Origin of the sequence: Caldibacillus debilis DSM 16016, assembly GCF_000383875.1 — a bacterium.
Lineage (GTDB): Bacteria > Bacillota > Bacilli > Bacillales > Caldibacillaceae > Caldibacillus > Caldibacillus debilis.
The window spans coordinates 57,672-115,088 of record NZ_KB912913.1; the positions used below are offsets into that span (position 1 = coordinate 57,672).

A 57,417-nucleotide genomic window follows, 5' to 3' on the forward strand; every position below is an offset into this window, starting at 1 on the left:
CTGCGGCTTTCGCAAATGGGGGAGGCGGAATCCGCAAAAGAAGGCCCCGTGCCGATGACCTGCCGGACGGGGGGAACATGCGGCCGGGAAATTCCTCGTTTTTTTCCGCATAAAAATATATAATTAAAGTAATATTTTTGTAACATTTGTTAAATAAAAACAGTCTTATAAAGGGAGAAAAGATTTGGGGAAACCGAGGACAGGTGGCAGGCATGCGATCAAAGCGAAAAAGGAAAAACATGGGGCGGGGCCGCGCGATTTTTCTCTTTTTAGCTATTATTCTATTAAGTTTTATTCTTTGGATCAGCATCTCCCCTTCTTTTACCCGTTCCGGCGAAAAGACGGTCCGTTCCGTCCCTTCGATGCAAGAAACGGCGGTCAGGCCCGACCGGCAGCCGGCCGGCGGAAGCGGCGATCCGGCGAAGGGGGGCGCAAGCGGACGGAGCGGCAACGGGCAGAAGGATCAGAAGACGGGGAAAAGGGGAAGCCGGGTCGGAAATGAGGAACAGCCCGGCAAAAAAACGCAAGGGCTAGAGACAAAAACGGCGGAAGGAACGGGCAATCCTCCGGCTGAAAAAGGCGGGAAGGAAAATTCCCCGAAAGAACAGGCGGAAAACGCCGGTCCGAAGGAAAATGGAAAAGGAGATGCGGCGCCAGAAAATCCGCCGCAAAAAACCGTTTTTTTGACGTTTGATGACGGCCCCAACGCCTCCACGAAAGAGATTCTCCGGCTCTTGGAAAAATATGATATGAAAGCGACGTTTTTTATGGTCGAACCGAACATGAAAAAATATCCGGAGATCGTAAAAGAAGTCATCCGGCAGGGACACCGGATCGGCTTGCACAGCGTGACCCACAGCAAAACCCAATTTTACGCATCGAAGAAAAGCGTCGTAGCGGAAATGAAAAAGACGCAGACAACATTGGAAAAAGTTTCCGGAAAGCGTTCCCGGATCATCCGCACCCCCTACGGATCCAAACCCTATATGAAGCCCGAATACATGGAAGCGGTGAAACGGGAGGGCTTTATTCTCTGGGATTGGAACGTCGACAGCCGGGACTGGAAATTGACCGACGGCTCCTTTGTGGAAAATACGATCCATCAGATCGAACAGTTTCATCGCCCGGAACCGATCGTGATCCTGCTCCATGACCGGAAGACGACGGCCGAACATTTGGAAAAACTGTTCATCTATTTGAAAGAACGGCATTTTCAGACGGACACGATCAACGAACAGCTGGAACCCGTTCAATTGTAGGAAAACGAGGGGTGGCTCTCCGCTCGCGGCTTCGGTACCGCAGGCGGAGATTTTTATTGGGTTTCCGCGGGGAAAATCGGACGGAAAGATTAATTTACAAGAAAATAATTATGTAAACTTAATACCCTAAAAAAACGGCCCTTTTGGTGAAATCGCTTTCTTTCTTCGCAAAAAGGGAAAAGCGCCAAAGTCAAACGGCGAATTCCCAATCATCCGGATGATGGCACAATTCCGCAAAGGTATCCAACGGGATGGGGATAAATCTGACTTCATCACCGGGTTGGCCGAAGGAAACGATTTTTTGGAAGATGTTTTGCGGCGTCCTGCCGATAATTTGCCATTCCCCAGTCGTTTTGACGGGATAGATCCCCGTTTTCGATTCGCTGATCCCGACAGATCCGACGGGAAGATGGATATTTTGCGTCAATTTCTTTTCCACGGCGATCCGATGGTTGTTTCCCCCGATAAACGGGATGTGCAGGCTGAACCCGATGAAGGAGATGAAATATTGTTCGTTCGTGTGGATTTGGATGATCTCGTCCACGGACAGCCGGTTTTGTTTGGCGACTTTCATCAGATCGGGGGCGATTTCCGGGTCGTAGCAGATCGGCAGTTGGATCCGCCGCGCTTCATCTTTTACGGCGGCATCCGTTTCCTCCATGATGTTTTGGATCCAATTCTGCACGGTTTCTTCCGGATTTTTGCCTCCGACCTTCTCCGGATCATAATAGACGGTGAGCGTCGTAAAGGAAGGGACGATCTCCGATATGCCCGGCAGCATCCGTTCGTTCATTTTTCTCGCGGCGTGATACATCTTTCGGACCGTTTCCCTTGAAAAATCCCCTTCGAACATAACGATGACCGAATCGTCGAAAATGGAGTAAATGGTGTATCCGGTATTCATGTTTCACCTCGAGCTCATTTCGGTTTGCCAAGGCCGTCCGGATCCGCGGGAGCATCCAAATCCGTTGTCTCTTTTTTTCGGAAGAAAAAATAAAATATGTTGAAACATTTTTTATTTTACTTCTCATTTCCATCAAATTCAAGAGGCCTTCAGCCAAGATCCGCCGCGCTTCGCCTCAAGGCCTTAAGGCTGAAGCCGATCGATGCCGGATAGAAAAGCCGGAAGGATTTTCGGGAGCCGGCGCAGGGGATGAAGGGTGGTATTTGAACGGGTGCGAAGATCCCGGGGTTAGGCCCGTTCCGTTCCGAAGCCGTTTCTCGCCGTTCCCCTTTTGCGGATCTTCCGGCCGGATCGGACCGTTCCCTGCCTGTCCCGGCGGCGGTCATAAAAGGCGGGAGGGCATGCCCTGCGGGGGCGCGTCCCGCCCCCGGTTCAAGGCCGTGGTCACCGCGGTCTCTCCCGACGGCTTTTTGAAACCGGTCCCCTCCGTTTTCTTTCCCGTCTTCGGGCAGGAATCCCCGTCCGCCGTTTGAGGCGGCCGTTTTCGCGCGGGGAGGAAAGGGGGATTGCCGGGGAGGAGTTTCCCTTTTCGAAGGAATGAACGTCCCGTTTCCGGCAGAATACCGTCTCCGTTTCCGGTCTGACGCCGGCTGCGTCGGCAAGGAAGCCCTCCGCAGGAAAAATATTCCCGCTGTCAACGGTTTATTGGGAAAACTTTTTGTCTAAATTTTGACATTTCTATTGATTTTTATTAGATAAGTAGTAAGATTATATTGGAAAATGAAATAATTTCCTATATAAATGCTCTGTCTTTTGGCCGACGGGGATTCATCATTTTTTCATTTTTTAAAGGTCAGCCGTTTCCGGCTTTTTCGGCGGAAAAACTTGGCAGGGAAAATTGGAAACGGTTAAAACTTTGTTAATATAATTTTTCACCGTTTGCACATTGAAAAGGATGATTTGTCCTACAAAAAACATGGAGGGTATTGTCATGACCAGTCTTAACGGCAGCCCCCAAAACCCTTGGGGTGAATTTCACGGTCCAAACATCGGCTACATTATGGAAATGTACGATCTGTACTTGGAAGATCCCGGTTCGGTGGATCCGGCGCTGAAGGAGCTGTTTGACAAGTGGGGGCCTCCGTTCGTTGACGGAACAGCGGAAGAGAGAAAAATTGAGGCTGCAGAGGGGAATTGGGAAAAAATATTGCTCGCGTCCAAATACGCCGATTATATCCGCTCCTTCGGCCACTTGGCGGGAAACATCAATCCGCTCGAGACGGAGAAAAAACAGGCGGATCTGTTGGATGAAGGGAAATTTCAGCTGACGGAAGCGGATTTGCGCGCCATGCCCGCTTCGGTCATCTCCGCGAATCTTCCCGGCCGTTTTTCCAATGCGCTGGAGGCCGTCCGTTATTTGAAACGAATCTACAGCGGAAAAATCACTTATGAATTTGACCATATCCAGCGGGCGGAAGAAAAAGATTGGCTGTACGGAATGGTGGAATCCGGCCGGTTTCATCCGGAACTGACGCCGGAAAAAAAGAAGGCCGTCTATCAGCGCTTGACGGAGGTGGAAGCCTTCGAACAATTCCTTCACCGGACCTTCGTCGGGCAAAAACGGTTTTCCATCGAGGGCGTCGACACCCTGATCCCTTTGTTGGATGAAATTATATCCGAATCGGTGAAGGGCGGCACAAAAAACATCAATATCGGCATGGCCCACCGCGGCCGCTTGAACGTGCTCGCCCACGTATTGGGCAAACCTTATGAGATGATTTTCGCCGAATTTTCCCATGCCCCGAACAAGGAACTGGTGCCTTCGGAAGGCTCCATCGGCATCACCTTCGGCTGGACCGGGGACGTGAAATACCATTTGGGATTGGACCGCCGGCTGATGGAAAATCAGACGGTGCGGGCGCGGATCACTTTGGCGAACAACCCGAGCCACTTGGAATATGTCAATCCCGTCGTCTGCGGCTATACCCGCGCCGCCCAGGAAGACCGGACGATGCCGGGATACCCGAAACAGGATGTCCAGAGATCTTTTTCCATCCTGATCCACGGCGACGCCGCCTTCCCCGGCCAGGGGGTCGTGGCGGAGACGCTGAACTTGAGCCGGCTGAGGGGCTATCAGACCGGGGGGACGATCCATATCATCGCCAACAATATGATCGGCTTTACGACGGAAAGCGAAGATTCCCGGTCGACCCTGTACGCAAGCGACCTGGCGAAGGGATTTGACATCCCCGTCGTCCACGTGAACGCCGACGATCCGGAAGCGGTGATCGCCGCAGCCCGATTGGCGGTTTTGTACCGGCAAACCTTTAAAAAAGATTTTCTCATCGACCTGATCGGATACCGCCGGTACGGGCACAATGAGATGGATGAACCGATGGCCACCAATCCGTTGATGTACCGGACGATCCACAACCATCCGACCGTCCGCGAACTTTACGGCAAAAAGCTGATGGAAGAGGGAATCCTGAATCCCGAGACGGCCGACCGGTATTACAAAGAAGTCGAGAAAAAATTGAAAACCGCCTACGACCGGGTGCCGAAACCAAGGGAAGAAAAAATCGACCTGGACCCTCCGAAATGCGTAGAAAACGGAATCCCCGAAGTGGATACGACGGTCCCCAAGGAAGAGCTGGTGAAACTGAACGAGGAACTTCTGGAATGGCCGCAAGGCTTCCAGGTGTTCCAAAAGCTAGAACGGATTTTAAAACGGCGTTCCGGGGCGCTGAAGGAAAACAAAATCGACTGGGCCCACGCCGAGGCCCTCGCCTTCGCCACGATTTTGAAGGAAGGGATTCCGATCCGGCTGACCGGACAGGATTCGGAAAGGGGAACCTTTGCCCAACGGCATCTCGTCCTGCATGATGTCAATTCCGGGAAGACGTTCTCTCCCCTCCATTACATTGCGGGCGGCAAGGCGTCCTTCGCCATTCACAACAGCCCGCTGTCGGAAGTGAGCGTCCTCGGGTTCGAATACGGCTACAATGTCTATGCGCCGGAGACCCTCGTGTTATGGGAGGCCCAGTTCGGCGATTTTGCCAACTCCGCCCAGGTCATCATCGACCAGTTCATCTCATCGGGAAGGGCGAAATGGGGGCAAAAATCGGGGCTCGTCATGCTTCTGCCCCACGGCTATGAAGGGCAGGGTCCGGAACATTCCAGCGCCCGCCTGGAAAGATATTTGTCGCTCGCGGCGGAAAACAACTGGACGGTAGCCAATATGACGAAATCCTCCCAGTACTTCCATATTTTGCGCCGGCAAGCGAAGATTCTTCTTAAGGAGGAAGTCCGTCCGCTGGTTATCATGGCGCCGAAAAGCCTGCTCAGGCATCCCCTTGCCATGTCGGGCCTCGAGGATCTTTCGGAAGGGAAATTCCATCCGGTCCTCCCGCAGCCCGGATTGGGAACGGAACCGGAAAAGGTCCGCCGCCTGATCCTTTGCTCCGGGAAGATTGCCATCGATTTGGCGGAAAAGCTGGAAGAAATCGAGGACAAAAGCTGGTTCCACATCCTGCGGGTGGAAGAACTGTACCCGTTCCCGATGAAGGAGATCGCCCGGTTCCTGGAACAATACCCGAACGTCAAAGAAATGGTTTGGGTGCAGGAAGAACCGAAAAATATGGGCGCCTGGAATTTCGTCGAACCCAGGCTGAACGTATTGGCGAAAGACGGCGTCGACGTGGTCTACGTGGGAAGAAGAAGAAGGTCGAGCACTGCGGAAGGGGATCCGCTCGCCCATAAGATGGAACAGACGAGGATCCTTCAGGAAGCTTTCACAAAATAATTTTTCGTAAATTGAAAGGAGATTTAACCAGTGGCAGAAATTAAAGTACCTCCGTTGGCGGAATCGATCACAGAGGGCACCATATCCAAGTGGCTGAAAAAACCGGGAGATTTCGTTCAAAAAGGCGAGGCCGTCGCGGAGCTGGAGACGGATAAAGTCAACGTGGATTTGATCTCGGAAGAGACGGGCGTCATACGGGAGCTTCTGTTTCGGGAAGGGGATACGGTGAAGGTCGGCGATCCGATCGCCGTTGTCGCCGAAGGAAGCGGGGCGCCGGCTGAGCCGGCTGAGAAAGCGGCGGAAGCGGAAAAGGCGCCTGCGCCTGCCAAGGAACCTGAAAAAGCGCAAGTCCCTGCGGCGGAGCCTGAGAAAGCGCAAGCCGTGGAAAAGAAAGAGGAAGTCCCGCCGGCCCAGCGGCCGATCGCCACGCCGGCGGCCCGGAAATTGGCCAGGGAGAAGGGCATCGACTTGACGCAAATCGCTCCCGCCGATCCTCTGGGCCGGGTGAGAAAACATGATTTGCTCGACGTTTCCGCCCGGCAGGAAGCGCCCCGGGAAAAGGCCGCGGAAAGCGCCGGTCCTGCGCAAATTTCTCCGCAAGGCAAACCGGTGGAAATCATGAAGATGTCCCGGCGCCGGCAGACGATCGCCAAACGCCTCGTGGAAGTGCAGCACACCGCGGCCATGCTGACCACCTTCAACGAGGTGGATATGTCCCGCGTCATCGAAATCCGCAAGCGCAGGAAAGAAAAGATTTACGAAGAATACGAGGTCCGTTTGGGCTTCATGTCCTTCTTCACGAAGGCCGTTGTCGCCGCCTTGAAAAAATATCCGCTCCTGAACGCGGAAATCGTCGGCGATGAAATTATCGTGAAAAAATTTTACGACATCGGCATCGCCGTCTCCACCGACCAGGGGCTCGTCGTCCCGGTCGTCCGGGATGCGGACAAGAAAAACTTCGCCGAAATTGAAAGGGATATTGCCCATCTGGCCGCAAAGGCCCGGGAAAATAAATTGTCCCTCGAAGATTTGCAGGGCGGAACGTTTACGATTACGAACGGGGGCGTGTTCGGTTCGCTGATGTCCACCCCGATATTAAACGGCCCCCAAGTCGGGATTTTGGGCATGCATAAGATCCAAAAACGGCCGGTCGCCATCGACGACGAACGGATCGAAATCCGGCCGATGATGTATATCGCCCTGTCCTACGACCATCGCATCGTCGACGGCAAGGAAGCGGTCGGATTCCTGGTCAAAGTGAAGGAACTGATCGAAGATCCGGAACAATTGCTGCTGGAAGGCTGATTGCTTCACATCCGGGTGCCGCCTGAAAAGCTTTGCCTTTTCGGGCGGCTTTTTGCGTACCCCGACGCAGATGCGTCATCCGGGAAGCGGGGCAGTCCCGAAAGGGACTGTTTCCGGCCGGGGACTCCCGCCTTTTCGATTTATTTGTGCCCAATACAGCATTCGCGATCCTTGGATGCAGCACGGACAGAAGGTGAACACATGCAAGAAAAGCCATCTTAACTCGAACGAAAATGGGCTGAATATTGAAAGAAATTAGATCGGTTGTTTTCTGAAAAATTCATATTATTTAGAATGACGTGCGGAATGAGATGAAAACCTTGGTTGTCCTTATCCTTTCCTTGAGTTTTTTGTCAGCCTGCAAAGATGATTATGAAAAATCGAAAGCGATCCAAAAAGAAATATGATTCTGCCATCAATCAAGTCATTGAATTGGAAAATGAGCGGCTAAAAAGTGAGAATAAACCCGAAATAAAAAGAAATGGGGCAGCGCAGTTTATAACAAAGGCGAATTCATTTGGCTTCCATATTACGTGGATTCGAAGGAAGTAAACGCTGCCTAGCAAAAAGTAAACGACAAGTACGTTTTGCTCCCCGCCGAGGAAGCTTCAGATAAGCTTGATGGAGCGAATGAAGAGTCTATAGAAAACCTTGGAAAAAAATAATAAAGACGCACTGTTCTTCGGCGGTTCGGTGTTTGATTCAGCGGTCGCCCCTGTCATTTTGCATGATAAATTTTGTCACAGTTGCGGCAAGCGGCGTCATCCCCCCTTATAAAACGGGAATCGGTTTTCGGTGAATTTTTCAGCGGGAAGCCGGCCTTGACGGATCTGGACAGAAGGAAAAATAAAAGGGCTGTTCAACCCATCGAAACGATTCGGAATCTGCCCATGGTTTTCCGTTTTTCCGCTTCAAACTTGTCACAAACAAATCTCCGGCTTTCATTGAACGGCGGGCTGCGGTTTTTTATAATGGAATTGGTAAAGGAGGGAAAAGCATGATCCATACGCGCTGGGCGGAACTTCCCCCGGTCAAAAAAGTCAAATGCGTCCATACGAACGCAAAAAAATATACCGTCGACCGGGTTTTGACGCCGGGGAAAGTGTATGAAGTGAAAAATGAAACCGAGGAATTTTATTTTATTGTCGACAATCTCGGAAAGGTCGGGGGCTATTACAAGGATTATTTTACGGAAGCGTAATCCGCGAATTTCCAAAAAGGGATGAAGATCCATGCATATTTACCGCGAGGAAGAAATCCATGCGGCCGATGCCAATGCGGCTAAGAACGGACTTTCGGTCAACGCGTTGATGGAAACAGCCGGAAGAAGCCTGTTTTATGCCATGCGGCAATATGTCCGGCAGACCGACCGGATCCTGGTCTTATGCGGCAGGGGAAACAACGGCGGGGACGGGATCGTCCTCGCCCGGTATTTCCGCCAATTCGGCTACGATGCCGAACTCGTGTTTCCTTTCGGTTTGCCGAAGGCGGAAGCGGCGGCGGAACATTTCCGCTATTACCGGAACCTTCATTTCCCTTACGGGACGACGTGGGAAAAAGACGGGCGGTACGACGTCATCGTGGACGCGATGCTGGGCGTCGGGACGAAACTCCCGTTGAAGAAGGATGTGGCGGAAGTCCTTTCCTGGTGCAACGCCCAAAACGCCCTGCGCCTTGCCGTCGATCTGCCCACCGGGGTCACGGCGGATTCCGGAGAAGCGGAGGAGGCCTTTCGGGCGGACATCACCTTCACGTTGCACGGCTATAAACCCTCCGCCTTTTTGTATCCTTCCGGCAAATATTACGGAAAAATCAGCGTTCTCGATATCGGGCTGCCCCATTCTTCCAAATGGCGGGTATGGGGAAGGGAAGATGTCCGGCGGACATTAAAAAGAAGGGATCCCTTTTCCCATAAGGGCAGCTTCGGCACCGGCCTTTTGGTGGCCGGATCGGACGAAATGCCCGGATGCGCCATCCTGGCGGGATCCGCGGCGATGCGGGTCGGGATCGGAAAATTAATGATCGGCACGACGAAATATGCCGCTTCCATCGTTTCTCCCCGATTGCCGGAAGCCACCTATTGGCAGATCAACCATCAAAGCGGGGAAGCCCTGCGGCTTCCCGAAGGAGTGGACGCGGTGGCGGTCGGACCGGGGATTGCCGATGCGGACTTCATCGAACGGTTTTTGACGGAAATCTGGCCGAAGGAGATCCCCCTCGTCCTGGATGCCGGCGCGCTGCAGCCGCGGAACTGGACGAAGCGGAAGGCGCCGACGGTCATCACCCCCCATCCCGGGGAAATGGCCCGGTTGACGGGATTGAAGGTGGAAGAGATCCAACGGAACCGGATCAAGGTGGCAAGCGATTTCGCCGTCCGAAACGGAATGATCGTCGTATTGAAAGGGAAGGATACGGTGATCGCCTTGCCCGACGGCACGGGATTCGTCAACTTGACGGGAAACCCCGGGCTGGCCAAGGGAGGTTCCGGAGACGCCTTGACGGGCATGATCCTCGGACTGGTGGCCAGCGAGCCGGATCCGGTGGCCGCCGTAGCCAATGCGGTTTATCTTCACGGGTTGTGCGCCGACGAATTGCTGAAGGAAGAGAGCGAACGGGCGATCATGGCGGGGGAAATCTCCGCAACGATCGGCCGGGTCCTCCGTTCGCTGGCGGAAACGGAAGAAAACGGATCATATTGAGGGCTATCTGGGGCGGCGAGCCCTCTTTTTTTTTGCGTCCCGATTCCTCTGGGTCCCCTGCTGAAGGAAAACAGCGGCCGCCCGTTTTCTTTTTCATCGAAAGGCGGCCGCCGGCCGAACGGACAGGATCCTCCAAAGAACCAAGAACGCCGCCGGCTCCGCATCCCGCGGACGAGAACCCTTGCCGACGGTTTTCACCAATTCCCGGCCAAAAGTTTTTCGCATACGGACTCCGGCCCGCGGGTCATCCCGATTCCTTTTCTTCAGCCTTGCGCTCCCGTTTCCTCCAAAACCTTCGCCTGGATGAGCCGTTTCCGGACTTCTATCCCCAGCCAGGCGGCGATGGCCGCTTTCAGGATCCCCGGCAGGAGAAAGGGAACGAAACCGGAAAGCAGGGCTTCATCCCATTCCAAATCCGCCGCCCACTTCAGCCAGACCGTACCGGTCGCTAACGGGATGAACATCCCCGCCGTATTGGCCAGCAGCGCCTGCGGCAGCCGGAAGGATGTTTTTTCAAGGATGATCCCCGTTATGTAAGCGGTAGGAATGAAACCGAAGATGTATCCGCCCGTCGGCCCGAAAAGAACCGAGGGCCCGGCATGCAGATTGGCAAAGACGGGGGCGCCGGCCAATCCCAACAGGCAATAGAGAACGACCGCCAGGGTGGACAACTTGGAGCCGAGGATCGTTGCGCAGAGCCCGATGGCCAGCGTCTGCCCGGTGATCGGGACGAGCGGGAGAGGGATGGTGACCTGCGCCAGCACTCCGATCATGGCGGCAAACAAGGCAGCGAGAATCCAATGTTTCAATTTCATACCCAGAAACCCCCATTTCCTAATTGTTAACCTTTAATTAAAAATGGTTAACATTTCTTGTTCCATTATAACGGCCGGGGAGGATCCGGTCAATGCAAAAAAAAAGAAGGGATGTCCTCCCTTGTTTGAAATGGCCCTTGACAGGGCCGTTCTTCGTCTTTTCGGTTTCCATTCCCCTTTACGAACTGACCTTTTCGAGATATTCCAAAACTTCCCGGGTGTCAAACCGTTCCCCCATCGGGAATTTTTTCAAATAACGGTTGCGCTCGTCCAGCACATAGAAAAAGGTCGAATGGATATAAAAGCCGTTTCCGGGGTCCCGGTACTGGAATTGGAACGTGTCGGCAATTTTCTGGATTTCTTTGCGGTCCCCGGTTAAGAAAAACCAGTTTTCATCATCCGCCACGCCGAAGGCCTCCGCATATTTTTTCATCACGTCCGGCGTATCCCGGTAAGGATCGATGGTGATCGTGATAAACTGGATCCTTTTCCCGTACAAATTCCGTTCTTCCAGCTGCTTTTTCAAATGCACCATTCTTTGCGTCGTGATCGGACAGACATCCGGGCAGTTCGTATAGATGAATTCCAATAACTTGATCTTCTTTTCGGATTTTCCGAAATCGTAAACCTCTCCATCGCTCGTTTCCAAGCGGATATCCTTCGGGATCCGGGCGGAATGGTCCCGATAGATGAAATAGCCGATGCCCGCCGCCATGATGAGCAACATGGCCAGCGCGCTGATCCAGTATATTTTTTTCATATCATCTCCCCCTACATCAAGCATACAAAAAAAGCCGAAAAATTTCTTCCACATTTTTAACAATCAGGTGAATTGCCCGCATTCCTCCCGATGCCGGCAGGAAACGGCAGGATAGGGAGATGGAACTGAAGGGATAATACAAATAATCTGCGGAAAAGGAGTGGATGGGAATGAAAAAAGAAAAACGGAAAGAACCCGGCGCGGGCGAATATGTTGAAGAGATTTCGGAAGGATTGGCGGAGACGCAAAAGCTATTCAACGACCAATTTTCCGAAGGCACCGCCGATCGTTTGGCGGAAAAGAAAAAGAAGGGCGGAAAATAGGAAAAGGGCGCCACATCCGCCCTTTTTCCCGATCGGCAGCACCGTCCGGTTCACGGATTCCCCGTTAATCCGAGAAAGGCGGCCCCGATCCCTGCCGTTCATGGCCGCGATGGGTGATGCCGGTGCCTGTTTCGCCGAATGGACGGGAAATCACCGCCTCCTTTCCGCTTTTGGCCGTATTGGCCCTTTTCTTCCTTCGGTCAAGAAGGAATGTTCATCCCCTGAAACGCCATTCCCCTGTCCGGATTTCGGCGTTCCGAAAAGAAACGACCGTTTTATCATCCCCGTCTAATGGAAAAGGGGGAGTGTCTTTTGAAAAATAACCCGTTCTTTTATTTTCTTTGTATTTTTTTAATGATTTGGATTGTCGGCTGTTCGAATGGAGTGGTTACGAAAGGAAGAAAAAATGAACATGAAATATTTACTCCGTCCGTCAAAGCCTTTATTGAAGCAAACGGAACCAAATATGAAATGAAAAGAGGGAGATATCAATGGGAAAAGCCCGTCAGTCCAAAAATAATAGAAGCTGTATTGGTCGAGTACGCAACGCCGTATGAAATGGCCGGGAAGATGAGCGCCATCCCATTAAAACCTGGTGAAGAAATTATCATCATCATTGAAAGAAACCCTCAAATCGCGGTCTGCTTATGGAACGAAGGAGGAATGGAGCGGGAGGTTGAGGTGCGGGATGGAAATCGGCTGACCCTTCCGTCAAAGCCGGGCAAATATATTTATGAAGTTGCTGCCACATGGCCGAACGGCGAGGCTTCTTATACATTTGTTGCAGAATTGGAATAATTTTTAAAAGAACAGGGGATTTCTTCCCGCCCGGCAAACGGGAATGGTCAGCCGCCGCGATCACAAACCTTCCGCCTGGCTCAGGGATGGTTTCGCCTAATCGACGACGATATAGGCGACCATCGGCCCCTGACGTTCATGGTCATGATGGGTGATGCAGATCAAGGGATAGATCCCCTTTTTGTCGAATCGGGCGGTGATCACCGTCTCCTTTCCCTTTTTTACCGTTCCTTGCACGTCCGTTCCTTCGATCATGAAGGAATGCTCCTCCCCTTTGATGCCGAAAAAGCGCAGACGGACCTTTTCCCCTTTCCGGACATAGATCGTTCCCGGATCCCAACGGTAAACCTCCAATTTTTTTCCGTCTTCCGTTTCGGCGGCAATTTCATTGGTAACGATGGTGATTTCCCGGATCTGTTCTTCCTCCGCCTGAAAAACGGGGATGGTTTTTGCCTGAAAGGAATACCAGACCGCCGCCGCGATCACGAACAATCCCGCCAACAAAACTTTTCGGAAAACTTTCCCGTTGATTGAAAAAAATCCCATGCTTTTTCCCTCCCGAAAAAACCTGTCCATCCTATTCTATGCACGGGCCGGGGCATATTTATCCTTGCGGAAGAATAAAATTTTTCCTATCAAAAATCTGTTAAAATAATGAACCAAGATGACGGTTTGAAAACGGGTGGGGAACATGGAACTGAAAGCCAAACTAAAGCGGCATTGCCTTTTTGTTGACTTGCCTGAGGAAATATTGGCGGATTTGGAAACAAACGCTCAAATAAAAACCTTTCGGAAGGGCGATCATATTTTTTTCCACGGGGAAGAACAGCTGGCGGTGTACTTCATCATCGGGGGGATCGTGAAGATCTACCGGACCGATGCGAAAGGCCGGGAACAAATCCTTTCCGTATTGAACGAAGGGGAGCTGTTCCCCCATACCGGGTTTTTCCAAAAAATTTCCTATCCCGGAAACGCCGTGGCCGTTCAGGAAGCGGAATTGGCCTATTTCCTGCTGGAAGATTTTGAAACCCTTATCTTGAAACATGGCGAACTTTGCATCAGACTGTTCCGGACGTTGGAAAAGAAAATCATGGAACTGCAAAACCGCCTTGAAGATCAATTGTCAAACAATGCCTATGAGCAAGTGGCGAAATTGCTTTTGCGGCTGACGGAACAATACGGGGAAAACCTCGGCGGAGAGAAAGTGCGGCTAAGGATTCCCCTGTCCCATAAAGAAATGGCCCAAATCATCGGCACGACGAGGGAGACGGTGAGCCGGACCTTTTCCGGTTTAAAACGGAAGAACATCGTTTTCCACGACGATACCGGCGCCTTTTACATCGTCAACCGGGAAAAGTTGGCGAAGGAATTGGACCCGGGACGGGAAGGAGAGACTGAATCGTGAAGGGATCCCGAGCAGGCGGCCGAAAATTTCGTCCTTTTCGGGTCAGGTCTGTCCTTTTGCCGGGGAGGATCCCGGCGGGGGAACTGCCGCCGATAGCTCCCCCCAGGACAACTCGGTTTTTTGACAAATCGGTTTTTTACAAGATGCGGGTTTTGCGGCGGCGAAGGCCCTTTCGCTTTTTTCGGAATCGGGCCTTGGCAATGTTCCCTTTTGACGGAGGAATCCTTCCGGTTTTGGCCCGTTCGGCGGTGCGATTATCGGGCGGAAGGGTGTCGGGGCATCTTGAAGACGATTTCTGGTTGATGTTGATGGTCAAAATGTCTTTGAAGAAGCGCGGCGCCGATCCGGAGATGGCCTCTTTTTTTTGGTGAAAAGCGGAAAATGCGGGAACGCATGGCTGCAAACAAGCGGGGGATGATGGCGGAAAAACCTTCGTCCGGTCCGGGAAAATCTTCCGAAAATATGGTAAAATCATGACAAACCGTATATTCGGAGGATGGCATATGAAGATACCCTTTGAACAAATCGTATCCTTGGACCAGATCGGGAAGGGCGGCGGAAAAAGGACCAATGAGCTGTTTTTCCTGGCGCAAAAAGCCGATGTCAAACCGGCTGTTCAGGACGAAAAAAAGGTCCTCCTTCTTCTCATCGATATGCAAAACGATTTCATGGAAAACGGTGAACTGGCGGTCCCCAACTCCCACGGGGACGTTGTCAATACGCTGCGGTTTATCTACCGGAATTTCGAAAAAATTACCGATATCGCCGTGTCTTTGGACACCCACCACGTCCATCAAATCTTCCATCCGTCCTGGTGGACGGACCGGAATGGCAATCATCCGGAGCCTTTCACCGTTATAACGGCGCGGGATGTGGAAGAAGGAAAATGGCTGCCGGCATTCGAAAAAGAAATCAGCGTGGAATATGTGAAAAATCTGGAACGGTCCGGGAAAAAACAGCTCGTGATCTGGCCTTACCATTGCCTCGAAGGCACTTTCGGCTGCGCCCTCGAAGGGCAGCTGGCCAATATGGTGTATTTCCATTCCCTCTGCCGGGGATCGGATGTGAAACGGATCGTCAAGGGGCAAAAACCGACGACGGAGATGTACGGCATCTTCAGAGCGGAATATGATCCGACGGGGGCAAGGAACGACGCCTTGCTGGAGGAACTGAGAAAATACGATCAAATCGTCGTCGCCGGGGAAGCGAAATCCCACTGCGTCCTGGAATCCCTTTGGCAGCTGGTCGAATACTTCGCCGAAAAGGAAGAGCCGGCTTCGAAGATTTATTGCCTGGAGGACTGCATGAGCCCGATTCTCGGCTTTGAAGAAGCGACGGAAGAGGCTTATCGGAGGCTTTCCCGCGATTACGGCGTCCACCTCGTCAATTCGGCGGAATGGTCCCTTTAACGATCCGTGAACGCGCACCGAAATGGCCTGGGAGGCAGCCGCCGGGGAAATTGGGATCCGTGGCCGATTCCTCCGGAAACCGGCCGCTTTTTTTTGGGCGAAAGGGACCGGTAAATCCGCTTGAAGGGCCGGATTTTTCATCGCGCCGGGCACGTTCATCATTTTAGCGGCACGGAAGCGGCGAAAACCGCCCCGGTTTTCCAAAAAAATGAACGGTAACCGAATAAATCCTTTTTATGCCGTTCACAATGGTAGTAAAAACCGGAGGTGGTTCCGATGAAACATTTCGCTGCCCTGTTCGTCAAGTTTCTTTTCTATTCGGTGATCTTGCTCTTTGTCCTCGGGTTTATGTACGAAATTTCGGCGGGAGACGTCGTGCTGATCAGCCTGATCCTGTCCGCCGGCCTTTACATCACGGGGGATCTCTATGTGTTGCCCCGCTTCGGCAATCGGGCGGCGGCGCTCACCGATTTTCCCCTGGCTTTTTTAGGCATATGGACGCTCGGCAATTACGCCGGGGATTTCCCTCGCGGAATGGGTTCCGCAGGATTGATTTCAGCGGTCATTCTCAGCATTTTTGAATTTTATTACCACTATTACCTGTTAAGAAATGTGATTCAGGAAAGGGACCGCAAGGGAGGAAAACCGAAATTCCGCCTGCTTAAAAAACCGGTTTACCATGCGGAAATCGCCGAAGAACCGCTGCAGCGGAACAGGGAGGAGCACAACCGGCGGCCGACCTGAACTGAGGTGCCGCCGGATCATGCGGTTGCCGGATCAGCGGTGCCGTTCGTAGGGTGTCTTTGGAAAATCAGAAAAGGGAAGGGGCTTTGGGCCCCTTCCCTTTTCCTGTCGGCGGCTAAGCGGCAGGCATTTTTTTCATTTGCTTCGGAATTTTATTCACCAGATTTTTGAAAAAGGTCATGTTTCCCTTCCTCGTCATGCCGTATATGGCCAGTCCGCCCATGCCGATGCCGAGGATCGACCACCACATTCTTCCTCTTTTTCGTTTCCCCGGCATGTTCCGGTTGACGAGCTTCATCAGCGATTTTCGGTTCATTTTCCGGTTCATCCGCAAAGGATCCCTCCTTAAGCAAAAGATTTTGCAGCTGCCGCACTTTTATTTTTTGTTTCGGATCGGAAAAATATCAGATGTATCATCCGAAAAGAACTGCCAATGGTTTGGAAATCGGTGAACGCGAAGGAATTTGTCAAAAAAAGTACGCTTTTTTAGCGAAAATGATCATATTTTGCGCTTGCCGGGGAAATAAAAGATCGGGAAATTCCTTTTCTTTCCGTCTCCCTCCAATTGTTTACTGTCATAAACGGGAAACGATGCGCCAAAACTAAAAAAAATTTTGCAAAGGAGCCGTCCCGGATGTTAACCGATGATCAGCTGAAGCAGTTTAAACGGATATTGACGGAAGAAAAGGAAAGGATGGTAAGGCAGCTGAAGCAGAACCGGCATTTTCAGCTGGAGGAAGGTTTTTACCACGAAGCGAGCGGCGAGCTTTCCAGCTACGACAACCATCCGGCCGATGCGGGGACGGAGTTGTTTGAAAGGGAAAAGGATATGTCCCTGAACGAACATGCGGAACAGGAATTGAAAAAAATCGGGGAGGCGCTGAAGGCCATCGACCGGGGAGATTACGGCCGCTGCAAGGTTTGCCGCCGGCCCATTCCCCTTGAACGGCTGCAGGCGCTGCCGGCCACATTGTTTTGCAAAGAACACAGCCCCGAGCAACGGATTTCCAATCAACGCCCCCCGGAAGAACCCTATGTCGGGTTGTCCTTGAAAATCTCCAGGGACGGCGGGGAAGCCTTGCGGGAAGTGGCCAAATGGGGGACATCGGACACACCTTCGGATTGGGCCGAAGGGCGGGAGGACGGCGGCTTTAAAAACCTTGACGAGGACCAGGAATATGTGGAAGCCTATGAAAACTTTATCGGGAATGACAGCAAAGGGAAAAAGCGGGCCGTGTACCCGAACCGGCGACACGAACAATACGAAATGGCCTTGGATGAGAACGGGATCATGACGGTTTTCGGGGATTTGCCCCCCGGGGAAAAGTCGCCCTATGACGAGGATGAAAAGGAAGGAAAAAAATAGCGTTTCACTCGGGGCGGCGCTGAAGGCAATAGGATAAAAAGGAAGGAAAAAATAGCGTTCACGGGAACCCTTGCCGGCTGGGGTTCTTTTTTTGGCTGTAAAAAGCTTTCCTCCCCTTCCCCAAATCCATTATGATAAGGATATGGGAAATCGGCTGCGGCTTTATGTGCGATCGCCGGCCTTTTCTCCGGCAATCCCGTTTGTCCGTTCCGGAGATTTTGTGTCCGAAGGGTGGGGATGAACATGAAATGGGAACAAATTCAGGAGAAGATGGCGAACCGGAAGCCGGATATGGCCGGCAAACGGGAATGGCGGGTGTACGGGATTCTGGTTCCTCTTTTGGAAAGGGACGGGGAGATCCATCTGCTTTTCGAAGTCCGCTCCGGAAAATTGAGAACCCAGCCGGGGGACATCTGTTTTCCCGGCGGCAGGATGGAAAAAGGGGATCCCGATCCGAAAGGGGCCGCGGTCCGGGAAGCTTGTGAAGAGCTGGGGATTTCCGAAACAGCGATCGGGGACGTGTACCCCCTCGATTACATCGTGCAGCCGCTGGAAGGAAGGATCATCTACCCTTTTGCCGGAAATCTCCGCGGTACTCCGGCCTTCCGGCCGAATGAGGAAGAGGTGGAAGAAATTTTTACCGTTCCCCTTTCCTGTTTGCGGAAGGCGGAACCGGAAGTGCATACGGTTTCCTTTCGGCCTATCCCGGAAGAAGATTTTCCCTTCGACCGCATTCCCGGCGGAAAAAATTATCCCTTCCGGGAAAGGAAGGTCAAAGAATTTTTTTATTATTACAAGGATTATTGCATATGGGGATTAACCGCCTACATCCTTCATCAGTTCCTGCAGGCCTTGGGAGAGGATCCGGTGGAAGGAACCGGCGGGTGATTAGGGGGGGAACGGTTTGGGCGAAAAATATTACGTGGTTTGGCACGGTAAAAAGAAAGGCGTATTTTCCAATTGGAAGGAATGCGAAGCGCAGGTGAAAGGCGTGCCGGGGGCCAAATACAAGTCCTTCCCGAGCAAAGAAGAGGCGGAAGCGGCCTTCCGCCGCGGCTGGGAGGCTTATCTCGGGGAAGGCGCCGGAAAAAGGGAAACGGAAGGGAAAAACCTGCCCTCCCATGCGGACAGGATCGAAGAGAGCATCACCGTCGACGCATCCTGTACGGGAAATCCCGGACCGATGGAATACCGGGGCGTCTATACGAAGACCGGTCAAATCCTGTTCCATTATGGCCCGGTTTTCGGGACGAACAATATCGGCGAATTTTTGGCCATCGTCCACGCCTTAAGCTACCTGAAGAAAAACAACCTGGCCTATCCGGTCTATTCCGATTCGGAAAACGCCATTTTATGGGTGAAAAGGAAAAAGGCGAACCCGTCTTTGCCGAAAACGAAGGAAACGGAAAAGATTTGGGATTTGATTCACCGGGCGGAAAAATGGCTGAGGGAAAACGACTGGGAAAACGAAATCCTCAAGTGGCGGACGGAGGAATGGGGGGAAAACATCGCCGATTTCGGCAGAAAATGAATGCGGAGCGGCGTTTCCTCTTTCCGGCGGCGCTCGACCGGCAGATGCCGCAGGGCTTGTCATCCTTCGGACCGGAATCCGGCCGCAGGCGGGATCGGGGTCCTTTCGGGGCGGATCATCCGGCCGGAAGCCCCGGATGGCGCTTGAAAAGCGAAGGGACGGAGAAGCCATGCGGACAAGGGGGCAACGCAGCCGTTTCAGCGGCCTTTTTTGGCGCTTGCCGGCGTTGCCTTCTCCTGCCCTGAATCCGGCCGCCGCTTTTTCCCCGAAGGGGTTGTTCGGGGAGGAAGGGAGAAAAACTTTTTTTCAAAGGAGGACGGGGCGCCGAAAGAGGGAAAAAAGAATTTGTGGGACGGCCCCGGTGCCAAACCTGCGGGATGCCCGTTTTTCGGCGGCGGAAGAAAGGGCCGCCTTTTTTGTTTTTAATCGGGCGAAATCAGCACTTCCACCCGGCGGTTTTTCTGCCTTCCTTCTTCCGTGGCGTTGGAAGCGATCGGCTGGTATTCCCCGTAACCTTTGGCGCTGAACATCTTTGGGTCCAATTTTTTGTTTTCCAGGATGATTTTCATGAAGTTTACCGCCCGCATGACGCTCAGTTCCCAATTGGAGGCGAATTGGGAATTATGGATGGGGACGTTGTCCGTATGGCCGCTGATCACGACCTGCCGGGGAGGGTCGCTGACGAGAAGTTCACTGATTTCCTTGGCGATGGGGATATCTTCCTTTCTCACCGTGGCGCTTCCGGAATCAAAAAGGACGCTGTCGTTGATCCGGATCAACAGGCCTTCATCCGACAAGGAAGTTTGCAATTGGTTTTCCAGATGCCTCCGCTGGATGAACGCCTCCGTTTTTTCCTGGATCTCCTGCAATTTCTTCAGCTTTTCCGGATCCATCCCCAGTTCTTCCAAATTGATCGGCGTCTGCTTATTGCCGACTTGCGTGTTCCTTTCGGGAGCGGAGAAATCCAAAATGCCCGTGCCCCCATGGAAAATGTCTCCGAAAATTTTCGAAACGGCGTTGAATCTTTGCGCGTCGATCGCGGTCATGGAAAACAAGACGATAAACAGGGCCAACAGAAGAGTCAAAATATCCGAATAAGGGATGAGCCATGATTCGTTGATTTTTTCCATATCTTCCTGGTGTTTTTCGCGTTTAGCCATTTCGCCATTCCCTGCTTTCCCTTAAATATTCTTTCCGTTCATTGGCCGGAAGGAAAGAGGAAAGTTTTTGCTCGATGACCGACGGAACCTCCCCTTCGATGATGGAAAGGATCCCTTCGATCATAATATACTTGGTTCTGACTTCCAGTTTTGACTTTTGTTTCAATTTATTGGCAAAGGGGTGCCACAAAACATAACCGGTAAAGATCCCCAACAGGGTGGCGACGAACGCGGCGCTGATCGCATGGCCCAAAGCGGTCGTATCTTCGATGTTGGACAAGGCCGCAATCAGTCCGACGACGGCTCCCAAAACCCCCAAGGTGGGCGCGTAGGTGCCCGCCTGGGCGAAGATCTGGGCGCCCGCCTGATGCCGTTCTTGCATCGCTTCGATTTCTTCCATCAACACATCGCGGATATATTCCGGGCTCTTGCCGTCGACGGCCAGCATCAGCCCGTTCTTGAGAAAGGGATCTTCAATTTCCTCGATCTTCGATTCCAACACCAAAATTCCTTCTTTTCTTGCGATTTGCGACCACTCGGTAAACATGCGGATCAGGTCGGTGGTTTTCATGAGCTGCTGCTCTTTAAAAATGATCCCGAACAGTTTCGGAATTCGTTTGATTTCACTGGAAGGAAAGGCGACGGTGACGGAAGCGATCGTCCCGAAAATGATGATCAGGATGGCGGCGGGATTCAACAAGATTTCCGGTTCGACCCCTTTTAAGAACATGCCGTATCCGACGGCGATGATCCCGATGATGATTCCGATGATCGTCGTTCTGTCCATACTGTTCACCTAGCTTATTCATTTTATTTTTTGATGCAATGGTGTTAAGATATCTAATCCTTATTTCGACAAAATTTTTCATTTCTTTAGCGGTAAAATTTTTGCATCGGCACGACCCCTTTCGGGAGCGCCCTTTTGCTGTGGAATCGGCCCCCGTCCCTTCCCGGGCTACACGTATTTTTCCAATACCCGTTTGACCGAAGGGACGTAGGAAGAGCCGAACAGGTTGACGTGGACGAGCAAATAAAAAAGCTGGTACAGCCCTTTCCGGTCTTGGTATCCGTCCGACAGGGGAAGGATTTCCTGATAGGAGGAATAAAAAGATGGGGGAAAGCCGCCGAACAATTCGGTAAAGGCGATTTCGAATTCGGAATGGCCGTAAAAAACGGCGGGGTCGATCAAATAAGGTTCCCCGTTCTTCCCGCCGATCCAGTTCCCTCCCCAGAGATCCCCGTGCAGCAGGGAAGGCGTGCATCGGCCGGGAAGGTAGCGGTCGAGGTTCTCCAGCAAAACATCGAGCTTTTTCCGCAAGTCCCCCGGCAGCAATCCCTTTTTTTCGGCCATCCGGATTTGCGGAAGCAGCCGGCATTCCCGGTAATATTCGATCCAGGAGGCGAAGCGGCCGTTCTTTTGCGGCAGGATCCCGATGTAATTGTCCTCGGGAAATCCGAAAAATTCCTGCGGAATGCGATGCAGATTCGCCAACTGGCGGCCGAGCTTTTCCCCGAGGCGATCCGATTTTTTTCCTTCGATCCATTCGAGGAGAATATAACCGTAATCCTTTCCGTCCTTATAACCGTAAACTTTGGGCACGTGGACGGCGCCGGATTCCCGCAGCGCTTCAAGCCCCGTCCTTTCGCAGGCGAAAAAACGCCCGGGGCAGTTTTTCCGGAATTTTAAAAAATACTCCCCTTGTTCCGTCCGCAAGTAGAAGGCCTCGTTGATATCCCCGCCGTGAACCCTTCTCCAATTTTTCAGCTTCGTTTCATCCCCGATGGTTTTCAAGGCGTCGTAAAAAATGGTTTCCATTTCCCTCTCCCTCTCTTGCAAGCGGATTTTTTCATTTTTAACTCTACCAAATTTCTCTTTTTCCAGAAATGAAAAACCTTTAAAAACTGCCGGAGGCGGGAAGGCGCGGCTTGCCGCGGCAGGAATCGAAATTTGGGAAGGACAATGACGAAGGGGCGGGCGATCGCAAGCCGAAGGGGCGGAGCGTTTTGAAAGGGAGAGAAGAGGGGCGGGGAAAAAAGAAGGAGGTCCGGGAACACCCGGCCGATGGCCGCGGCGCCCTGCTCCTCCGAAGGGATAGAGAGGGACGGGGGACGTGCGCGGGTTTTTTCGGCCAGAAACTGCCGATTCGCCGGGCCTTCCGGAAAGCGCGCGAGGGCATGGGAAAACGGCGCCCTTTTCAGAAAATGAAAAAACCTGAGCCGCACTTGCGGACTCAGGCCGGAAGATGGGCCGCCTTTTTGCCTTGAAAAAGATGCGCAAAACGGGGCCGGGTTTTACTGGAATTCGATGTCGATCATATCAAAGTTTTACGGATCCGGAAGCCGATTTTGCCGGGTTTTACCGGAATTCAATGTCGATCCCTTGATTGCCGGTTCCTTTCAATTTCGGCATGCGGATTTCCAAAATGCCGTTCCGGTAGGTGGCTTTCGCCCCATCCGCCGATACGGGCGCCGGCAGCAATACCGACCGATGGAAGCTTCCGGATATCCTTTCCCTCCGGTGGTATTTTTCATCGCGCAGTTCCGCGGACTGTTCGATTTTTCCGCTGATCACAAGGGTTTGGTCGTGAATTTCGATCTTCACGTCGTCCTTTTTCTTCAACCCGGGAAGATCGCATGTGGCGATCAATTCCTCCTCCGTCTCCCGGATGTCGACCCGGATCTGTTGAAACGGATGGTCATAGGGGAAGATGGAGGGAAAATCGGCAAAAAAACGGCTTAAATTTTTGGTCAGGGACGAAAAATCCCGGAACGGATCGTAAGGAATCATGGACATGGCAGAATCAACCTCCTGAAAATAGCTTGGAACGTACGGGGAAAAATTATTCTCCCATATTTTATGGAAATCGCGGGAAAAAGAAAGGGATAAGAACCTACCGGGCGGTCCGAAAAAGATTGACTTTTCCAACGGAGCGGGTCATAATTATATATGAACATATACTCATATATTTAATCGGAGGATGCCATGAAAAAAGAAGCCGGCCCGCTTTGGCTTTCGGATGAAACCGTCGATCAGGTTGCCCAAATTTTCAAAGTATTGGCGGATCCGACGAGAATCAAAATCCTGTATTTATTGTCCCGGGAAGAATCCGGAGTCAACCGCCTCGCCGATATGTTGGGTTTGTCCCAGTCGGCCGTGTCCCATCAGCTGCGGGTGCTGAAAAGCATGCGTCTCGTCAAAAACCGCCGCAGCGGGCAATCGATTTTATATTCCTGCGATGATGAACATGTCATTTCTTTGCTGTGCCAAGCCATCGACCACGCCGGCCATGAAGGGAGCGATTCTTTTGGCGGACCGTCGGCATCATCATCCGGATGACCACCATCACGGACATCCGCATCACCATTTTGACCATTACCGGGAAGGAAATAAGAAGGGGTTAATGATTGCCGTCTGCATCACGGCGGGCATCATGCTATTGGAATTTTTCGGGGGGATTTTGACGAACAGCCTGGCCCTTTTGTCCGATTCCGGGCATATGCTCAGCGATCTCGGTTCGCTCCTTTTGAGTTTTATCGCCATCCTGTTCGCCAAACGGCCTTCCTCCCCGGAAAAGACATACGGGTATTACCGGTTTGAAATATTGGCGGCATTTGTGAACGGAATCACCCTGTTCTTTTTGTCCGGCTTTATCGTCTGGGAAGCGGTGGAAAGGTTTTTCGATCCCCCGGCGGTAAACAGCGGGGCCATGATCGCCATCGCCTTCGCCGGACTGACGGCCAATCTTTTGAGCGCCCTGGTCCTGATGAAAACGGCCGATGTCCAGGGAAACATCAATATCCGGAGCGCCTTCCTCCACGTCGTCGGCGACGCCTTGGGGTCGGTCGGAGCCATCGTTGCGGGGTTTCTCATGTATTCTTTCGGCTGGTATCTCGCCGACCCGGCGATTTCCGTTTTCGTCGCCCTCCTGATCATGAGAAGCGGCTGGAACGTTTTCAACCGCTCCGTCCATATTCTGATGGAGGGCACCCCCGCCAACATCGACCAACGGGAAGTGAAAAGGGCGCTGGAAGAAATCGACGGGGTCATCCGCGTCTGCGATCTGCACATTTGGACGATCACTTCCGGCATGGATTCGTTAAGCTGCCATCTTTTGGTCGACAAGGATTGCGATTGTCAAAAAATTCTGCAAAAGGCCATCCATCTGATGGAAGAAAAATTTCACATCCGCCATTCCACAATCCAAGTGGAAAAACCGGACATCGCCCATTTGAAGATGGGAATTTGACCGCCGCGGCCGGCCTCCGGCCGCGTTTTTTCTTGCCGGCGGCCGGTACATGTTTTGCCGAAACGTGCGCATATTATAAATGCGGCGGGAGAGTCAAAACATGAAGGAGGACAAGGAATGAGTTTCCAGCAGCAAAACCAACCGCAAACCAATTGGCAACCCCAACAAGTTCCCGGGAAATTCAACCACGGCGGCCATGAAGTGTTCGATGTCCACGAAGTCTTGTCCGCAACGATCGGGGCTTTGAACGTATATACCCTGTTGCGGCAATTCGTCAAGGATCCGGAACTTACGGACATCATGAACCGCCAATATCAGTTCATCCAAGATGAGTACAATATCACCTTGGAATGTTTCCAAACCGGAAGGGATCCGTCGAAACCGACGCAAAGTTACATGATGAAACAGAACAACGATTTTGTTTACGGCATGAAGCAACAGCAGCCGAAAAAGCCGGTGCAATCGGCCAATGAAATCAATGATGCGGTTGTCAGCGGCCTGTTGCTGGGGCAATTAAAGGCCATTGCCACAGGAAAAACCTTTGCCGCTTTGGAAACAACCAACCCCGTCGTCCGCAGGGTGCTTCAAGACTCGATTCCCAACGATATCGAGATGGCTTACGAGCTTTCCCTTTACCAAAATAAACACGGGCATTACCAGGTTCCCCAGCTCACGCAGCAGGACATGACGATGATGGTGAACGCTTACGCAAAAGCCCAGGGGCAATCCCCGTATACCCATTAACGGCGGGGGTAGGCCCCATGCGGAAGGCTGTCCCGAAAACGGGGCAGCCTCTTTTCTTCCTTCGGTGGGCAGGCGCCCGCCCGGGATTCCCTTCTGCAAGTATGGCCCCGCTTTTGGACCCCTGGAACGGCTTGCCCAGGGATAGACGGACTCCGCCTTGCCCGAAAGATTCCTTCATTGGGAAAGATTCTTTCACCGGGAGTCCCCCTTGGCCGGATGAACTTGCCTTGGCGTCAAGGGACGCCCGAGCCGGTTCGAATCCCTGTCCCGGCCGCATTGGCATCCGTCCGGCGCATGCAGGCTGTTCGGAACAGGGACGGTTGGATTCGGTCCAGCAGGAGGCGGGCAGCGCCTTGCAAGCGGAAGCGATTCCTCGGCCGGATCGAAATTTCGGGTAGAGAAAATTCGGGCGGATTTTCGGCGCATCTCCCTCCTGCCCCGCCGGCTTTTCGGACACGGCGGCAGACCGGAAACCGTATCCGGGCCGGACCGGCAGGCGGCCCCATAGCCATTTCCCGCCCGCTTTTCCCGGAAACCGTGACAGCGGGGGCGGGTCATTATAGAATAATTATTGGACATTCGGGAACCCGGGGGTTTCCTTTCGGGAGAAGATTTTGGCATTATTATAAGTGAATGGAATTTTTCAATACGGGGATCGAAGGCTTTCCGAATCCCCCAGGAAGGAGACAAGAAGATGACCCGGATTTTGGTCGTTGACGACGAACCTTCCATCGTCACTTTATTAACGTTCAATTTGGAGCGGGCGGGCTTCGAAGTGCAAAGCGCCGATGACGGTCTCAAAGCGCTAAGGATGGCCGCGGAGGGGAATTATGACTTGATCATTCTCGATTTGATGCTGCCGGGGATGGACGGGCTGGAAATTTGCAAGACGCTGCGGCAGGAAAAAAATTCGACGCCGATCTTAATCTTGACGGCGAAGGAGGATGAATTTGACAAGATCCTCGGGCTGGAATTGGGGGCGGACGATTATTTGACGAAGCCTTTCAGCCCGCGGGAAGTGGTGGCCCGGGTGAAGGCGATCCTGCGGAGGACAAAGGCGGGACAGCTCCAGGAAAAAGAGGAAGGGGAGGGACCCATCCAAATCGGGGAATTGAAAATATTCCCGAACCGTTATGAAGCTTTTTTCCGCGGGGAAAAATTGAATCTCACTCCGAAGGAGTTCGAGCTGCTGCTCTATTTGGCCAACCATAAAGACCGGGTATTGAGCCGGGAACAATTGCTGGATGCGGTTTGGAACTACGATTTTACCGGGGACACCCGCATCGTCGATGTACATATCAGCCATTTGCGGGAAAAGATTGAAGAAGATACGAAAAATCCCAAATACATCAAGACCGTTCGCGGCTTCGGCTACAAAATGGCGGGAGAGTAAAAATGAACAGATTCTGGCTGAGGATATCTTCCTTTTTTTTATTGCTCCTGTTTCTCGTCCTGGCCGGCCTCGGCTTTTCCGTCGCCAAACTGGTGGAAAACAGCTATAAGGACATGGTGGAGAGGCAATTGCTGCATGATGCGGACATGGTAGTGAAATCCGTCGGCGGCTCCCTTTTCAGCGATGCCCCCCACTTGCAGGAAAGGATCCGTGAATGGTACGGGGGCTGGGACGTGCGGGTGACGATCATCGACAAAAACGGGAAGGTACTGGCCGACTCGTCCGAGGATCCGGAGAAGATGGAAAACCACCGTAACCGCCCCGAAATCCGGGCGATCTTCGATGATAAGAAGGAATACGGCATGGCTCTGCACCGGAGCCAAACCCTCGGATACAAAATGATGTACGTGGCCAGGCCGGTTTACGATGAAAATGGGGAGACGAAAGCCGCCGTGCGGACGGCCATTTCCTTGAAGGAGATCGGCAAGGTCGTGGACCAGCTTTGGCTGAATATCGCCATCGCCATGGGGATCGCCTTCCTCTTTTCGGGAATCATCGGAATCGCCATGGCCAGGGGCATCACCCGTCCCGTGGAGGAAATCACCCGCGTCGCCAAGACGCTGGTGAAGAAGGATTACTCCCAACGGGTGGCGATCCGGACGAAAGGGGAACTGAAGGAACTTTCCGATGCCATGAACCTGCTGGCGGAAAGTCTGCAAAGCCAAATGGAAGAAATCTACGAAAACCAGCAAAGGCTGAGCGGCATCCTGAACAATATGGCCAGCGGGGTCATGCTCACCGATCTGAACCACCGGATCGTTCTCGTCAATCCGGCGATGGAAAACATGATCGGCATCAAGGCGAAAGACTTGATCGGCAAGTTCCATATCGCCGCCGGAAAGAGTTTCGGCCTCAGCCAATTGATCAACCGGTCGTTGACGGAAGGCAAGAGCATCCACGAGGAAGTCCACGTGTATTTCCCGAAGGAAAGGATTTTGGATGTCTATATCGCCCCCCATGTCAACATCCACGGTGAAAAAAAAGGCGTGATCACCGTTCTCCACGACATCACGAACATCCGGCGGCTGGAAAAGATGCGGAGCGAATTTGTCGCCAACGTTTCCCACGAATTGAAGACGCCGGTCACCTCCTTGATCGGGTTTACGGAAACGCTCTTGGACGGGGCCATGTACGATGAAGAGGTGGCGAAAAAATTTTTAAAGATCATCCATGACGAAAGCGTAAGGCTCAACCGCCTGATCAGCGATATCCTCCTCATCTCCAAAGTGGAACAGGAAGGGCTCCCGTTAAAATTGGAGGAAATTGACATGGTTTCCGTCATCGAAGAATGCGTGGATACCGTCCAGGAAGAGCTGACGAAAAAGCAGCTGCAGCTTTCCATGCCCGAACGGGGGGAAGTGCGGTTTGAGGCGGACCGGGACCGGCTGAAACAGATCATCTTGAACCTTGTGTCCAACGCGATCATGTATACCCCTCCCGGGGGCAAAATCCGGATCGACGCGGCCGATCGGGGAGAAGAGGTTCATTTTGTCATTGAGGATACCGGGATCGGCATCGCAAAAAAGGATATCCCGCGGATCTTCGAGCGCTTTTACCGGGTGGACAAGGCCCGCTCCCGCAATTCGGGCGGAACCGGTTTAGGGCTGGCCATCGTCAAACATTTGGTGGAATCCCATCACGGGAAGATCCATGTGGAATCCGAGCCGGGCGTGGGAAGCAAGTTTACGATCGTGTTTCCGAAAAAGCAAAATCGTATAGGCTGAAAACCAAATGCAAAAGATATGAACAAATCCCTGTTCATATCTTTTCTTTTTCCCGACTTTTACAGTTGTGCCGGAGAGAATTACCTCCAAACCCTTGAGAATACTGATTTTTTTAGGTTACAAAAAATTTTTATCATTATTTTTTGTATATATGCAAATAAATCCTTTTATAACAACAAAAATTTGGATATTTTGCCTATTTTAGCATATATACATTAAATTTATAACAAACATCCTTTAAAACCCTTGATATATCAACGTTTTTAAAGAATATTAGGGATTTTAACTGCAAAAGTCAGGAGATATGAACAAATCCCTGTTCATATCTTTTCTTTTTTGTCCGGAAAGGTTTGAGCCTTTGAAGGCGGACAAACGGCCCGTCTCCAAAAAAACAGGCGGCTTTTCGCCGGGATTTATGGAGAATTTATCCGTCCTTTACAAAATCTTAATACTTTGTTCATACCCGCTTAAAAGTGGGCAAGTATGTTTAAAATGTAAAAGCTAGGACCACGAGATTGAAATTTAAGGGGGACATTTGATGAAGAAAAAGTTTTTCGGACTTCTCACGTTTTTGCTTCTTGCGGGGATCGTCCTTGCGGCTTGCGGAAACAACGGCAGTAACGGAAACGGCAACAACAACGCCTCCGAAAATGGCGGAGAAGAAAAACAGGAAAAAGTGACCGGTTCGATCACCGCCGTCGGTTCGACCGCCATGCAGCCGCTGGTGGAAGAAGCGGCTTCCCAATTCCAGGCGGAAAACCCCGGGGCGACCATTAATGTCCAAGGCGGGGGAAGCGGGACCGGTCTCAGCCAGGTGAATGAAGGGGTTGTCGACATCGGGAATTCCGACGTGTTTGCGGAAGAAAAGGAAGGGATCGATGCAAATAAACTCGTCGACCATAAAATCGCCGTCGTCGGCATGGGCCCGATCGTAAACAAGGAAGCGGGCGTAGACAACTTGACCAAGGCCCAGCTGATCGATATCTTTACCGGCAAGATTAAAAACTGGAAAGAAGTGGGCGGAAAGGATGTGGACATCGTCGTCATCAACCGGGCGGAAGGTTCCGGCACCCGGGCCACTTTTGAAAAGTTCGGTTTGGACGGGGCCGAACCGGTCAAGGCCCAGGAGCAGGATTCCTCGGGAACGGTCGTGAAGATCGTCAGCGAAACGCCCGGAGCCATCAGCTATGTCGCCTTCTCCTACTTCAATGACAGCGTCGTTCCGCTGAAGATCGACGGCGTGGAACCCACCCAGGAAAACGTGGAAACGAACGATTGGAAGATTTGGGCGTACCAGCATATGTACACCAACGGCGAACCGAAAGGTTTGACCAAGGCCTTCATCGACTACATGCTGAGCGATGAAATCCAGTCCAATCTCATTCCCGAACTCGGCTACATCCCCGTTACCGGGATGAAGGTGGAAAGGGACGCCCAAGGAAACGTCACGAACAAATAATCATGGCAAAGATTTCGGACCTCTCAACGTCCGCGTTGAGAGGTTATCCCCTTTTATGCGGTTGGAGAGGAGTTTAAGCATGATCAATAAAGAAGAAAGAAAAGAAGCGATCGAACAGTGGAACAACCAAACAAAGGTATGGACGGAGAAACGGGGGAAAGCGGTCACTTTTCTCGCGGTGAGCGTGATGATTCTCCTGTCCTTTTCCATCCTGATCTTTGTCGCGTCAAAGGGCATCACCATCTTTACGAAAAACAACGCCAGCCTCGCCGATTTCTTCTTCGGGACGGAATGGAAGCCGAGTGCCGTCAACGAGGAAGGGAGGCCGCTGGTCGGCGCCCTGCCGATGATTTTCGGCTCCTTTTCCGTCACGATTTTGGCAGCGGTGATCTGTTCCCCGCTTGCCATCGGCGCGGCCGTTTTTATGACCGAGATCTCGCCGAAATTCGGAATGAAGGTGCTGCAGCCGATCATCGAACTCCTGGTCGGCATTCCTTCCGTCGTCTACGGCTTTTTGGGGGTTTCCCTCGTCGTTCCTTTTTTGAGGAACACGTTTTCGGGGAGCGGATTCGGCATCGCCGCCGGAACGATCGTCCTGACGATCATGATTCTGCCGACGATCACCAGCTTGTCGGTCGATGCGATCCGGTCGGTCCCGGATTCGTTAAGGGAAGCCTCCCTGGCTTTGGGGGCGACCCGCTGGCAGACGATTTACCGGGTCGTGTTAAAGACCGCCTTGCCGGGCTTGCTGACGGCCGTGATCTTCGGCATGGCCAGGGCCTTCGGGGAAGCGTTGGCGGTGCAGATGGTCATCGGCAACTCGACCGTCATTCCCGATTCGCTCTTTGAACCGGCTTCAACATTGACGAGCATTTTAACGATGGGAATGGGTTACACGGTCATGGGCCAGGTGGACAACAACGCCCTTTGGACGTTGGCCCTGATGCTTCTCCTCATGTCGTATGTCTTCATTTTCATCATTCGGATTATCGGGCGCAGGAGGGAACAGCAATGAACAAGAAATTGGCGGACCGCCTGGCGACGGCTGTCTTCTATTTCATCGCCGGGATCATCATCGCCCTGATCGCCTTTCTGATCGGCTATATCCTGTTCAGGGGAATTACGGTGATCGACTGGAAATTCCTGACGTCGCCGCCCCGGACATCGCGGCCGGGAGGGGGGATCGGGCCGCAGCTGTTCAACTCCTTCTATTTGCTGCTCATCACGCTTGTCATCACCATCCCCCTTTCCTTGGGAGCGGGGATCTACATGGCCGAATACACCAAGAAAAACCGGTTTACCGACTTTCTGCGCACCACGATCGAAGTATTGGCGTCTTTGCCTTCGATCGTCGTCGGCCTCTTCGGCTTCCTCTTGTTTGTCAACTATATGGGGTGGGGATTTTCCATCTTTTCCGGGGCCCTCGCCTTGTCCGTCTTTAATTTGCCCCTGATGGTCCGGGTCGTGGAACAATCGCTGAGCGCCGTTCCCCAGGATCAGAGGGAAGCCGGCTTGGCCCTCGGGATATCCCGTTGGGAGACGGTGAAAAAAATCATCCTTCCCCGCGCCCTGCCGGGGATCATCACCGGAATCATCCTCGCATCCGGCCGCGTTTTCGGAGAAGCGGCGGCGCTGATTTATACCGCGGGAATGAGTTCGCCCAACTTGAATTTCAACGACTGGAATCCGCTCAGCCCCGCCTCGCCGTTAAATCCGTTCCGGCCGGCGGAGACTTTGGCCGTCCATATTTGGAAGATCAATTCGGAAGGGATCATGCCGGATGCCCAGGAAATTTCCGCCGGGTCTTCCGCGATTCTCGTTATCGCCATCCTGTTCTTTAACATCAGCGCCCGCTGGATCGGCAGGATCGTCCATAAGCGGCTCACCGCCTCTTAAGCGGAATGAGATTTCATTTGAGGAGGTTTATCCATGATTGAGATGCTCAAGCCGGAAGTAACCGGAACGGAGAGGGAGGGGAAGAAGGAAGAAGGCGCTGTTGCCATCGAGGCGAAAAACCTGTCCGTCTTTTACGGCGAACACCAGGCGATCAAAAGGGTGTCGATGAAGTTTCCGAAACATCGGGTCACGGCCCTTATCGGGCCTTCCGGCTGCGGAAAATCCACCTTTCTCCGTTCGCTGAACCGGATGAACGACGAAATTCCCGGATGCCGTGTGGAAGGGCAAATCTTTTTCCAAGGCATGGATATTAACTCGCCGAAAGTGAATGTTTTTGAAGTCCGGAAAAAGATCGGAATGGTTTTTCAAAGGCCGAATCCCTTCGCCAAATCCATTTTTGAAAATGTCGCCTTCGGTCCGAAAAACCACGGGGAAAAGGATAAGGAAAAGCTGGAATACATCGTGGAGACGAGCTTGAAAAAAGCCGCCCTTTGGGAGGAGGTGAAGGACCGCCTCCACACATCCGCCCTCGCCTTGTCGGGCGGCCAGCAGCAACGGCTTTGCATCGCCCGGGCATTGGCGATGAATCCGAACGTCTTGCTTCTCGACGAACCGGCTTCCGCTTTGGATCCGGTTTCCACCGGCAAGATCGAAGAACTGATTACGGAGTTTAAAAAGGATTATACGGTGATCATCGTCACCCACAACATGCAGCAGGCCGCTCGCATCTCCGATTACACCGCGTTTTTCTATATGGGGGAACTGGTCGAAGCCGGAGAAACGCGGCAGATTTTTACCAACCCGAAACAGCAGAAAACGGAAGATTATATATCGGGCAATTTCGGCTGATTTGCCCGGACGAAAATATCCGGAAAAGGAAGGGAAAGGTGCGTGCAAACCGTTACCGTCGAAAAGCAGCTGGAAAAAAGGAATGCCGTTGAAACGAAGGATTTGAACGTGTATTACGGATCCTTCCACGCCTTGAAAAACGTCCGCTTGTCCATCAAGGAAAAAGCCGTTACGGCGCTGATCGGCCCGTCGGGCTGCGGAAAGTCCACCTTCTTGCGGACGATCAACCGGATGAACGACATGATCCCCAATTTCCGGGTGGAGGGAAAAGTGCTTGTCAAAAACAAAGATGTCTATGCCCCGGACACGGATGTGGTGGAATTGCGCAAAAACGTGGGGATGGTCTTTCAGCGCCCGAACCCTTTTCCCATGTCCATCTACGATAACGTCGCCTACGGTCCGCGCATCCACGGTATAAAAAAGAAACAGGATCTGGATATCATTGTCGAACGAAGCTTAAAATATGCGGCCCTGTGGGATGAGGTGAAAGACCGTCTTCACAAGTCGGCGCTGGGACTGTCCGGCGGCCAGCAGCAGCGGCTCGTCATCGCCCGCGTGCTGGCGGTGGAACCGGAAGTGATCCTGATGGATGAGCCGGCCTCCGCCCTCGACCCGATATCCACCGCCAAGATCGAGCAGCTGATTTTGGAATTGAAGGAAAAATACACGATCATCATCGTCACCCACAATATGCAACAGGCCGCCCGCGTCTCCGACGACACCGCCTTTTTCCTGAACGGGGAAGTCGTCGAGTTCGCCGGGACAAAGGATATGTTTACCAGACCGAAAAATCCGCAGACGGAAAGCTATATTTCCGGGCGGTTCGGATGAACGTTTCAGGATCCAAAAGGAAAGGGGTTAATCATTTTGGCCAGACCCGTCTTCGAAGAGAGATTGGAGGACTTGAATAAAACGTTATTGAACATGGGATTCCTGGTGCAGGAGGCGATCTATAAAGCGGTAAAATCGCTGACGGATAAAAATACGAGGCTTGCCCAGGAAGTGCTTCAAGACGATGAAAAAATCAACGCCTTGGAAGTGGAAATCGAGAAGAAATGTTTTGAATTGATCGCTTTGCAGCAGCCGGTCGGCAAAGATTTGCGCCGGATTGCCACCATGCTGAAAGTCTCGACGGATCTGGAACGGATGGGGGATCACGCGGTCAGCATTTCGAAAACGACCATCCGCCTGGAAAAGGAACAGTACGCCAAACCGCTGATCGACATCCCGAAAATGGCGGACATCGTGAAAGAAATGGTGCAGGAAGTATTGGAAGCCTTCGTGAATCAGGACCAGGAAAAGGCCGTGCAGGTTTCCAAGAAGGACGATCAAATCGACGAACTGTTCGGGAATATATTTATGGAAGTGTCGGAATTGATGCAAAAGAATCCCGAGATGATCCGGCAAGGTCCCTATTTTCTCCTCGTCGCCCAAAATTTGGAACGGATCGGGGATTATGTGACGAACATGTGCGAATGGATCGTTTACTTGCAGACGGCCAAACTCGTGGATTTGAACTAGCGGAAAGAAAGCAGGGCTGCCCCCTGCTTTTTTTCTGTCCGGAAGAAGGACTAAAAGAGCCGTCCATCTTCCCGAAGACCGGTATTTCTCGGAAATTCGTGCTCAACGCGGAAGAAATGGTCGGCAAGAAAATGAATGCCGCCATCCCGGAAAAAATCGCTCAACCCGTTTGAAAACTGTCGATCCGCACCGAGACGGTTTGAAAAAAATGACGGCCCTTCGGGCTTTTTTTAATAAGGATCTGCCGCCCTCCCATAGGCCCGGAGAACGGCTTTCCCTCAAAAAGCGCCCCAGGAATCATCAGGCGGCCATTCCGGCCAACAAAATCCAATGGGCCGGGTGACCGGATCAGGCCGCCTGTTCAAAGGAATCATATTTCCGTTTCCCAATGATGGAAGCTCCGCAAAAAGAACCTTCGGTTATTAGTCCGGCCCCCCGGCTCCCTTTTTCAAAGGTATTCGGGATTTCCGGCGGTGTTTCCCGCTGCCTTTCCGGGTTAGATCAGACCTTCGCGGATCGCCTTCGCCACCGCCTCCGTCCGGTTTTTCACGTTCATTTTCTGCATGATGGCGGAAACGTAGTCGCGGACCGTATATTCGCTCAAATTCAATTGGACGGCCGCTTCGAAGGTGGACAACCCCTCGGCCAAAAGCTTCAGGACCTCAATCTCCCTCGGCGAAAAATGCCTCTTTGCCTTTAACGAAATTTCATCCGAATATTTGGCCAAAATCTCGCCGGCGCTTTGGCCGAATTTGATCAGCGCATAGACGGTGTTTTGGTCGACGGTGAAGGGTTTGTTCGGTCCCTGGTCGAGGATGGCCGCTCCCAAAAGCTGGCTTTTGGCACTTAAATAGATCGGGGCGAGGACGACCGTTTTCAATTGGAAACGGCGGACGTAGCGGTCGGGAAATACCCCCTTTACGTCGGCGATATAAAGGGGCTGGATATATTTTAATTTCTTCCTGTAATTGTTTAAAAGTTTTAAGCGGTTATGGACGAGGGGCAGATTTTGAATATCTTCCGTGATGCCGCGAATCGCTTCCGTATCCAGATGCCATCCGTAAAGGCCGGCGCCGATCTGTTCGTCGCTGGAATAGGAAAAGATCGCGCACCGTTCGAAGGGCAATAATTCGACAAATCCTCCCGCGATATTTTCCAGGGCTTCCGTCAGGGAACGGGATCCGATGATTTTTTCGTTGAAAAGAATGACGGCATCTTTCCATTCCTGGGATTCCTTCGTCAGCTGAACGATTTTTTTGCTGTCTTTGAACATTTGCAGCGAAAACAGGATGAAAGGGAGGATGCGGGATGCGTCTTCCTTCGGCAGGGAGATCAGCAGGGTGCAGTCGTCATGGGGCACGGGGATCAGGGTGTATTGATCCTTTTCGTTATGATGGAAACGCCGGAGCAGGGTCTCGGAAATGCCGAAAATTGTATCCGCTTCCAAAAAATTTGTCGATGCGGCGACGGCAGGGTCTTTCGCGAAGATTTTTTCAACGGCGAACCGCTCCCCTTTTTTCCCGATGACGGCGATCGCTTCGATCGGAAGCAGGGTGGAGGCGACCATGTAGTCCAGGAAGGACTCCAGCGAATGGTTTTGCTGAAATTGCTGCAGGAAGCCTTCTTCATTGATTTTGGAAAACAAATAATGGATGGCCATATAGTCGTGGTCCGATTGCCGGGCATGCTCCTGGATGACGTTGTGAACCGTATCTTCGAGGAAGGTGACAAAGAAAGGATTGGCGTTCAATGGCCGGCTTTTGACGTGAAGCTGGGGTTTTTCTTTCTTCCAATGAAACAAACAGTGGGACAAAAAGGCGACGGTTTCTTCCAGCGCTTCCCATTTTTTTGTTCGTTTTCCCTTGAATTCGGTCAATATCTTTTGCCATTCGCGGAGGATCTCCGCTTCATATTTTTGGATCGTTTCCAGACCCTTTTGATAAACGGCGTTCATTTGTTCGTTAAGCGTAAAAGGCATGGATCCGCTCACCCCTCCTCATCCTTTTTCGGCCCTCCATTCCGGCGCGAAAAAAGCCGGTTTCCTTTCCCCGGAAAAGTTCTCCGCATTTCCGGCAACCATAATTATATCAATATTTAATAAAATTTCAATAAATAAAAAGAACAATAATTCATTATAATATTCCAATATTCAGAAAACAGAACCCCGTACGTTTGTCGGATGGATTCGTGAATAGGTACACTATTCCTATTTTTATAGGAATTGGTAATATACAGATATCTTTTTAAACTTATAAATGAACCGGTAAAAATGGATACGCTTTCAAAAAATTCTGCCCGGAGGTGACATGGAAAGAGGAGGTCCATCTATTCGCAACTCTGTTTTAAAAAATTTAAAGGAGGGATTATTATTCGTGAGTTCATTCGCAAAACTGCGATCATTTTGTTAGTAATTCCCCTTTTGTTGTTGTTTATGAACAAAGGTTACGAAGTTCATGCAGTAAAACAATCGACGTCAGTCCCTTATGTATGTATTTCAAATGTGCCTTTTATAGGGGAAATGAAGTTAAATATGCAGGTCAAAGTTACTGCTACTCTCCCAGATTTTGTGACTCCAGGAGCAGAATTCGCTTTGGAAGATTCTTTTTCGGAAGTTACATTTGGTAAAGATGAAGTTCCCTTATTAAATCTCGCTGTAAACCCTATTAAGGGTGAAGTACAAAAATTTCACTTAGAACTCGAAAATGCAACGAGCACAGATGGAAAAAATTTTGTTAATGTTGCGGAAGGTGGATTGACCATCCCTGAAACCCCTTTTGCTTCGACCGATCCATCGGTTTCTTTCCGTGTTCCTGCTGATGGGGGAATTGACGTCAATTTGAAAGCAGGTAATGAAACCGGTTCAATTATTATTAAAGCAGGAGAAATCGAAACATTATTAAATGGAAATTTGTTTGGAAATATTCACGCAACGTGTAATCCTGGGATTTATAATAAGGACACTGATGAAATAGAAGAAGTGGATGCAACGTTAAACGTCATCCCGATTCAAGAACCGACACCTGCAGACACCACGCCGCCCGTAATCACGCTGAAAGGGGATAATCCGCTGTATCTCAACGTGGGCGATGAGTTCGTCGATCCGGGCGCCACGGCCACGGACGATGTGGACGGGGACTTGACGGAACAGATCGTCGTCACCGGCAGCGTGGATACATCGAAGCCGGGCGAGTACATCTTGACTTACACGGTCTCCGATTCGGCGGGCAACGAGGCCACCGAAACAAGGACGGTCATCGTCAGGGAAGCCCAGGAACCGGACACCACGCCTCCCGTAATCACGCTGAAAGGGGATAATCCGCTGTATCTCAACGTGGGCGATGAATTCGTCGACCCGGGCGCCACGGCCACGGACGATGTGGACGGGGACTTGACGGAACAGATCGTCGTCACCGGCAGCGTGGATACATCGAAGCCGGGCGAATACACCCTGACCTACACGGTCTCCGATTCGGCGGGCAACGAGGCCACCGCAACAAGGACGGTCATCGTCAGGGAAGCCCAGGAACCGGACACCACGCCGCCCGTAATCACCCTGAAAGGGGATAATCCGCTGTATCTCAACGTGGGCGATGAGTTCGTCGATCCGGGCGCCACGGCCACGGACGATGTGGACGGGGACTTGACGGAACAGATCGTCGTCACCGGCAGCGTGGACACGTCGAAGCCGGGCGAGTACATCTTGACTTACACGGTCTCCGATTCGGCGGGCAATACGGCCTCCGTCACCCGGACGGTGATCGTCCAGGAAAAGGAAGAAGAGCAACCGCCTGCCGGGGGAAGCTGGTATTACGGGGAAGGGGCCCCGGATGAAGACTTGGGCAGCACGGGCGACCTATATTTGGACATCGCGAGCGGTGATGTGTATGTGAAGCAGGAAAACGGCTGGGTCCTTGCCTTCAACATGATCGGCGGCGACGGTTCGAAGATCTTCACCGGCACTGGCGCCCCCGCGGCCGAATTGGGCAAAGCCGGCGATTACTATCTCGATACGTCCGCCTACGATCTTTATCTGAAGGACGAATCGGGATGGAAACTGATCGGCAATCTCAAAGGGGCAAAGGGCGATGACGGCACCTCATGGCATGTCGGAGAAGGGAAACCCGACAGCTCCCTGGGACGCCCGGGAGATTTCTATATTGATGCGAAAACCGGCGATTTGTATATCAAAGATTCCGAGAACGGCTGGGTCTTCCTTCTCAGCCTGAAAGGATCGGACGAACCGGGCGGCGGCAATCCGGGCGATGACGAACCGCAAGGCGGAAATGACGATGAGCAAAATAACGGCGGCCCGTCCAATGGCAATGCCGGAAACAACGGCAGCGGCGGGAACGATAACGGCGGAGCGGATAACGGTGAAAACCAAGGCGGATCCGGGAATCCGTTGCCCGATACCGCAACGAAGGAACCGTTGCTCCTGTCCTTAGGGTTGCTGCTTACCCTGCTGGGCGGAGCCGGATGGCTGCTCCGAAGAAGGGTTTTCCAGTAAACGCTTCCGTTCCGCGCAATGCCCGTTAAGACGGGATTTGCGGAAAAAGGGAATTTCAAATGGGAGGGACTCCTTTCACCGGGAGCCTTCTCCATTTTTCTTTTTAAAAAAAATTACAGGGGGGATCGGTATGGTTCGTTTCCATAAAAAATTGATCCGTTTCCTCAGCCTTTTCCTCATTTTGTTCCTGCTTTCCCCGCAGCATCATCTTAAGCCGGCGGCGGCCGGCAAAAACCCCGTTTACTATGTCGCCCTGGGCGATTCTTTGGCGGCGGGTTACCAAAATGACGGAACGAAAACGGGAAAGGGCTATCCCTATTTTATCCAGAAAGGGTTGGCGGAAAAGGGTTATTCCGTCGAATTGGTCAATGCCGGCGTGGGAGGGTACACCACGGATGATGTCCTTCAGCAACTGATGCAGGATGCCGGCGGAATCCTGGGAAGCATACAACAGGCGGATTTCATTACGATCGACGCCGGCGCCAACGACCTGTTAAAGGCGATCGACGTTACGAAGATCAACCCGAATGATCCGGAGCAATTGCAGCAGGCGATGAATGCCGCCTTGGCGGTCCTTCAGCGGGTGGAAAGCAACATGAAAACCATTTTGGCGAAATTGAAAGAACGGAATCAAACGGCGGACATTTATGTCATGGGCTATTACAATGCCCTTCCCTATTTGGAAAATATGCAATCATTGGTCGTCCCGATCATCCAGCTGCTGAATCAAAAAATCGAAAACGCCGCCGGCGAATATGGCGCGGCCTTCATTCCCACCTTCGACCTGTTCGCGGGACGATATCCGGAATATTTGCCGAATCCGAACGACATCCATCCGAACGAAGCGGGATACCAGGCGATCGCCGCCCGTTTCCTGGAAAGGATTTGGCCGAATCTTCCCCCCGCGGAAAAGGTCCCGGTTTGGTTTTCCGGCGAAGGGACCCCCGCTCCCGGCCTTGGCGAAGAAAACGACCGCTATCTGGACACCGGGGCGCTCGATGTTTATGCAAAGACGGGCGATGGCTGGGTGAAGACCGGCAATTTGAAGGAGCAGGGGAACGGGGCGTTGCTGAAAGGGAAAGGGGAACCGGCCAAGGAGGAAGGAAAAATCGGCGATTTCTACTTCGATGAGGCTTCCCAAACCCTGTATGTAAAAGCCGATGAAGAAGTTTGGCTCAAACTCCCCGATCTCCGCCATATGCCCGGCGGTGTTCCCGGTCCCGGCGATGGGGACGGGGGAGACGGGGACGATCAGAATCCGGGCGATACGGATCCGGGAAAGGACGGGAACAACGGACAGGATGACGGGCGGGGTAATGCCGGAAGACCGGACGGCGGACAGGATCAAAATCCGGCGGATCCGAACGGGCCCAATCCGCACGGCGGCCAAGGGCATGAAGATGCGGGAGACGCCGGCGGGGGCGCGCAACAGGACGCCCAGCCCTCCGACGACACGGGGAAGACCCTTCCCGATACGGGAACGGCCGATCCCGGACGGGCGCTGATCGGCCTTCTGTTCATGGCCGCGGGGCTCGCGTTCTTCTTGGCGGGAAGAAAAATCCCGTCCCCGTAAAAATCCCCTATTTTTGTAGGATAGGTTTTTCGGTGTTTTTTCTTTAGAATAAATAGAGGAATATAAAAATTTTCAATCTTTTGGAAATATCGCCGCCGAACAAGAAGCTGCACAGGCCCGTACCTGGGGAAAGGGGGGAAGGGAGTGGAGATGGAAAGAAAGGTTGTCGGGCGGACAAGCGGAAAAAAATTTCTCGCGGCGCTCTTGACCGGACTGGTCTTTTTCGGGGTAATTATCGGCGCCTTCGGGTTTACGGGCACCTTTTTCGCCATGCCGCTGGGCGGAATGGGCGATTTTTACGTCACCTTTGACAGGCTGGAGGGGACCGGGTTTGAATTAACTCCCCACATGGGGGAAACGGGGAACGCCGACCAGGTGCCCCTGGTGAGAAACCGGATCGGTTCGGCTGTCGTTGAAAACTTGCGGATTTATAAAGACATCAAGCTGCCGGCCGGGAAATGGATCCGGATCAACATTCAAACGGAACGTCCGGCAAAGATTGAAGGTTTGATCCAGGATGCCCGATTTGTCGATGCGGACATTCAATTCCACGACTTGGCCGTGAAGCAGAAAAACACGACCGGAAGCGGCGAAGAGACGGCCTACGGGCAAAATTGGACGCAGAATGCCGAATCGGTAACCATCACGGGCGGGAAAATCGTAACGGATTATTTGTTCCAAAACATGGTTTCGCTGCAGAATGCCGACATATGGATCGAAAGCATCGACGGGCCTGATCTTTCCGACGATGAAAGCGGTAACACCGGCGGCGCGGGAAGCGGCCGGAACGGGGGGCCGCCGGGAGGGGAGATTCCCGGAAGCGGCAAACTTCCGGACACGGCGAAAAATCTGTTTTTCCCGCTGATGGCCGGAACGGCGGTCATCATGATTGCCCTTTTGCTTTTCTACGGAAGGCGGAAGGGGAAAGTTTTGGAAAAATCATAACCGGATCCGGCCTGCCGAAGGGCCGGAGCGGTGTCCATGAAAATTTACAATTGGGGTGAATGGTATGGAAATGGGTCGTGACCAAAAGTTGACGGTTGGCCGCGTTTGGAAAAAGAAATTTTTCATCGCCCTCTTCACCGGATTTTTCTCCCTGTTCCTGTTGATCGCCGCTTTCGGGTTTACAGGGAGCGCCTTGGCGCTGCCCCTCGGGGGCATCGGCGATTTCATCGTCGAATTTGACGAATTGCAAGGTTCGGATTTCGAGCTCCTGCCGCACATGGGAGAGACGGGGAATGCCGACCAGTCCCCGATGGTGAGAAACAAGATGGGAGAAGCGAAGATTAAAGGACTCCACATCTATAAAGATTTAAAAATGCCCACCGGCCAATGGGTAAGATTTCATGTCCGCGCCGAAGGGGAAACCACCATCAAAGGCCTGATCCAGGATGCGAGATTCATCCATGCCAACTTGAGTTTCGAAGGGCTTTCCATCGTGGAAAAAAATACGGAGAACTTTGCGGAAAACTGGACGCAGAGCGCCAAAAAAATCACCATTACCGATGCGAAGCTGATTACCGACTATTTGTTCCAGTCGATGGTTTCCTTGAAAGGGGCAAAGATTTCCACCGAACTGATCGATCAGCCGGAAATCATCGAACAATGATGCCTCCCAAAGACGGGAAGGGGGATCTGAATGAATAGAAGAGAAAAAAGAAGATTGAAAAGGGAAGAAAAGCTGCGGAAGGCCTATGAAAGATTGGCGGAGGGCGGGAGATTCGCCCGCTGGAAAAACGAAAGGCCTTTTTGGGGCGGCGTTCTTTCCATTTTATCCGCCCTCGTGATCCTGTACATCCCGCTGCATTTGTACGCCATCGCCTTCATTCCCGGGACCTTCGTATTCATCGGCTTCCTTTTTGGGGGACTGCTGCTGATCCTCGGCATCTTTTCCTTGATTTACCCCCAATTTTCAACCGTTTTCGGGGTGATTGTCATTTTTCTTTCCGTCCTCTCCATCATGGGGGCGTTAGGCGGTTTTCTGATCGGAACGATCCTCGGGATTGTTTCCGGCTCCTTGCTGGTCGGATGGGAAAGGCATGAAGTCGACCTTTCCGGTTTCGGGCCGGGCGCCGGCGGCAGCCGGAAGGGAGAACCTGCCCCCTCCGTCCCGGACGCCGGCACGGGATCGCTGCAGGCGTGAAGAACAGAAAATCAGGAAAACAGGTGAATTTCGATGAAGAAACGTTTCCATAAACGTAGGATTCTGCTGTTCCTTTTTGCCGTCTCCTTCCTCTTGTCCATCTCTCTTGATTTCCCGGTCAATGCGGATGACCGGCCGGAACAGGGGGAATCCGGCGGCGGCTTTACCGTTACGGCCGACAAAGTGGAAGGGGCGATGGATTTACTCGGGGCGCTGACGGGGAAGATCGACATCCAAGAAGGGAATATTTACGGATTGACCATTGCAAAAACCTTGCAAAAAAAGGGGGATCGGGAACCCTTTGTCATCCAAATCCGTTCCGCCGGAATCGTCTCCGTGAAAAATTTGAAGGGGGAAACCCACGGCGGGACCCTGCCTTCCTTTACGGGTTTCTGCCAGCCGAGCAAAGCGGGATGGATCTGCCTGGAAAACGTGGTCATGACGGTGACCAGCCAATCCGCCGAAGGGATCGTTTTGCCCGACGCCCGCATCACGTCCTGCTACGAATCCGAATGCCACAGACAGGCGGCGATGAAGCATGCGGGGGAAAATATGGCCGAACAAATACGGAAAAGCCAGGCGGATCTTGCGGCCCTTTCCCGCGGGCTGGAAGACGATCTGCATCAGGCGCAGGATCTGGAAAAGGCGTTGGCGGAATCTTCCGCCAGGCTGGATGAGGTGCTGAAAGCAGGGAAGGCGGATGAATTGGCGGTTTTGCTTGCCGAAATCGAAAAGAGCTTGACATCCGATCCGGGGGAAGAAGATGGCGGGCAGGGAACGGGAGAAAAACCGCCGGAGCCGCCGATCGGTGAAGCGGAAAAACTGCTGCGGGCATTGGAAGAAGACCATACATGGCTGAAGGAAAAAACCGAAGAATTGGAAACCGCCCTAACCGGTATCAAGGGGCGGCTGGAAAAGGCGGAAAGCACCTTGGCCGCATTAAAACAAACCGGAAAACTTTCCCCGGGAGCCCAAGATCCGGCCGGTCCTTCTTCCGGCCAGACGGCGAAGGATGCAGGGAACAGCGGATTGCTTGGGGCCGAAAACCGATGGAAGGCGTTGAAGGATAAATGGGCTTCCTTGGACATGCAGTTTCGGTCGTTCAAGGAAAAATGGGCGGAATTCGACCGGACATTCACCGGGCTTCGGAAAAGATGGGAGCAAGTGGAACAGGCATTCGAAGCGGAATCTTAAGTCCGCGGAACCAAACGGAACAGGCATCGTCAAAGGCTGCATCTCGGCCGGCGATAGCAAGAAGGCCGTTTCTCCTGCGACGGGAAACGGCTTTTTCCTGCCTTTCGGGACCATGATGGGGAAGAAGAAACAAGAACCGGGCGTTCCGGCGATCGGGTGAAAATCCGATAAGCATCCTTAACCTTTTGCACGATTACGGCTATCGGGCCCGCGGGACTCGCGCCGACACCGGGTCCGCGCCCCGGAAAAGGTTTTTCCCTCCGCCAGGAACGGTCTTTTCCGCTCGTTTCCCGGCCCCCGGCCGCGCCGGCGAAACGGGGAAGACGGCCATGCGCTTCCTTCCCGCCTGCTCCCGTCCGGTCCTGTTCCGCAAGGGAGGGTGCTTTCGCCGGAGCGGAAACCAAAAAGACGTACAATTTTCGGAAAAAATGAAATCCCTCCTTTTTCGACACGACTAAGTACGGAATACCTTTTTCCCGAAAAAATTTTTATGATGTACATACACCGGCAATTGGTGATTCCATAGGCAAAGGAGGATGCTTCATGACGGAAATTGGAGAAATCTTTCAAAGGATCGGCGGAAAATTGAAAGCGGATCCATCCCTGACAAAAGGGCTTGCCGCCGTCTATCAATTCCAATTCCACGATGACGGCTCGGTTTTCCAGCTGATCCTGAACGGAGAAAACAGCCGGATCGAAAAAAAGGAAGCGGAATCTCCCCAATGCACGCTCGTGATGACGAAGGAAGATTTCATCCGAATGACGGAGGGGAATTTAAACGGAACCAAGGCGTTCATGAGCGGCCGCTTGAAAATCAAAGGGGACATGGGCCTCGCCCTGAAACTGCAGGATTTGTTCGCCTCTTTCCGGAAGGCGGCCAACGGATGAGACCCGGATATGATGCGATGGGGAGGAACTGCCGTTGATCTCTTTTCAACCGACCGAAGAGCAAAGGGCGTTCGCGGAAATGGCGAAACAAGTGGCCGTGGAAAGGATCCGGCCGCAGGCAAAGGCTTTTGAAAAGGCGGGTCAAATCCCCGGAAGTTTCATTGCCGAACTGGAGGAACTCGGCTTTTTGGCCATGGAGCTGCCGGCGGAATGGCACGGCCTGGAACTTCCTTTGGCGACCCAGTCCCTCATCTGGAAAGGCCTCGCCTACGGCGATCTTGCCGTGGCGCAAAGCCTTCCCGGCGCCGGGGACGCCGCCTCGGTCCTCCGTTTCCTGCCGGATCTGGAAAAATTAAGGAGGGTCAAAGAACAGTTCGTTGCCGGAAAGGGGAAGACGATCGCCTTCATCGACGCCGGAAGCGGCCCGGAATATCCGGGGAGCCCGCTGCGGCTGGAAAAAAGGGGGAAGGGGTACCTTCTCGACGGAAGATCGGCACCGGTCAGGCTGGCCGCCTTCAGCGATTTTCTCATGGTTGCGGCGGCGGATGCATCCGGTGAAGAGTTGCTGCTGTTCCTGGAGGAAGGGGATTCATGGGAGGCGGAAGGAGGAAACGGCCGTTTGGGGCTGTCAACCGCCGGGATCGCCTCAGTCGTCTTCCGGGAGGCGGAGATCGGCGAAGGGCAAATTTTGGCGAAGGGAAGGGAAGCCCGCGAGCTCCTCGAAAAAGCAAGGACGCGGATCCGGATCCTCGAAGCCGCGAAGGAAACCGGGCTGATGGAGGCGGCGCTCGACTACGCCACGGCGTATACCGCGGAAAGGAAGGCGTTCGGGCAGGAAATCGCCAAATTCCAAGGAGTTTCCTTCCGGATCGCCGATATGGCGATCGAGTTAAGGGCGGCGGAACTCCTCGTCCTGGAAAGCGCCATGAAAGCGGAGGAAGATCCCGCCCGCGGGCAAAGCCTTGCGAATCGCGCCCTGTCCAGGGCCCACCGGGCGCTCCGATATATCACCGATTCCGCCGTGCAGCTTCTGGGCGGGCACGGATACGTCCAAGAATATCCGGTGGAAAAATGGATGCGGGATGCCCAGGCCCAGGTGATGCTGTACGGCAGGGAACGGGAGCTTCTGTTGGAGCGGGGCGAACATCTCATCGCCGGAGACAAGGGGGTGGCCGTTTCATGATTTCCTTCGAATTGTCGGAACGCCAGAAACAGATGCAGGAATTGGCCCATTGGTTTGCCGAACACGAAATCCGGCCCATCGCCATGGAGGCGGAGCGGTTAAAACAAGTCCCCGGCGATTGGCTGGAAAAGGTGAACAAAATGGGGATCCATTTAAACCCGTCTTCTTTTGCGGGAGGCAGGGGAAAAAGCGGGGGTACGAAAAAAGAGAACGAGGCGAACCGGATGGGGGTGATTGCCATGGAGGAGCTGGCCTGGGGGGATGCGGCCGTAACGTTGTCCCTCCCCGGGCCGGGGCTGGGCGGACCGCCCATCCAGACGAGCGGAACGGACGAACAAAAGGAGCGGTTTCTCTCCATCTTTACCGCCGATGAACCCCGCTGGGGCGCCTGCGCCTTGACCGAACCGGAAGCGGGATCGGACGCTTCCGCCATCCGGACGACGGCGCGGAAGACGGAAGGCGGGTATATTTTGAACGGACAAAAAATATTTATTACCAACGGCGCCCGGGCCTCCTGGGTGGTCGTGTTCGCCACGGTGGATCCCGGGCTGGGAAGGCTGGGGCAGCGGGCGTTCGTCGTCGAAAAGGGGACGAAGGGGTTCAGCGCACCGAAGATCGTGGAAAAAATGGGGCTGCGCGCCAACGAAACCGCCGAGCTGCTGTTTGAAGACTGTTTTGTCCCCGAGGAAAACCTGCTCGGGGGAGAAGCGCTTTACGAAAGGAAGGCGGCGAAAACGGCGGGCTTTCAAGTGGCGATGAAAACTTTCGACAGCACCCGGCCGATCGTCGCCGCCATGGCCGTCGGCATCGCCCGGGCCGCCTTTGAATATACCCTCGATTTGGTAAAACGGGAATTTCCGAAGCAAGGGAAATTTTATCGGCTGGCGGCCGAGCTGCTCGCCGAGGCCGAACAGGATATCGCCGCGGCCCGGCTGCTGACATGGGAAGCGGCCTGGAAGGCGGATCTCGGGATGGAAAACGCAAAAGAAGCCGCCATGTGCAAGGCCTTTGCAGGGAAAATGGCCCTGGCCGTCTGCGCGAAATGCCTGGAATTGTTGGGGCCGGCGGGGCTTCAGGATCACCCGGTGGAAAAATGGTACCGGGACGTGAAAGTGTTCGATATTTTTGAAGGGACCAACGAAATCCAGCATCTGGTCATCGCCCGGCGGCAATACGCCCCTTACCGAATCCGCGTCTGATCGGTTTTGCGTTCGAAAAACCCGGTTTTGAAAATCAAGGGGGGCGGGCAATGCGGAAAGGGGCAGCGGATCCCGCAAAGGAAACGGAATGGGCAGGAAGCATCGTTAGCGCACCTTCGGCCGGATCCGGAACCGCTGTATTAGGGAGGAACCGCGTCCTGCGCAAGGGAACCTTGTTTCTGTGCATCCGGTGCAAGTAACGCCATTTAAACCGGCGGATAACGGACGCCAAGGCATGCGTGTCGTGCCGAATAGCTTCGGAAATCCGCCGCATCGACTTGCCCGCCGCCCGTGAAAGGAGGAAAAACGTGTCCTATCAAACGCTCGAGATCCGAAAACGGGAGAAAGGGGTTGCTTGGATGATCATCAACAACCCTCCTGTCAACACCATTACCGAAACGTTGATGAACGAACTGGAGGACGCCGCCGGCCGGCTGGCCGACGATGACGCCGTCCGCGTCCTCGTTATCGCCTCGGCCCATCCGAAAATCTTCCTTGCCGGGGCCGATTTAAAGGCGATGATCGAAGACGGCGCGGCCCTTGCCGGGCAGGAGAACGGAATCGAAAAGGGCAGCGCGAGGATGCAGCGCTGTTTCCAAAAAATTGCCGAATTGCCGAAGCCGGTCATCGCCGCCATCAACGGCCATGCCTTGGGCGGAGGCTGCGAGCTCGCCTTGGCCTGCGATTTCCGCTTCATGGGGAAGGGAAAGATCGGCTTGACGGAAGTTTCCCTCGGGATCATCCCCGGAGCGGGGGGCACCCAGCGGCTGACCAAATTGCTGGGGAGGGCGAAGGCGACGGAACTGATCTTCACCGCCAAACGCCTGGAGGCGCAGGATGCCGAACGGATCGGCCTCATCCACCGGGCGGTGGAACCGGACCGGCTGGAAGAGGAAACGGAGGCGTTTGCCGAAGAATTGGCGGAAGGCGCCGTAAAAGCCATGGGTTTGGCGAAACGGGCGATAGGGGCGGCGGATCTTCCTTTGGAAGAGGGATTGGCGGCGGAGGCGAAGGCCTTTGCCGAAACCTTTCGGACGGAAGAACCGGCCATCGGATTGTCCGCCTTTTTCAATAAGGAGAAACCGCGGTTTATCTAGCCGGACACAAATGATATTCGGAAGAAGGTGGAAACATGTCTTCATGGAATGAGCTGCTAAAGGGAAGGGTTGCGGTTGTAACCGGCGCCTCCAGGGGAATCGGCCGGGCGACGGCCCTCGCCCTGGCGGAAGCCGGTGCCGATGTGGTCATAACCGATATCCTGCTGGAGTCGGACGGGGAAAGGGAAAGAACCGCCGAAAAATACGGGCCGATGGCACAAATCATGCAGAGCGCAAATGTCATCTATACGGAAAAAACAGCGAAGGAAATCCGGGAGATGGGCCGCAGGTCCATCGCCCTCAAGATGGACGTCACCGACAGGGAACAGGTCAAAGCCGTCTTCGCCAAAGTGAAGGAAGAATTCGGGAAGATTGACATTTTGGTCAACAACGCCGGAACGCTGGATCATGTGTCCCAGATCGAGGATCAAAACGATGACCTCTGGCAAAGGGACTTAAACGTCAATTTGACCGGCACTTACAATTGCACCAAAGCCGTCTGGCCCTACATGAAGGAGCAAAAATACGGAAAGATCGTCAATCTTTCATCGGTGGCGGGAACCCTCGGCGGCTTCGGACAGGCGAGCTATTCGGCGTCGAAGGGCGGCATTTTAAGCTTTACAAAAAGCATGGCCCTGGAAGGGGCCCGGCACGGCATCAACGTGAACGCCATCGTGCCGGGAATCATCGGGACGGAAGCCTTCCAGATGAACAATCCGGCGATGAACGAACGGATGATCAAACGCACCGCCTTCCGGCGGCCGGGCAGGCCGGAGGACATCGCCAATGCCGTCACCTTTTTGGCGTCGGACAAAGCCGGCTACATTACCGGTATCGGCCTGAACGTTTCCGGAGGCATCGAACTGTTTACCTTTTAAAGCCGCCTGCGCAAGCGGACCGTCTCCGGAACCGAAAAACCAATCTCAGAGAAAGGAAGTTGGCCACATGAGGGAAGTCGTCATTGTCGACGCGCTGCGAACGGCCATCGGGAAAAAGCGGGGAGCCCTTTCCGGGGTCCATCCCGTCGATTTGCTCGCTCCCGTCCTGAAAGCCCTGGTGGAGCGCAACGGGATCGATCCGATGGAAATCGACGACGTCATCGCCGGCTGTGTCACGATGACCGGCGAACAGGGAGGGAATATCGGGAGGATGGCGGTGCTGGCCAGCGGCCTCCCGGTGGACGTTCCCGCCTATTCCATCAACCGGATGTGCGGATCCAGCCAGCAGGCGATCCACTGCGCCGCCCAAGCGATTTTGGCCGGGGACAGCGATATCGTCATCGCCTGCGGGGTGGAAAGCATGTCCCGGGTGCCGATGGGAAGCGATCTGGGAGATTTCAGCGAGCAGCTTCTGGAAAAATATCAGGTCGTTCCCCAGGGGATGTCGGCGGAATGGATCGCCCAACACTGGAATTTGTCGAGGACCGAGCTCGATGAATTTTCCCTGGAGAGCCACCGGAAGGCGGCCGAGGCCACGGACAAAGGCTGGTTCCAACGGGAAATCCTGCCGCTCGCGGCAAACGGGGTGGAAGTAAAAACCGATGAAGGGATCCGCCGCGATACGAGCATGGAAAAATTGGCGGGGCTTTCCCCCTCCTTCCTTCCGGACTCGGGGGTGATCACCGCCGGCAATTCAAGCCAGATCAGCGACGGGGCAGCCGGGGTATTGCTCATGTCGAAGGAAAAGGCGGAAAAGCTCGGGCTGAAACCGAGGGCGAAGATCATCGCGCGGGCGGCCGTCGGCGTGGATCCGGTCATGATGCTGACCGGCGTCATCCCCGTGACAAGAAAGGTGTTGCAAAGGGCCGGCCTTCGCCTCGAACAGATCGACGTGATCGAAATAAACGAGGCCTTCGCCTCCGTCGTGAAGGCTTGGGAGCGGGAAATTCATCCCGACATGAAAAAGGTGAATCCCCGCGGTGGTGCCATCGCCCTCGGCCATCCTTTAGGGGCGAGCGGGGCGAGGATTTTAACGACGTTGCTCCATGCGCTGGAGGACATGGACGGCAGATACGGCCTTCAGGTGATGTGCATCGGGTTCGGCATGGCGACGGGAACGGTCATCGAACGATTATAATTCATTGGCATCTTCCCGGGAAAAATCAGCGTCACCATGGTCAAAGGCGCCCGTTAGAATCATCGGCATGTTCCCGGGAAACCCGGCTGCGCAACGGCACAAGATGCGGCTGATTGGCCATGAAGCAGCCGCACCTTCGCATGAAATCCTTTTCATAACGATCGAAAGGAATGGAGGAGATGGGAATGCGTTTTGCAAGACCAAGCACCGAGGAAGTGTTCGCCATGATCGATGCCGCCTTGAAACATGATCCGGCCGCGGCGAAGGGAAAAGAAGGGGTCTATCAATTCGACCTGCAAGGGGAGGATGGCGGCATCTTTCAGATGATCATCGATGAAAACGGCGGCAGGGCGGTGAAAGGGGCCGAGAAAGAACCGAACGTCATCTTGATCCTGGAAGCGGATCATTTTAAAGACTTGGTGGCTAAGGAATTGAACCCCACCGTCGCCTTCATGAGCGGAAAACTGAAAATTAAAGGGAATATGGGGCTCGCCTTGAAGCTGCAAACCTTGCTGAATTCGGTCAATTTTTAAGCAGTCTTGCATTCGGCGGGCGCAACCGATCTTCCTCTCGCTTATCATCCCGCCGGCTGGCGGCTTGATAAGGTCCGGGAGCGCGGGAGATTCCGGCGGACCGGCCTGCCCCTTTAAATACTTTCTGCCCGGCAATATCGAAATAGCCATCCGGGATTCCGGCGGACCGCGAGCCCCTGTGAACGGTTTTCCGACGGGAATTGATCCGAACCGTCCGTTCCGGGCGGCCGACACACCCGAAGGCCGGAAAGCAACCGCCCGCTTTATGAATCCGTCCGATTCGGGAAGAAAGGGGAATGGGAATGGCCCATGATCATTTTCAAACGGTGGAGGGCCAGTTAAATTGGAACGCTCCGATGTTCAAACTCTATGAGAAGGCAAAAAGGAACGGAAAATGGGATCCGGCGGAGATCGATTTCAGCCGCGACAAAACCGATTATGGGAAGATGACCGATGATGAAAAAATGGTCATCCTTCCCCTCATCGCATCCTTTGCCGGCGGGGAGGAGGCGGTGACCATCGATATTCTTCCCATGGTTCAGGCGCTGGCGAGGCAAGGGCGGCTGGAAGACACCCTGTATTTAACGACCTTCATGTTTGACGAGGCGAAACATACGGAACTTTTTTCCCGGTGGCAAAGGGAGATCGGCATCGGCGGCATCAATCTTTCAGCCTTTCACGGGGACAGCTACAAACGGATTTTTTACGAGGAGCTGCCGGAGCGGATGGAACGGCTGTATACGGATGATTCCCCGGAAGCAATCATCCGGGCGGCGACCATCTACAACATGGTGGTGGAAGGGATTCTGGCGGAGACCGGCTATTATTCGTTCCGGCAAATTTTTAAAAAGGCCGGTTTGTTTCCGGGGATTTTACGGGGGATCGATTATTTGAACAGGGACGAAGGGCGCCACCTTCATTTCGGGATCTACACGATTCAACGGCTGATCGCCGGCAATGAAAAAAATTTCCGGCTGTTCATCGGGGATATGGATGAATTGTGGCCCCATGCCTACGGAGTCATCGATTATCTGACGACCTTGTACGAACTGCAGATGGCCCAGGAGTGGGTGCGGTCGTCCCTCGTCTTTGACGCCGGACTCATGAGGGAATACGCGAAGAAACAGTTTGAGATCCGCAAACGCCAAGTCGAACGGGGGAGACGGTACGAAAACGCGGCCGAATTGGATGAAGCATGGGCGAGAGCGGTGGAGCGGAAAACGTCGTTTTAAGGGGGATGGGAGAGTGAAGCCGAAAAATCTTGTGGAAATGCTTGCCCGCACGGTGGAGCGTTTCCCGGAGAAAACTGCCTTCCTATGGAAAGAAAACGGGGTTTATCAAAAAATGTCGTACGGAACCTTTTGGGAAAAAATCCGCCGGGCCGCCTCCGGGTTCCGCCGCCTCGGCATCCAAGCGGATGATAAAGTGGCCATTCTTTCCAACAGCAATCCGATGTGGGGGATCACCGATTTCGCCCTGGCCAGCATCGGAGCCGTGAGCGTACCCGTTTATCCCACGCTGCCTCCCAATCAGGTCAGGCATATTTTGGAAAATGCGGACGTCCGGGCCGTGGTGGCGGAAAACGGGGTCCAACGGCAAAAGATCTTGGACAGCCAAGCGAAAGTGGATTTTATCATTACCATGTATCCCGACAGCGATTTTCATCCTTCCGTGAACGACCTCACCTTCGAACAGCTCGAAGCGATCGGAAACGAAAATTTGCTCGCCGATTGGGAAAACCTTTGGCGGGAGATCGGCCGGGACCGGCTGGCCACCATCATCCACACCTCCGGAACGACGGGAAGGCCCCTCGGCGTCATGCTGACCCATGGAAATTTTTTGTCCAACATCGAAGCGGTCAACTTTTGGCTCATCGAAATCACCCCCGATGATCTCGCCCTATCCTATTTGCCCCTGTCCCATGTCTTCGAAAGGATGGCGGGCCACTATACCCTTCTCTCCGTTGGCGTGACGATCGCCTATGCGGAAGGCATCGACAAGCTTCCGGAAAATTTGAAGGAAGTCCGGCCGACGATCATGACGAGCGTTCCGAGGTTTTTCGAGAAAGTTTATGCCAAGGTCATGGACGAAATCGAAAGGGGCAGCCCCATCAAGAAAAAAGTGTTCCAATGGGCCGTCAACGTGGGAAAGCAGAGGTACGAGCTTTATTTGCAGGCGAGGACCGACCAGCTCGTCTTGGGAGACATGATGCCGAAAAGTTTGAAAAGGAAGTGGAAGATCGCCGACAGACTGGTCTATCAAAAAGTGAAAAGGGAATTGGGCGGAAGGATCCGGGGGATGGTGTCGGGCGGCGGGACCTTGAACCGGAACATCGCCGAGTTTTTCTGGGCCATTGATTTGCCCATCCTGGAAGGCTACGGGTTGACGGAAACGGCCCCGGTCATTTCCACCAATCCGATGGTGCGCGCCAAGGCGGGGACGGTCGGGAAGGTGCTTCCCAACCTGGAAGTGAAGATCGCGCCCGACGGGGAAATCCTCGTCCGCGGCCCGAGCGTCATGAAAGGATACTATAAAAACGAACAGGCGACGGCGGAGGCCTTTGATGGGGATTGGCTGAAAACCGGGGACTTGGGCGAATTGGACGAGGACGGTTATTTAAGGATCATCGACCGGAAAAAACGGATTCTTGTCCTTTCGACAGGGAAAAACGTCGCCCCCCAACCGGTGGAAAACGCCATGAACGAAAGCCGTTACATCGAATATTCCCTTCTCGTCGGCGACAGGCGGAAATATGTGATCGCCCTGATCAAACCCGACTATGAGGAGCTTTTTTCCTGGGCGAAAAACAATGGCATCGAAGAGGAAACCTATGACGGCCTCCTCCGGCACGAGGCGGTCCAACAGCTTTTAAAAGGGGAGGTGGAAAGGCAGACCGCCCCCTTCGCCGATTTTGAAAAGCCGAAGAAACTCATCGTCGCCGCCGGGGAGTGGTCGGTGGAAAGCGGGGAACTGACGCCGAAACTTTCCATACGTTTGAACGTGGTCGAACAGAAGTATCGGTCCTGGATCGAAAGGGCTTATGCCGAAGAAGATGGAGGCAAGGAGAAGCAGCTGAAAATCGTAACGGCTTCATGACGTTTTTCTGCGATCTGCCAGATTCTCCCTTTGAAGGGCTTGTCCGTTCCAATGTCTGGGATCTTCCCCCGACGCCTTGCGAAAAGGAGAAGCTTTTCCCGTGCCGGCTTTCATGTGCCCGCATAGGAAAGAGGGGCGCGGGATATGATATGAAAAAAGAGGTGACAGCTATGGAAGATCCCAAACATACCCTTGCCTACATCCGCTCCGAACTCCTGCGGATCGAAACGATGGCCGGCACCCTCTCCGCCATCGAAAAGGAACATTTCCATCAATTGAATCGGTTCGATCAGAGGGAGCTTGCCGATCTGGCCGTCGAAGAGCAAAATGCCGCCCGCCAGCTTAATGCGATCAGGACGATCTGCCTGTCGCTTTCGCAGAAGATCGGCGAAATGCTGCAAGAAGAAGCGGGATCGGGGACCTCGGAGCGTGGAAATCATGAGGCGGTTCATTGAAAACCTGCTGCAGTCCGCCATTAACGAAACGGTGGATAAGGCCATTACGAGGGCCATCCGGGATCAATACGGGGAAAACTTGTTCGAGATGCTGCCCTCGGGCGCGAAAACCGGACCGATCAACTTGATGGAGATCGCCATGCGCGCCCATCACGGCGTGCCCGTACCCCGTCCCCTCGGAAGTCCCCTGAATTTTTCCCCTTGGGAAAAAATCCTTTTCAGCCCCGTGCACCTGTTCCGCTTTCCCGTGCCCGAACAGGTGGGGATCGATACTTCCGTAACCATCGGCCCCGCCGCAAAAAAACCGTTGACCGTTTCCATCCCGATTCTCATCGCCGGGATGTCCTTCGGCGGCGCCTTGAGCAAAAGGGCCAAAATCGCCCTGGCCAGAGCGGCTGCTTTGGCCGGGACGGCGACCAACACGGGGGAAGCGGGGCTGCTCAGGGAAGAACGGGAAGCGGCCGGCCTGTTGATCGGCCAATACAACCGGGGCGGCTGGCTGAACACCCCGGAAAAATACCGGCGGCTGGATGCGATCGAAATCCAGCTGGGCCAAGGGGCGCAAGGTTCGGCGCCGCAAAGGACGAGCGCGAAACGAATCGGCGAAGATTTCCGGAAGGTTTTCGGGTTGCGGGAAGGGGAAGACGCCGTCATCCACTCCCGTCTCCCGGGGGTGGACACGAAGGAGGCGTTCATCGGGCTGGTCAGGCGGCTGAAGGATGAAACCGGCGTTCCCGTCGGGTTAAAAATCGCCGCGACCCACCATTTGGAAAAGGAATTGCAGATCGCTCTCGAGGCGGAGGTCGATTTTGTGACGATCGACGGGGCGGAAGGGGGAACCCACGGAGGCGCCCCCATTTTGCAGGATGATGTCGGCCTGCCGACATTGTATGGAATTGCGCGGGCGGCGGAATTTTTGGCCAAAAAGGGAGGAACCGGAAAAGTCAGCCTGCTCGCCGCAGGGGGACTGGTCACCCCGGGGAGGATGCTGAAAGCCATCGCCCTCGGGGCGGATGCGGTCTATATCGGGACGGCCGCGATCATGGCCATGATCGGCGACCAGATCGTCGAAACCCTTCCCTTCGAGCCGCCGACGAGCCTGGTCGTCTACGACGGAAAGATGACCGATCAGCTCGATGTCGAAAAAAGCGCGAAAAACCTTTTCCGGTTTTTGAATGCCTGCGTCATGGAAATGGAAGCCGTAGCCGTGACCCTCGGGAAGACCTCATTGGCCGATATCGCCAAATCCGACCTGTGCACCTTGGATCCTTTTATCGCCAAGGCGGCGGGAATTCCCTTTGGAATGGTTGCTCCCGAGCGGCAGGATGATTTTTTCGAAGGGACGGATTACCTTTTTCCGGCTCCCCGGGCGGAGCGGGAAGGCGGGCAACATTTCCTTCAATGAGGAAAAGGCGGCCGGAACGGCCGGCGGCCCGTATGGCCCGCTCTTGTCGAACCGCCGGATGAAATGAGAAAATGGGATTGAAACGGCTTCGGCCCGGAAATCAAAGGGCTGGGGCCGTTTGTTTGTTTGCGAAGCGGCCTGGCCGGGGCGCGTTTCCGGGAAGGGAACCGGGGTGCCGGTCCGCCTGCCTTTTCCCTTTACTTTTTCACCGGCACCTATGAACATGTGGTTTTGAAAGAAAAGGAGCTTTCCGTGAAAAGGCTAACGATCATATTTTGTTTACCGGAAATCACTTGAAAAAATGCGAGAATATCATGACGACTACCGCCTACATGTACGGGGTTTTCAATTCCCGCATTTCCGCCGGCAACATCAATTTCAACAAAATGATGACGAATACGAGAAATCCTTTGAACATCCTGAAAACTTCCGGGCAAAGGATTTGCGTCCGGATCCGCGGGATTTACCGCCTGCTCGCAATGCCTTCCCTGTTTGAAATCGGGTTTTACGTCCGCTGGTATTATAAGACGGATGACGATCTCATCATCATCACCAATTATGCGTCATCCGCCGGTCCGGAAATCCGTTTGGAATGCCGGTCGGAAGAGGGGAAAAGCTATTCCTTTCTCGCAACCGGCCAGATTTCCATGGGGCCCAATGATTATGAGCATCCCTTCACCATCCGCCAGGAAGGGAATGCCTTCACGATCCGCCGGGTGAAAAGTCGCCCTGCCGGGAGGTTTATCCGGATTTGTGCTACCGGATGAAGCTCGCCGGGGCCGAATTCCGCTTGGCCGGCGGGCGGATCTTTCTGGAGGGGGCCTGGGGGATCCCGCCTCCCTGGCGGTTTTGGCGTTTTTTGCAACGAGCAGCTGGGAAATGGCCATTCAAGGGTGCTTGTACGGGGAAGACCGGCCCTTTGCGGAACGGGAACTGGATCGGGAGAAGGAAAATTTCCGGACCTTTTTCCGGAAAACGATGAAAAGGTTCCGCCTGTCGAAAAGGGGAAAGATGACCCGTGATTTGAGCAAATTGAACATCATCGCCTGGTGGTATACCCACAATATGTTCGTCCATTACCGGGTTCCCCGCGGGCTGGAGCAATACGGCGGCGCCGCTTGGAACGCGGGATGTCTGCCGGGGCCGGCGGAATATATGCTGGCCACGCAAAAAGCTTGCCTATTACGGAAATGGTCCCGGGTTTCCTCCGTTTTCAGTCGGCCGGCGAAGTGGAGTACATGCTCCATTCGAAAGAAGAAAAGACGGGGATTTCGTATCCGGCTGATCCCGATGACGGGGGGATCATCAGCGAAAATTTACCAAGGGGGAGGCGGCAGCCCACGAAAGGGTGATCCGCGAACATCTTTCCTTCCCCGACGGCGTCCGGCTGATGAACCGGCCCGCGAAATATAAAGGGCGGAGTCAGCACCTATTTTCAGCGGGCGGAACAGGCGGCCAACTTCGGCCGGGAGATCGGCCTGCAATATGTCCATGCCCGCATCCGTTCCATCGAAGCCTTGGCCAAGCTGGGAAGGGGCGAACAATTGTGGAAAGCCCTGTTCGTCATTAACCCGGTCGGCATCCGGGAAGCCGTGCCCAACGCCGCCATTCGGCAAAGCAACACGTGCTTCAGCAGTTCGGACGGGGATTTTCCACCCGTTACGAAGCGGGAAAGAGATTTGCGGAACTGGGCACCGGAAAGGTTCCCGTGAAAGGGGCTGGCGCATTTATTCAAGCGGGCCCGGGATCTTTATGAATCGATCGCCGACTGCCTGGGGATCCGCTTTTCGGATGGCGACCTGATCGTCGATCCGGTATTGCCGAAACATTTGGACGGATTGGAATTTTCCTTCGGAATCATGGAAAAACCGGCAGTTTTTGTTTATCATTTAAAT

The 57,417-nt window shown here is 53.5% G+C and carries 55 protein-coding genes and 1 pseudogene (1 of these 56 cut by a window edge); 46 read left to right on the forward strand and 10 right to left on the reverse strand.

The features are described from left to right. Positions 1–212 precede the first annotated feature (212 nt). A complete protein-coding gene (locus A3EQ_RS21825) occupies positions 213–1,259 on the forward strand; it encodes a polysaccharide deacetylase family protein (protein WP_081626247.1) in 1,047 nt (348 codons plus the stop codon). A gap of 190 nt (positions 1,260–1,449) precedes the next feature. Here A3EQ_RS21825 and pxpB read toward each other — a convergent pair whose 3' ends face one another. Beyond that, positions 1,450–2,163 carry a 5-oxoprolinase subunit PxpB gene (gene pxpB / locus A3EQ_RS21260; protein WP_020155952.1) on the reverse strand — a complete coding sequence of 238 codons (714 nt, stop codon included), beginning with the start codon at positions 2,161–2,163 and terminating at the stop codon, positions 1,450–1,452. Positions 2,164–3,154: 991 nt separating this feature from the next. On the opposite strand from pxpB, the gene A3EQ_RS0114910 reads away from it, so the two are divergent. The 4 genes from A3EQ_RS0114910 to A3EQ_RS0114935 all read left to right on the forward strand — a co-directional run bounded on the left by A3EQ_RS0114910 (position 3,155) and on the right by A3EQ_RS0114935 (position 9,969). Further along, the gene (locus tag A3EQ_RS0114910) at positions 3,155–5,965 is read left to right on the forward strand and encodes a 2-oxoglutarate dehydrogenase E1 component (protein WP_020155956.1); all 2,811 of its coding nucleotides are present in this window, start codon (positions 3,155–3,157) and stop codon (positions 5,963–5,965) included. Between the two features lie 30 nt (positions 5,966–5,995). Further along, a complete protein-coding gene (odhB, locus tag A3EQ_RS0114915) occupies positions 5,996–7,270 on the forward strand; it encodes a 2-oxoglutarate dehydrogenase complex dihydrolipoyllysine-residue succinyltransferase (RefSeq protein WP_020155957.1) in 1,275 nt (424 codons plus the stop codon). A gap of 997 nt (positions 7,271–8,267) precedes the next feature. After that, positions 8,268–8,471, forward strand: coding sequence for a DUF6501 family protein (locus A3EQ_RS0114930; RefSeq protein ID WP_020155960.1), 204 nt, complete (start codon positions 8,268–8,270; stop codon positions 8,469–8,471). A gap of 31 nt (positions 8,472–8,502) precedes the next feature. Then, a complete protein-coding gene (locus A3EQ_RS0114935) occupies positions 8,503–9,969 on the forward strand; it encodes a bifunctional ADP-dependent NAD(P)H-hydrate dehydratase/NAD(P)H-hydrate epimerase (protein ID WP_020155961.1) in 1,467 nt (488 codons plus the stop codon). Positions 9,970–10,232: 263 nt separating this feature from the next. On the opposite strand, the gene A3EQ_RS0114945 is transcribed toward A3EQ_RS0114935, so the two are convergent. Beyond that, positions 10,233–10,784 carry a biotin transporter BioY gene (locus A3EQ_RS0114945; protein ID WP_020155963.1) on the reverse strand — a complete coding sequence of 184 codons (552 nt, stop codon included), beginning with the start codon at positions 10,782–10,784 and terminating at the stop codon, positions 10,233–10,235. A 178-nt stretch (positions 10,785–10,962) separates the two neighbouring features. After that, on the reverse strand, positions 10,963–11,544 hold the full coding sequence (locus A3EQ_RS0114955) for an SCO family protein (protein WP_026499995.1): 582 nt from the start codon (positions 11,542–11,544) through the stop codon (positions 10,963–10,965). Positions 11,545–11,714: 170 nt separating this feature from the next. Here A3EQ_RS0114955 and A3EQ_RS22565 point away from each other — a divergent pair, with 170 nt between their 5' ends. Together A3EQ_RS22565 and A3EQ_RS21265 are read left to right on the forward strand one after the other, a co-directional pair. Continuing rightward, positions 11,715–11,867: a hypothetical protein gene (locus A3EQ_RS22565; protein WP_154652887.1), complete on the forward strand. Its 153-nt coding sequence runs from the start codon at positions 11,715–11,717 to the stop codon at positions 11,865–11,867. A gap of 312 nt (positions 11,868–12,179) precedes the next feature. Next, entirely contained in the window at positions 12,180–12,665 is a 486-nt protein-coding gene (locus tag A3EQ_RS21265) for a hypothetical protein (protein ID WP_154652888.1), read from the forward strand. Between the two features lie 96 nt (positions 12,666–12,761). Here A3EQ_RS21265 and A3EQ_RS0114975 read toward each other — a convergent pair whose 3' ends face one another. After that, complete coding sequence (locus A3EQ_RS0114975; RefSeq protein ID WP_020155969.1) at positions 12,762–13,211, reverse strand: cupredoxin domain-containing protein; 450 nt, start codon at positions 13,209–13,211, stop codon at positions 12,762–12,764. 145 nt (positions 13,212–13,356) lie between these two features. Between A3EQ_RS0114975 and A3EQ_RS0114985 the strand changes: the two genes are divergently transcribed. From A3EQ_RS0114985 to A3EQ_RS21270, 3 genes are all read left to right on the forward strand, one after another. Further along, positions 13,357–14,070, forward strand: a complete 714-nt coding sequence (locus tag A3EQ_RS0114985; protein ID WP_020155971.1) for a Crp/Fnr family transcriptional regulator — start codon at positions 13,357–13,359, stop codon at positions 14,068–14,070. 503 nt (positions 14,071–14,573) lie between these two features. Then, positions 14,574–15,479, forward strand: a complete 906-nt coding sequence (locus A3EQ_RS0115000) for a cysteine hydrolase family protein (protein WP_020155974.1) — start codon at positions 14,574–14,576, stop codon at positions 15,477–15,479. A 276-nt stretch (positions 15,480–15,755) separates the two neighbouring features. Beyond that, positions 15,756–16,223, forward strand: a complete 468-nt coding sequence (locus A3EQ_RS21270) for a YndM family protein (protein WP_020155977.1) — start codon at positions 15,756–15,758, stop codon at positions 16,221–16,223. A 115-nt stretch (positions 16,224–16,338) separates the two neighbouring features. On the opposite strand, the gene A3EQ_RS0115020 is transcribed toward A3EQ_RS21270, so the two are convergent. Beyond that, positions 16,339–16,551 carry a hypothetical protein gene (locus A3EQ_RS0115020; protein ID WP_020155978.1) on the reverse strand — a complete coding sequence of 71 codons (213 nt, stop codon included), beginning with the start codon at positions 16,549–16,551 and terminating at the stop codon, positions 16,339–16,341. A 306-nt stretch (positions 16,552–16,857) separates the two neighbouring features. On the opposite strand from A3EQ_RS0115020, the gene A3EQ_RS0115025 reads away from it, so the two are divergent. The 3 genes from A3EQ_RS0115025 (at position 16,858) to A3EQ_RS0115040 (ending at position 19,120) form a co-directional block, all read left to right on the forward strand. Continuing rightward, positions 16,858–17,589, forward strand: coding sequence for a TraR/DksA C4-type zinc finger protein (locus tag A3EQ_RS0115025; protein ID WP_020155979.1), 732 nt, complete (start codon positions 16,858–16,860; stop codon positions 17,587–17,589). A gap of 243 nt (positions 17,590–17,832) precedes the next feature. Further along, positions 17,833–18,477 carry an NUDIX hydrolase gene (locus A3EQ_RS0115035; RefSeq protein ID WP_026499997.1) on the forward strand — a complete coding sequence of 215 codons (645 nt, stop codon included), beginning with the start codon at positions 17,833–17,835 and terminating at the stop codon, positions 18,475–18,477. Positions 18,478–18,493: 16 nt separating this feature from the next. Further along, positions 18,494–19,120, forward strand: coding sequence for a ribonuclease H1 domain-containing protein (locus tag A3EQ_RS0115040; RefSeq protein WP_020155982.1), 627 nt, complete (start codon positions 18,494–18,496; stop codon positions 19,118–19,120). A gap of 422 nt (positions 19,121–19,542) precedes the next feature. On the opposite strand, the gene motB is transcribed toward A3EQ_RS0115040, so the two are convergent. From motB to A3EQ_RS0115075, 4 genes are all read right to left on the reverse strand, one after another. Next, positions 19,543–20,280, reverse strand: a complete 738-nt coding sequence (motB, locus tag A3EQ_RS0115055) for a flagellar motor protein MotB (RefSeq protein ID WP_020155985.1) — start codon at positions 20,278–20,280, stop codon at positions 19,543–19,545. Beyond that, entirely contained in the window at positions 20,273–21,067 is a 795-nt protein-coding gene (gene motA, locus A3EQ_RS0115060; protein WP_020155986.1) for a flagellar motor stator protein MotA, read from the reverse strand. Before motA ends, motB begins: the two co-directional genes overlap by 8 nt. Positions 21,068–21,235: 168 nt before the next feature. Continuing rightward, the gene (locus A3EQ_RS0115065; RefSeq protein ID WP_020155987.1) at positions 21,236–22,096 is read right to left on the reverse strand and encodes a fructosamine kinase family protein; all 861 of its coding nucleotides are present in this window, start codon (positions 22,094–22,096) and stop codon (positions 21,236–21,238) included. 540 nt (positions 22,097–22,636) lie between these two features. Next, on the reverse strand, positions 22,637–23,074 hold the full coding sequence (locus A3EQ_RS0115075) for an Hsp20/alpha crystallin family protein (RefSeq protein WP_020155989.1): 438 nt from the start codon (positions 23,072–23,074) through the stop codon (positions 22,637–22,639). Positions 23,075–23,263: 189 nt separating this feature from the next. Between A3EQ_RS0115075 and A3EQ_RS21275 the strand changes: the two genes are divergently transcribed. The 12 genes from A3EQ_RS21275 (at position 23,264) to A3EQ_RS22570 (ending at position 34,346) form a co-directional block, all read left to right on the forward strand. Next, entirely contained in the window at positions 23,264–23,617 is a 354-nt protein-coding gene (locus tag A3EQ_RS21275) for an ArsR/SmtB family transcription factor (protein ID WP_020155990.1), read from the forward strand. Then, on the forward strand, positions 23,568–24,527 hold the full coding sequence (locus A3EQ_RS0115085) for a cation diffusion facilitator family transporter (RefSeq protein ID WP_040369533.1): 960 nt from the start codon (positions 23,568–23,570) through the stop codon (positions 24,525–24,527). The genes A3EQ_RS21275 and A3EQ_RS0115085 overlap by 50 nt, the downstream gene beginning before the upstream one ends. 117 nt (positions 24,528–24,644) lie before the next feature. Continuing rightward, positions 24,645–25,271, forward strand: coding sequence for a spore coat protein (locus A3EQ_RS0115095; protein ID WP_020155993.1), 627 nt, complete (start codon positions 24,645–24,647; stop codon positions 25,269–25,271). Between the two features lie 694 nt (positions 25,272–25,965). Next, positions 25,966–26,664 carry a response regulator transcription factor gene (locus tag A3EQ_RS0115105; protein WP_020155995.1) on the forward strand — a complete coding sequence of 233 codons (699 nt, stop codon included), beginning with the start codon at positions 25,966–25,968 and terminating at the stop codon, positions 26,662–26,664. A gap of 2 nt (positions 26,665–26,666) precedes the next feature. Beyond that, on the forward strand, positions 26,667–28,448 hold the full coding sequence (pnpS, locus tag A3EQ_RS0115110) for a two-component system histidine kinase PnpS (RefSeq protein ID WP_020155996.1): 1,782 nt from the start codon (positions 26,667–26,669) through the stop codon (positions 28,446–28,448). Positions 28,449–28,986: 538 nt separating this feature from the next. Further along, on the forward strand, positions 28,987–29,907 hold the full coding sequence (locus A3EQ_RS0115120; protein WP_020155998.1) for a phosphate ABC transporter substrate-binding protein: 921 nt from the start codon (positions 28,987–28,989) through the stop codon (positions 29,905–29,907). A gap of 79 nt (positions 29,908–29,986) precedes the next feature. After that, complete coding sequence (gene pstC, locus A3EQ_RS0115125) at positions 29,987–30,922, forward strand: phosphate ABC transporter permease subunit PstC (RefSeq protein WP_020155999.1); 936 nt, start codon at positions 29,987–29,989, stop codon at positions 30,920–30,922. Beyond that, on the forward strand, positions 30,919–31,803 hold the full coding sequence (pstA, locus tag A3EQ_RS0115130) for a phosphate ABC transporter permease PstA (protein ID WP_020156000.1): 885 nt from the start codon (positions 30,919–30,921) through the stop codon (positions 31,801–31,803). The genes pstC and pstA overlap by 4 nt, the downstream gene beginning before the upstream one ends. 42 nt (positions 31,804–31,845) lie before the next feature. Beyond that, a complete protein-coding gene (pstB, locus tag A3EQ_RS0115135) occupies positions 31,846–32,652 on the forward strand; it encodes a phosphate ABC transporter ATP-binding protein PstB (protein ID WP_026499999.1) in 807 nt (268 codons plus the stop codon). Between the two features lie 69 nt (positions 32,653–32,721). Next, positions 32,722–33,483 carry a phosphate ABC transporter ATP-binding protein PstB gene (pstB, locus tag A3EQ_RS0115140; RefSeq protein ID WP_026500000.1) on the forward strand — a complete coding sequence of 254 codons (762 nt, stop codon included), beginning with the start codon at positions 32,722–32,724 and terminating at the stop codon, positions 33,481–33,483. Positions 33,484–33,519: 36 nt separating this feature from the next. Further along, positions 33,520–34,173 (forward strand): phosphate signaling complex protein PhoU, encoded by a 654-nt coding sequence (phoU, locus tag A3EQ_RS0115145; RefSeq protein WP_020156003.1) that lies wholly within the window; start codon positions 33,520–33,522, stop codon positions 34,171–34,173. After that, on the forward strand, positions 34,128–34,346 hold the full coding sequence (locus A3EQ_RS22570) for a hypothetical protein (RefSeq protein ID WP_153017706.1): 219 nt from the start codon (positions 34,128–34,130) through the stop codon (positions 34,344–34,346). The genes phoU and A3EQ_RS22570 overlap by 46 nt, the downstream gene beginning before the upstream one ends. Before the next feature lie 323 nt (positions 34,347–34,669). On the opposite strand, the gene A3EQ_RS0115155 is transcribed toward A3EQ_RS22570, so the two are convergent. After that, positions 34,670–36,151, reverse strand: coding sequence for a helix-turn-helix transcriptional regulator (locus tag A3EQ_RS0115155; protein ID WP_020156005.1), 1,482 nt, complete (start codon positions 36,149–36,151; stop codon positions 34,670–34,672). A gap of 999 nt (positions 36,152–37,150) precedes the next feature. On the opposite strand from A3EQ_RS0115155, the gene A3EQ_RS21830 reads away from it, so the two are divergent. The 21 genes and pseudogenes from A3EQ_RS21830 to A3EQ_RS23245 form a co-directional block, all read left to right on the forward strand. Then, a complete protein-coding gene (locus A3EQ_RS21830; protein ID WP_169382715.1) occupies positions 37,151–38,680 on the forward strand; it encodes a DUF5011 domain-containing protein in 1,530 nt (509 codons plus the stop codon). Positions 38,681–38,810: 130 nt separating this feature from the next. Further along, complete coding sequence (locus tag A3EQ_RS0115175; protein WP_020156009.1) at positions 38,811–40,253, forward strand: GDSL-type esterase/lipase family protein; 1,443 nt, start codon at positions 38,811–38,813, stop codon at positions 40,251–40,253. A 150-nt stretch (positions 40,254–40,403) separates the two neighbouring features. Continuing rightward, on the forward strand, positions 40,404–41,198 hold the full coding sequence (locus tag A3EQ_RS21285; RefSeq protein ID WP_020156010.1) for a DUF6230 family protein: 795 nt from the start codon (positions 40,404–40,406) through the stop codon (positions 41,196–41,198). A 64-nt stretch (positions 41,199–41,262) separates the two neighbouring features. Next, positions 41,263–41,862, forward strand: coding sequence for a DUF6230 family protein (locus tag A3EQ_RS0115185; RefSeq protein ID WP_020156011.1), 600 nt, complete (start codon positions 41,263–41,265; stop codon positions 41,860–41,862). 30 nt (positions 41,863–41,892) lie between these two features. Then, on the forward strand, positions 41,893–42,396 hold the full coding sequence (locus tag A3EQ_RS21290) for a DUF6114 domain-containing protein (protein WP_020156012.1): 504 nt from the start codon (positions 41,893–41,895) through the stop codon (positions 42,394–42,396). 33 nt (positions 42,397–42,429) lie between these two features. Beyond that, a complete protein-coding gene (locus A3EQ_RS0115195) occupies positions 42,430–43,590 on the forward strand; it encodes a hypothetical protein (protein WP_020156013.1) in 1,161 nt (386 codons plus the stop codon). A gap of 543 nt (positions 43,591–44,133) precedes the next feature. After that, on the forward strand, positions 44,134–44,478 hold the full coding sequence (locus A3EQ_RS0115205) for an SCP2 sterol-binding domain-containing protein (protein ID WP_020156015.1): 345 nt from the start codon (positions 44,134–44,136) through the stop codon (positions 44,476–44,478). A 34-nt stretch (positions 44,479–44,512) separates the two neighbouring features. Beyond that, positions 44,513–45,661, forward strand: a complete 1,149-nt coding sequence (locus A3EQ_RS0115210; protein ID WP_020156016.1) for an acyl-CoA dehydrogenase family protein — start codon at positions 44,513–44,515, stop codon at positions 45,659–45,661. Further along, a complete protein-coding gene (locus tag A3EQ_RS0115215; RefSeq protein ID WP_020156017.1) occupies positions 45,658–46,860 on the forward strand; it encodes an acyl-CoA dehydrogenase family protein in 1,203 nt (400 codons plus the stop codon). Before A3EQ_RS0115210 ends, A3EQ_RS0115215 begins: the two co-directional genes overlap by 4 nt. Positions 46,861–47,168: 308 nt before the next feature. Further along, on the forward strand, positions 47,169–47,957 hold the full coding sequence (locus tag A3EQ_RS0115225) for an enoyl-CoA hydratase/isomerase family protein (RefSeq protein WP_020156019.1): 789 nt from the start codon (positions 47,169–47,171) through the stop codon (positions 47,955–47,957). Between the two features lie 35 nt (positions 47,958–47,992). Beyond that, a complete protein-coding gene (locus A3EQ_RS0115230; protein WP_020156020.1) occupies positions 47,993–48,835 on the forward strand; it encodes an SDR family NAD(P)-dependent oxidoreductase in 843 nt (280 codons plus the stop codon). 67 nt (positions 48,836–48,902) lie between these two features. Then, positions 48,903–50,033, forward strand: a complete 1,131-nt coding sequence (locus A3EQ_RS0115235; protein WP_020156021.1) for a thiolase family protein — start codon at positions 48,903–48,905, stop codon at positions 50,031–50,033. 185 nt (positions 50,034–50,218) lie between these two features. Then, entirely contained in the window at positions 50,219–50,566 is a 348-nt protein-coding gene (locus tag A3EQ_RS0115240; RefSeq protein ID WP_040369565.1) for an SCP2 sterol-binding domain-containing protein, read from the forward strand. A 296-nt stretch (positions 50,567–50,862) separates the two neighbouring features. Beyond that, positions 50,863–51,798 carry a R2-like ligand-binding oxidase gene (locus A3EQ_RS0115250; RefSeq protein WP_081626250.1) on the forward strand — a complete coding sequence of 312 codons (936 nt, stop codon included), beginning with the start codon at positions 50,863–50,865 and terminating at the stop codon, positions 51,796–51,798. 13 nt (positions 51,799–51,811) lie between these two features. After that, the gene (locus A3EQ_RS0115255; protein WP_020156026.1) at positions 51,812–53,662 is read left to right on the forward strand and encodes an AMP-dependent synthetase/ligase; all 1,851 of its coding nucleotides are present in this window, start codon (positions 51,812–51,814) and stop codon (positions 53,660–53,662) included. A 170-nt stretch (positions 53,663–53,832) separates the two neighbouring features. After that, a complete protein-coding gene (locus tag A3EQ_RS21295; RefSeq protein WP_020156027.1) occupies positions 53,833–54,117 on the forward strand; it encodes a hypothetical protein in 285 nt (94 codons plus the stop codon). Further along, positions 54,101–55,522: an FMN-binding glutamate synthase family protein gene (locus tag A3EQ_RS21300; RefSeq protein WP_020156028.1), complete on the forward strand. Its 1,422-nt coding sequence runs from the start codon at positions 54,101–54,103 to the stop codon at positions 55,520–55,522. The genes A3EQ_RS21295 and A3EQ_RS21300 overlap by 17 nt, the downstream gene beginning before the upstream one ends. Before the next feature lie 251 nt (positions 55,523–55,773). Then, positions 55,774–56,289 (forward strand): annotated as a pseudogene (locus A3EQ_RS21840) (GH36-type glycosyl hydrolase domain-containing protein); the annotation flags it as partial. 112 nt (positions 56,290–56,401) lie between these two features. Beyond that, positions 56,402–56,935: a hypothetical protein gene (locus A3EQ_RS21845; protein ID WP_154652893.1), complete on the forward strand. Its 534-nt coding sequence runs from the start codon at positions 56,402–56,404 to the stop codon at positions 56,933–56,935. 131 nt (positions 56,936–57,066) lie between these two features. After that, entirely contained in the window at positions 57,067–57,234 is a 168-nt protein-coding gene (locus tag A3EQ_RS22575; RefSeq protein ID WP_154652894.1) for a hypothetical protein, read from the forward strand. A gap of 66 nt (positions 57,235–57,300) precedes the next feature. After that, a protein-coding gene (locus tag A3EQ_RS23245; RefSeq protein ID WP_370741164.1) for a glycosyl hydrolase family 65 protein crosses the window boundary here: on the forward strand, positions 57,301–57,417 show its 5' portion. It continues 156 nt past the right edge of the window; 117 of the gene's 273 nt are visible here — the first part of the coding sequence; its start codon is at positions 57,301–57,303; its stop codon lies beyond the right edge, outside the window.

What these genes read in the sequence shown, in the direction of transcription:
- A3EQ_RS21825 (WP_081626247.1), top strand. Translation starts at nt 213, where the DNA reads ATGCGATCAAAGCGAAAAAGGAAAAACATGGGGCGGGGCCGCGCGATT.
- pxpB (WP_020155952.1), bottom strand. Translation starts at nt 2,163, where the DNA reads ATGAATACCGGATACACCATTTACTCCATTTTCGACGATTCGGTCATC.
- A3EQ_RS0114910 (WP_020155956.1), top strand. Translation starts at nt 3,155, where the DNA reads ATGACCAGTCTTAACGGCAGCCCCCAAAACCCTTGGGGTGAATTTCAC.
- A3EQ_RS0114930 (WP_020155960.1), top strand. Translation starts at nt 8,268, where the DNA reads ATGATCCATACGCGCTGGGCGGAACTTCCCCCGGTCAAAAAAGTCAAA.
- A3EQ_RS0114935 (WP_020155961.1), top strand. Translation starts at nt 8,503, where the DNA reads ATGCATATTTACCGCGAGGAAGAAATCCATGCGGCCGATGCCAATGCG.
- A3EQ_RS0114945 (WP_020155963.1), bottom strand. Translation starts at nt 10,784, where the DNA reads ATGAAATTGAAACATTGGATTCTCGCTGCCTTGTTTGCCGCCATGATC.
- A3EQ_RS0114955 (WP_026499995.1), bottom strand. Translation starts at nt 11,544, where the DNA reads ATGAAAAAAATATACTGGATCAGCGCGCTGGCCATGTTGCTCATCATG.
- A3EQ_RS22565 (WP_154652887.1), top strand. Translation starts at nt 11,715, where the DNA reads ATGAAAAAAGAAAAACGGAAAGAACCCGGCGCGGGCGAATATGTTGAA.
- A3EQ_RS0114975 (WP_020155969.1), bottom strand. Translation starts at nt 13,211, where the DNA reads ATGGGATTTTTTTCAATCAACGGGAAAGTTTTCCGAAAAGTTTTGTTG.
- A3EQ_RS0114985 (WP_020155971.1), top strand. Translation starts at nt 13,357, where the DNA reads ATGGAACTGAAAGCCAAACTAAAGCGGCATTGCCTTTTTGTTGACTTG.
- A3EQ_RS0115000 (WP_020155974.1), top strand. Translation starts at nt 14,574, where the DNA reads ATGAAGATACCCTTTGAACAAATCGTATCCTTGGACCAGATCGGGAAG.
- A3EQ_RS21270 (WP_020155977.1), top strand. Translation starts at nt 15,756, where the DNA reads ATGAAACATTTCGCTGCCCTGTTCGTCAAGTTTCTTTTCTATTCGGTG.
- A3EQ_RS0115020 (WP_020155978.1), bottom strand. Translation starts at nt 16,551, where the DNA reads ATGAACCGGAAAATGAACCGAAAATCGCTGATGAAGCTCGTCAACCGG.
- A3EQ_RS0115025 (WP_020155979.1), top strand. Translation starts at nt 16,858, where the DNA reads ATGTTAACCGATGATCAGCTGAAGCAGTTTAAACGGATATTGACGGAA.
- A3EQ_RS0115035 (WP_026499997.1), top strand. Translation starts at nt 17,833, where the DNA reads ATGAAATGGGAACAAATTCAGGAGAAGATGGCGAACCGGAAGCCGGAT.
- motB (WP_020155985.1), bottom strand. Translation starts at nt 20,280, where the DNA reads ATGGCTAAACGCGAAAAACACCAGGAAGATATGGAAAAAATCAACGAA.
- motA (WP_020155986.1), bottom strand. Translation starts at nt 21,067, where the DNA reads ATGGACAGAACGACGATCATCGGAATCATCATCGGGATCATCGCCGTC.
- A3EQ_RS0115065 (WP_020155987.1), bottom strand. Translation starts at nt 22,096, where the DNA reads ATGGAAACCATTTTTTACGACGCCTTGAAAACCATCGGGGATGAAACG.
- A3EQ_RS0115075 (WP_020155989.1), bottom strand. Translation starts at nt 23,074, where the DNA reads ATGTCCATGATTCCTTACGATCCGTTCCGGGATTTTTCGTCCCTGACC.
- A3EQ_RS21275 (WP_020155990.1), top strand. Translation starts at nt 23,264, where the DNA reads ATGAAAAAAGAAGCCGGCCCGCTTTGGCTTTCGGATGAAACCGTCGAT.
- A3EQ_RS0115085 (WP_040369533.1), top strand. Translation starts at nt 23,568, where the DNA reads ATGAAGGGAGCGATTCTTTTGGCGGACCGTCGGCATCATCATCCGGAT.
- A3EQ_RS0115095 (WP_020155993.1), top strand. Translation starts at nt 24,645, where the DNA reads ATGAGTTTCCAGCAGCAAAACCAACCGCAAACCAATTGGCAACCCCAA.
- A3EQ_RS0115105 (WP_020155995.1), top strand. Translation starts at nt 25,966, where the DNA reads ATGACCCGGATTTTGGTCGTTGACGACGAACCTTCCATCGTCACTTTA.
- pnpS (WP_020155996.1), top strand. Translation starts at nt 26,667, where the DNA reads ATGAACAGATTCTGGCTGAGGATATCTTCCTTTTTTTTATTGCTCCTG.
- A3EQ_RS0115120 (WP_020155998.1), top strand. Translation starts at nt 28,987, where the DNA reads ATGAAGAAAAAGTTTTTCGGACTTCTCACGTTTTTGCTTCTTGCGGGG.
- pstC (WP_020155999.1), top strand. Translation starts at nt 29,987, where the DNA reads ATGATCAATAAAGAAGAAAGAAAAGAAGCGATCGAACAGTGGAACAAC.
- pstA (WP_020156000.1), top strand. Translation starts at nt 30,919, where the DNA reads ATGAACAAGAAATTGGCGGACCGCCTGGCGACGGCTGTCTTCTATTTC.
- pstB (WP_026499999.1), top strand. Translation starts at nt 31,846, where the DNA reads ATGCTCAAGCCGGAAGTAACCGGAACGGAGAGGGAGGGGAAGAAGGAA.
- A3EQ_RS22570 (WP_153017706.1), top strand. Translation starts at nt 34,128, where the DNA reads ATGGATCGTTTACTTGCAGACGGCCAAACTCGTGGATTTGAACTAGCG.
- A3EQ_RS0115155 (WP_020156005.1), bottom strand. Translation starts at nt 36,151, where the DNA reads ATGCCTTTTACGCTTAACGAACAAATGAACGCCGTTTATCAAAAGGGT.
- A3EQ_RS0115175 (WP_020156009.1), top strand. Translation starts at nt 38,811, where the DNA reads ATGGTTCGTTTCCATAAAAAATTGATCCGTTTCCTCAGCCTTTTCCTC.
- A3EQ_RS21285 (WP_020156010.1), top strand. Translation starts at nt 40,404, where the DNA reads ATGGAAAGAAAGGTTGTCGGGCGGACAAGCGGAAAAAAATTTCTCGCG.
- A3EQ_RS0115185 (WP_020156011.1), top strand. Translation starts at nt 41,263, where the DNA reads ATGGAAATGGGTCGTGACCAAAAGTTGACGGTTGGCCGCGTTTGGAAA.
- A3EQ_RS21290 (WP_020156012.1), top strand. Translation starts at nt 41,893, where the DNA reads ATGAATAGAAGAGAAAAAAGAAGATTGAAAAGGGAAGAAAAGCTGCGG.
- A3EQ_RS0115195 (WP_020156013.1), top strand. Translation starts at nt 42,430, where the DNA reads ATGAAGAAACGTTTCCATAAACGTAGGATTCTGCTGTTCCTTTTTGCC.
- A3EQ_RS0115205 (WP_020156015.1), top strand. Translation starts at nt 44,134, where the DNA reads ATGACGGAAATTGGAGAAATCTTTCAAAGGATCGGCGGAAAATTGAAA.
- A3EQ_RS0115215 (WP_020156017.1), top strand. Translation starts at nt 45,658, where the DNA reads ATGATTTCCTTCGAATTGTCGGAACGCCAGAAACAGATGCAGGAATTG.
- A3EQ_RS0115230 (WP_020156020.1), top strand. Translation starts at nt 47,993, where the DNA reads ATGTCTTCATGGAATGAGCTGCTAAAGGGAAGGGTTGCGGTTGTAACC.
- A3EQ_RS0115235 (WP_020156021.1), top strand. Translation starts at nt 48,903, where the DNA reads ATGAGGGAAGTCGTCATTGTCGACGCGCTGCGAACGGCCATCGGGAAA.
- A3EQ_RS0115240 (WP_040369565.1), top strand. Translation starts at nt 50,219, where the DNA reads ATGCGTTTTGCAAGACCAAGCACCGAGGAAGTGTTCGCCATGATCGAT.
- A3EQ_RS0115250 (WP_081626250.1), top strand. Translation starts at nt 50,863, where the DNA reads ATGGGAATGGCCCATGATCATTTTCAAACGGTGGAGGGCCAGTTAAAT.
- A3EQ_RS21295 (WP_020156027.1), top strand. Translation starts at nt 53,833, where the DNA reads ATGGAAGATCCCAAACATACCCTTGCCTACATCCGCTCCGAACTCCTG.
- A3EQ_RS21300 (WP_020156028.1), top strand. Translation starts at nt 54,101, where the DNA reads ATGAGGCGGTTCATTGAAAACCTGCTGCAGTCCGCCATTAACGAAACG.
- A3EQ_RS21845 (WP_154652893.1), top strand. Translation starts at nt 56,402, where the DNA reads ATGGCCATTCAAGGGTGCTTGTACGGGGAAGACCGGCCCTTTGCGGAA.